We start from the raw sequence: 57,159 nt of genomic DNA on the forward strand, positions 1-57,159 counted from the left end.
AGCGTGGTGAAGCCCAGATCGAGCGGGCTCATCAGGTGCGGGTACGGGCTCATCCGGGGGCCTCCTCGCGCAGCGGTCGTCAGGCATGGTTCTAGACCACCCGGAGCAGTTATGCAACAAGTTGCAAAAGATCGCCGTTCCGTCGCGACGAAGCTCACATCGCCCGGTCGCGGACGCGCCCGGGATTCGCGATTGTCGAGTGCCTGTGCGGAAATACTCCGCTTCAGGAGTTGACCAGTCACAGAAGGTAAGGGGGCGGTTGCGGGGTGCAAGCGGAACGGCCACGACGACAACGACATGAGCGGGGTCCTGCACGCTCCCGGCGTGGAGGCCGGGACCGTCCACGGAGAGATCCGCATCCGCACCGAACCGCCTGCCCCGCGCCGGGTGCTCTGGCGGCTTCCGCCGCCCGTCCCGCTCACCGGCCGCGCGGCGGAACCGACCCGCCTGAGCGCCCTCGCGTCCGTGTCGTCCGGGAGGGCCACGGCCCGCCGGCCGCGGTGAGCGGACTCGGCGGGGCCGGCGAGGCCGCCCCGGCTTCCCCGAACCGGTGACCGGTGGCCGCACCGTCCGGCGCTTGACCCGTCCGTAGCGCGATTATGCAGCGCAGCGGGGGTGTTGATGGGTGTGACGTATCACAGACAACTACGGCAGCGCTATGGGAGCTTCAACTGCAGTCCTTGTCATGCGAGTTACCGCCGGTCAGCCCTGTATGCGAACCGGTACGTGGAGAGGATCGAATGAGCACTCTGGAAGCCCTGACGCTTGATCACGTGGTGGACACGGACCGGTATCCGCTGTCGGAGCCCGACAGCGCCGAGGGACAGGCCGTGGTCTCCCGCGTCCGGCGCGAACTGTCGACGCTCGGCTGCACCGTCCTCCCGGACTTCATCCGCCCGTCACTCCGCGATGTCCTGCGGCAGGAGTGCTCGGCGATCGCCCCCCGCGCGCACTTCGACGTGGAGACCGTCAACGTCTACAACATCGCGGTGGACTCGGCCCTGCCCCAGGACCACCCCGGCCGGCTGGCCTTCGAGCGGGGCAACGCGTTCGTCGCGAGGGACCGTATCCCCACGAACTCCCTCATCAGCCAGCTCTATTCGTCCGAGGCGTTCCAACGCTTCATCGCGAGCTGCTTCCAGCTGCCGCAGCTGTACGAACTGGCGGACCCGCTCTCCGGGCTGGTCCTCAACGTCGTCGAGCCGGGCAAGGAGCACCCCTGGCACTTCGACACCAACGAGTTCACCGTGAGCATGCTGACCCAGGAGCCGCGGGGCGGCGGCGACTTCGAGTACTGCCCCAACATCCGGTCGGCCCACAACGAGAACTTCGCCGACGTACGGGACGTCCTCGACGGCCGAGGCGGCCACCTGGTGCGACGTCTCCCGCTCCGCCCCGGTGACCTGCAGCTCTTCAAAGGCCGTTACTCGCTGCACCGGGTGAGCCCCGTACAGGGCGAAGCCGCACGCCACTCCGCGATATTCGCCTACAGCGAGCGTCCGGGCGTCATCGGCAGCGTGGCCCGGACCCGGCAGCTGTTCGGCCGCGTCCGCCCCGAACACCTGGCGGCCGAGGGCCGGTCCGTACGAGGCGATCAACTACTGGACTGACCACCACCCTGGCAAGACGCCCCCAAGCCCCACCACGCCGCCCCGCCCCATCCCGCACCTTCACCCACCCCCATCCCCATCCCCATCCCCATCCCCATCCCCATCCCACCCACCCGAATCGAGCCACAACTTGAACGCGCATCCGCACCCGCACCCGCACGTGCACACCAACCAGGCAAAAGCCCCCACTCTCACTCCCAACACACCCCCCACTCTCCCCACCCCATCCACCTTCGCGAACGAGAACACCCTCCCGCGCGTGCCACTGCCCACCCTGGAGGCGAGCTGTGAGCGGTTCCTCGCCTGGTGCGCACCGCTGCTGACCGCCGACGAGCGGGCGGCCACGGAGGCGGAAGTGGCCGCCTTCCTGCGGCCCGACGGCCCCGGCCGGGTGCTCCAGGCGGCGCTGGAGGAGTACAACGCCACCGAGGGCGTGCACAGCTGGCTCGACACCTTCTGGCCGTACCGCTACCTGGGCCGCCGGGACCGGATCGCACTCAACGCCAATTTCTTCTTCCTCTTCCAGGACTCCAGCCGGCCCCAGGTGGAACGGGCGGCGGGGCTCATCGCCGGCGCGCTCAACTACAAGCGCCTGCTCGACCAGGAGCTGATCCCGCCCGTGGTGCAGCGCGGCCGGCCGCACACCATGGAGCAGAACAAGTACCTCTTCTCCACCACCCGAATTCCCGGGCCGGAACAGGACACCGTCCGCGCCCCGTACTCCACCGAGCACCCCGGACCGTCCGACGCCCGCCACATCGTCGTCTTCTTCCGCGGCGGCATGCACAAGCTGGACGTACTGAGCACGGACGGTGTGCCGCACAGCCTGGACGACCTGGCAGCGGGCCTGCGCGCCGTCATCAGATCCGGCACCGAGCAGGGCGACACCGACGCCGCCACAGACACCGACGCCGACTCCGCCCCCTCGGTAAGCCACCTCACCACCATGGCCCGCGCGGAGTGGGCAGCCGCCCGCCAGTCCCTCCTCGCCGCCCACCCCCGCAACCGCACCACGCTCGACGACATCGAAACCGCCCTGTTCTGTGTCTGCCTGGAGGACTTCGCTCCCGCGGACACCCAGGAGGCATGCGACGAACTCCTCTACGGCGACCGCGGCAACCGCTGGTTCGACAAGGCCGTGTCCCTGATCGTCTTCGCCGACGGCCGCGCGGGCATCAACGTCGAGCACTGCGAACTGGACGGCACCACCATCCTCAGCTTCGTCGACACCCTGCTCGGCACCGAACCGGAGGAGCACTCCCGCCAGTCCGGCGCCCGCTCCCTGGGCCTGCCCGCCCTGGCGCCCCTCACCTTCACCCTGGACGACGCCCTGCGGTCCCAAGCGCGCTCCGCCGCCCACTCGTTCGAGGAGTACGGGGCGCACACGGCCACCCGCACCGTCGCCTTCGACGACTTCGGCGCCAACACCGCCAAGGCACTCGGCGTCTCCCCGGACGCGTTCGTCCAGCTCGCCTACCAGCTCGCCCACCAGCGCGCCAAGGGCCACCTGGGCGCCACCTACGAATCCATCGCCACCCGCCAGTGGCGCCGCGGCCGTACCGAGGCCATGCGCGTCGTCACCCCGGAAATCCAGGCATTCGTGGCGGCCATGCAGGACCCGGCCACCGACCCGGACGCCCGCCGCGCCGCCTTCCGCACCGCCGCCGAAGCACATGTCACCCGCGCCAAGGAATGCCAGGCCGGCGACGCCCCCGAACAACACCTCTGGGAACTGGAACTCATCCAGCGCCGCCGCGGAACCGAACTCGGCGTCACCGAACAGCCGGCCCTCTACCGCACGCCGGGCTGGCTCACCATGCGTGACGACTACCTGAGCACCAGCTCCGCCCCGTCCGCCAACATCCAGTACTTCGGCTTCGGCTCCACCAGCAGCCGCTGCATCGGCGTCGCCTACGTCCTCCTCCCGGAATGCTTCAACATCTACCTGAGCACCCCCCTCCCGGTAGCGGCCCCAATGCACACCTTCGCCGACCACCTCCGCAGGTCGGTACACGAACTACGCGTCCTCCTGGCCTCGGACCGCACCCCGGCCTGACCACACGGACCGGGCCCGCCACCACACGGGCCCGGTCCGCCGCCGCGGCGGCCCGATCGACGTCGGACGATTGCCCGACTACCGCCACCCACCAACCAACTACCGACCGATTACCCACCGATTACCGACCGGCTCCCAGCCGACTACCGACCGGCTCCTGGGCTGACTTGACTCCCGGCGCCGACTACTTCAACAACCTGGACATCCGCCGGTCCGCGAGAACCCGGCCACCGGTCTGGCAGGTGGGGCAGTACTGCAACGCCGAATCGCTGAAGGACACTTCACGGATCGTGTCCCCACAGACCGGACAGGGCTCCCCTGTCCTCCCGTGCACCCGCATCCCGCCCTTCTTCCCGGCCTTGATCTCCCCCAGATCCAGCCCGCGCAACGAGGCCACCGCCTCATGCAGCGTCGTACCGATCGCCTCATGGAGCCGCGCCACCTCGTCCTCGGACATCCCGGCCGCCGGCTTGAACGGTGACATACGGGCCGCGTGCAGGATCTCGTCCGAGTACGCGTTCCCGATCCCCGCCAGCACACTCTGGTCCCGCAGCACGCCCTTGATCTGCCGGCGCTGCCCCCGCAACATCCCGGCCAAGTCCGCCTGCGTAAAGGAGCCGGACAGCGGATCGACCCCGAGCCGAGCCACCCCGGGAACCTCCTGCGGATCCCTGACGACGTACAACGCGAGGTGCTTCCGGCTGCCCGCCTCGGTGACATCGAACCCCGCGCCATCGGGCGCCAGCCGCACCCGGAGCGCCAACGGCCCCTTCCCCGGCCGCGGCGGCACGTCCGGCAGCCGGTCGCTCCAGCGCACCCAGCCCGCCCTGGCCAGGTGCATCATCAGATGCAGGTCCCCGGCCCACAGATCGAGGAACTTCCCGCGCCGCGCCACCCCGCCGAACACCCGGCCCTCGAACGCGGTAACCGGCGGCTCATACGTCTTCAACGCCGCCACGGAAACCACGCACATCCCCGCAACGGTCCGGCCCACCAGCCGCTCCCGGAGAAACCGACCGACCGCCTCCACCTCCGGCATTTCAGGCATACCCCCAGTCTGCCCCACCACCATTGCCCCGCCCCCGGGACCTCACCAGGACCTCACCGGGTTCTCACCGGCCCCCGACACCCGGCCGGGAAACGACTGAGGCCGTCTCCCGCAGTGGGGGAGACGGCCTCAGGACGGCCGTCGAGCGTGCTCCTAGGTGTCGAAGTAGAGCTGTGGAAGACCCATGACCAGCACGAATGCGCCTTGCTGAAGTTGACCGGTGCACAACGGGTGCACGTCCGGCCAATGGCAACGACGCCCGTGCCGAGGGCGTCACCACGCCGGTCTCCCCGGTCGAACAGGCCCACCGGCCGGACTCACGGGTGGGGTATCGGCCTGCGGGCTCAGTCGAGCAGCTCGGTGGCCCGGCTCTCGGCCGCTGCGATCACCACTCCGGCCGCGATAGCCGCCGCGGCGCACCGCGTACGACCGTTCCTCGCCAGTACGCTGCCGAGGGCGCCGAGGGCGGCGGCGCCGAGGTAGATGGCCATCCAGGCACCGAGCCCGGCGCCGCTCAAGAGCCGCAGCCCGGTGATCACCAGACAGGCCGCGGCGACGACCAGGGCGATCCGTGCGTGGCCCCGCCGCGCCGACTCCGGCGACGTACGGCCGCCACTCGCGACCGCCGCGTCACTGCGCTCCTGGAACCTGGCCCGCAGCTCGGCCGCCGGCACAGGGGCGTTGCCCGGCTCGCGATGCGGCTCACGGTTCGGGTCACGATCCGGGGCGGCACCCGGCTCCTGGGATCCCATGCTGTTCCTGCCCCCACTCGTCGGCCGTGCGGCCGGTGTCAGTCTGCGCGGCCCACAGGTGCTCGGCCGAGCCTAGCCAACCGGGCACACGGCTCTGCCGGAGGGCGGTTGACGACCTTCGCGCCCTGATCGACCGCGTACTTGACGGTTGAGGTCCCGGGTCGGGCCCCGGGCCACCGAGGCGCCCCGGCCGCGGGCGGCCGATACAGCGGTCACTACGATGTCGCCCATGACTGCCAGCACGCCCACCCCGTCGCCCGCACCGGACGCCGCAGTCATCCGCATGGGGCGTCGCCTGCAGCGCAACGCGGCCGCTGTCGCGGGCGTGATCGGCCTCCTCGTCCTCAACGGGGTGGTCGGCATCATGGCCGGCAGAGAGCCTGTGCTCGTGCGCGCGATTCAGGCGGGTCTCCTCGTTCTGCTCTTCGTGGGCATCGGCATCTTCGCGTTCGTCCGGGTCCGGAAGCGGCGCGACCAGAGACTGAGCCTCGACCGGACCGGCGTCTGGTACCACGACGGGACTGCCGAGCAGGTCATCCCCTGGGACGCGCTCGCCGGGGCCGGGCTCTACTCCAGCTCTCTGGGGCGTGCCGGGCGGGTGTACTCCCTGGAGCTGTGCCCGAACCGGCCGATCGACCGCGATGATCCGGTTCTGTGGCCCTTCGTACGCGACGAGGAGCCGCTGGACCCGTCGCTGCCGCGGTTGCGCTACCGCATCCGGCTCATGCGCGGTACCCATCCCCAGGTCGCGGAGGCATTCCAGCGCTGCGTCCCGCAGCTGTGGCTCGGTGAGGCCGAGGTCGGGTTCGGCCACATCGGCCGGCCCGACGTCGAGGGCCACCGGGCACGCACCGGCGGTCATGGGAACTGATGTGTCCGGTCAGGTCCCCAACTCCCCACACGTCTGTGACGGTTCCGTGACAGCAGCGCGTCGAAGGGGGCTGCAGGAACCGGGATAGGATCCGGGCGGTCCGTATGCCCATGGATACGTCTGATACGACCACTGCGCGTGGTGGCGACCGGAGCGACGCCGGATGCTCACCGGACACAGACGCAACCGCACCGCCACGAAGAACACGAAGAAAAGGTAGTCACGTGTCAGATGAGCGCGAGCCCTCGCGACAGGTCGACGACTCCGAGTTCATGGAGATCGCCAAGGATCCGGCTCAGGCCCGCGTGCTCCGGAAGGCTCTTGAACAGCTTGCGGGTGGGGGTGCCGGGGAGGCCCTGCAGGAGATGGCGAAGGAAGTCCTCTCCGGCCGTATCGGCCTCCGCGACGCCGTGAACGTCTCCGCCTACAGCGAGGCGATCACGGAGAATTCCCAGCACTTCATGCGGGAGTGGGAGCAGCTGCCCGAGAAGGAGCGCCACAACCTCGCCACTGAGGGTGAGCGCTATATGCAGGAGCAGCAGCGAGAGATCGACGACGAGCGCCGCGAGGCGCAGCAGCGCAACAACCCCGGAGCGGGGCACAAGGCAGCACGGCACAACGGCAGCGGCTGGTCTGCCTACTAGTAAAAAATCGGGGGAAAGTTATGAGTTTCCGTGTACAGCCCGGCGACATCTCCGCCTACGGCGGCATGATCGGTCGTGCGGAAGAGAACATGGCGGCAGCCCAGAAGTTCCTGAGGGACAACTCTGAGCTGGGCGTCGGCAGCGGCGATGTCCCCGGCGAGCTGTGGCAGCTCGTGGTCGGTAACCATGAGCCGACTGTGGACAAGGCGCAGCGGGCCCTGAAGGCATTCGAGAACGCCCTGAGGGCGTCCGCCGCCGAGCTGAAACGATCCGCCAAGTACTACGAGCAGACCGACCAGGAGCAGGCGGAAAAGGTCGACGGCATCTACAAGGGCGGCAGGGGACCCACCAAGGGCGCAGCCTCCGACGTGGGCGACGGCACCTTCAAGGACCAGAGCGACGCCGCGGCAGCACTGGACACCAGCGAGAGCTTCTCGGAGTACCTGGGCCGCCAGATCCAGGAGCGCAAGGACGGACTCATCGGCGACCGTGCCAAGGCCATCGGGGAGGGCAACGCCCTCACCATACTGGGCACCGCCCTCGATCTGGTCAGCCCCACCACGTTGGTCAACGAGGCCGTGAAGTTCTTCCTGAACATCGACGTCTTCGGCGAAGTCGCGAAGAAGTTCGCCGGCGACTGGGGGGCCTATGAGACCGCCGCCGACACCTGGGGACGCCTCGGCCAGTTCTTCACCGCGGTCGGGGACAACGTCTCGTCCGGGAACAACCTCCTCAGCAGGACCTGGGAGGGCAATGCCGCCGAAACTGCCTGGGAGTACTTCAACACCCTGGCCCAGAAGCTGAGCGATGCGACCTCCAGCTACGAGACGCTCCAGGAATCGTACAAGGAAGTCGCCACCCACATCGCCGAGCTGGCGGAAGGCGTCAAGGCCGCCATGATCATGATCTTCGACCTGGCCATCATGGCGCAGATCGAGATGTCGGCCGCCGTGGCTGCGGCGTCCACCGGTGTCGGCCTCATCCTGTCGGGTGTGGGGGCGGCCGCGGTGGCGGCGAAGGTGGTCATCATGCTCGACAAGTGGGCCGACATCATCAACATGTTCACCGTCGGGTACGCCGTGATCAACGCCGCCTTCGGCGTCGCGGGCAACGCCGTCGACGGGCAGCTCGACTCCGTGAAGTCCTTCCCCCTGCCGGGCGGTGCGTACGACCACCAGGCGGTCTAGGTGTTCCGTCCACGGAGGTTGGTGACGGATTCCACGGTTGGGTGAACTTGAACGAGTGAGGGCCTTCCGGGTTCGGTGCGGATTGCGACGTCCACACACGAACGATCAGATGGCCCTCATGCCCCACCGTAATGCACCCTTGACCGAGACCGGCCGTCTGCGTCTGGCCCGCTGCGTCGTCGAGGACGGCTGGCCGCTGCGGCGGGCCGCCGAACGCTTCCAGGTCTCACCGACTACCGCGAAGCGGTGGGCGGACCGCTGTCGCCAGTGCGGCGAGGCCGGGATGTGTGACCGCTCTTCGCGTCCGCATCACAGTCCGCGTCGGACCCCGACCCGCACCGAGCGGCGGATTGTCAGGGTCCGTCTCCTGCGCCGCTGGGGACCGGCCCGCATCGCCTGCCTGCTGCGGTTGAACCCCGCGACCGTGCACCGCGTCCTCGCCCGTTTCCAGCTCGCCCGCCTGGCCCACCTGGACCGAACCACCGGCCGCGTGATCCGCCGCTACGAACACGCCGCCCCGGCGACCTGGTCCACGTCGACATCAAAAAGCTCGGGAACATCCCCGACGGCGGCGGCCACAAGGTCCTCGGCAGGGCCGCCGGCCGCAAGAACCGCGCCAAGGCCGGTATGAGCTTCCTGCACACGCCGTCGACGATCACTCCCGCCTCGCCTGCAGCGAGATCCTCACCGACGAGAAGAAGGAAACCGCCGTCAGATTCCGGCAGCGGGCCCACGCCTACTTCACCACCGCCGGAATCACCGTCCAGCGCGTCCTGACCGACAACGGCTCCTGCTGCAAGTCGCACCTCTGGCGCAACACCCTTATAAAACAAGGCATTTCACAGAAGCGCACCCGGTCCTACCGGCCCCAGACCAACGGGAAGGTGGAGCGGTTCAAGTGCGCCACGAGGCGCTCTGTCGTATCCCCGGCATAGCCGGGAGGAATTCGAGAGGAGGTTCCTGGGCCTAATGGCTTACCTGGATCCGAAAGGTGAAGGGGACCAGAGCATGCCAGGAAACCAGCAGCCGGGTCCAGGTGCCAGGGACGGCGTGCTGGGAAGGCCCGCGTGATACGGCGAAGGCTTGACTGCCTGAATCCCAATCTCCAGGAGATGGAAGTTCACATCCACCGGAAAGACACCCGAAACCGGTGCCAGCCCTGCGGAGACCGGGTTGAACGGACTCCGCAACGCTCGGGCCAGGAGCGATGCCCAGTGAGGGCATTCAAGGAGATGAATGGGGCGCCTAAGTCACGCTATGACGTGCGACAGAGACGAACGTGGGATCGCCTGACGGGCGCGAACCCCCATGGCGACGGAGGCCCGTAGCAGTCGCCGGAGTCACGACCGGCCAAGGAGGACGGGAAAGCCGACCGCATCGGGCGAAGGGGGCCAGGTGATCGGACACCCGAAGTCGGGAGGTATGCGAAATGCAGAGCGCCGAAACGGTGCTGGGTGTCCTGCGTGAGCGCGGCAGACGCGGTCTGCCGTGTGAGGAACTGTATCGACAGATGTTCAACCCGCAGTTATATCTGCTGGCCTACGGCCGCACCTACTCCAACAAGGGGGCGATGACGCCGGGGGCCACGGGGGAGACCGTGGATGGCATGTCGATAGGGCGGATCGACCGCATCATTGATGCGATGCGCCACGAGCGCTATCGGTTTCATCCCGTGAGACGGGTCCATATCCCGAAGAAACAAAAGGGGAAGACTCGGCCTCTCGGCCTGCCTACTTGGTCGGATAAGTTGGTCGGTGAAGTGGTGCGGCTCTTACTGGAGGCGTATGACGAACCGGTCTTCTCCGGCAGATCCCACGGATTCCGTCCCCGAAAAGGCTGCCACACCGCGCTGCGCGACGTGGCCCACACCTGGACAGGGGCGACCTGGTTCATCGAGGGCGACATCGCCGACTGCTTCGGGAGCCTCGACCACGAGGTCATGCTCCGGATCCTCGGCGAGAAGGTCCACGACAGCCGGTTCCTGCGGCGTCACCTACCGGCCCGACCAACTCGGCGGCCTGCCCCTCGACCGCTTCCACGCGGCCCTCGTCGCGGAGGGCGCGACCGAGTTCGACCGGCCCGGCTCCACCCGCCCCCTGAACCAGCTCCCGCTCTACCAGCAGCCTTCCCATCTCCTGCCCGGCTACCCGAACACCCGCAGCCGATACAGGGAGAGTGACTTCGCCGTCGCTGAGAAGGCGCACACGCACACGATCAAGCTGCCCGTCTGGCACCGAGAACAGGATCTGAAACTGGCAGAGCAGTACGTCAGCGCGGCCAGGAAGGCCAGCGAACACCACAAGGAGCTCCTGTGACCATGACCTCCGACCTCGCCCGAACCTTGGCAGAGGAGGCCGAGGCCGAAGGCATCACCACTTTCGTGGCCGCGGCCGTCGTCACCGACACCGACCTCATCCTCCTGGTCCGCCGCAAGCCGGACGACTTCATGGGCGGCCTGTGGGAGATCCCCTCCGGTCATGTGGACGCCGGAGAGAGCATCCTGGACACGGCCCGCCGCGAGACGCTGGAGGAGACCGGTCTGACCGTCGCCTCCGTGGACCGCTACCTCGGGCACTTCGACTACGAGAACAGCCGCGGCACCACCACCCGTCAGTTCAACTTCGGCGTCACCGTCTCCGAGACCGGGTCGGTCATCTTGACCGAACACGACCTGCACCAGTGGGCCGCCCTCGTCGGCGACCTGCCGGGCGTCACCGACGGCGTACAGGAGGTTCTGGCCTGCGTGTAGGACCAACGATGGGTGTCGCCCGAACCAGGCCAGGCGGTGGGTGTCGCCACAGGAGGTCGGTGAAGCCACGAGGGCCGCTCCCCCCGGATATGGGGTAGCGGCCCTCGTGTCGTTTCTGACGTCAAGTCAGGAAAGGGGGCAGGCGGTGCACAAGGGGGCGGAAAACAGCTGTGACCTATGAGAACTCGCGAGAAGAGTTTCCGCAGGTCACAGCTGATTTTCCAGACTTACGCCCAGGTCGCCGGGCGGCGGCTCTTAGATGTCGTAGTACAGGTGAGAAACGTCCCTGACCTGCACCCTTCCTAGGATCGAGCGATTGCCGGTGCACAACGGGTGCACACAATGGACGTCACCGCAGCCCGGAGGCCGGAATCCTCACCGAGCCGCTGGCTTACTGGGCGACAGCTCGTCCCGCGGAGTCACCAGGAAGCGGTGGTCACCCTCGCCTCGTTCCTGCTCTGGGCAAGAGATCACGTTGAACACGGACCCTGGCTGCCTGAGTTCTCCGTCGTCCGAGATGCTGCTTCTTGGGGCCGTGGCTCGTCGAGGTACTGGTCAGCCCAGGCGCTGATGATGTGAGCGGCCCGCTGCGCCTGCCCTCGCGCGGTCAACAGATGGTCCGCGCCTTCGAGTGAGATGAAGCTTCGCGGGTGCCGTGCCTCCTGGAAGATCTCCCCGGCATTGGAGATGTCGACGGTGGAGTCGGTGGGCGAATGCGCCACGAGGAGTGGAAGGTCCACCTCGCCGATCCGGTCGCGCAGGTGAGCCCGGCGGACGTCCTCGACGAAGGCGCGCTTGAGAACCAGGGTCCTCCCGCCGACGAACCACTCGTGCGCCCCGTCACTGAGGACGCTATCCAGGACCGAGTCGTACTGCCGCTCGACGTGACTGGGATCGACGGGCGCCGCAATCGTGGCCAGCGCGCGGAGGCCGACTATCTCGCGCGCAGCTGCGATCGCGGCGGCGCCTCCCCACGAGTGCCCCACCAGCAAATCCACCGGAGTCCCTCGCTCCGCCATGAAAGCAGCGGCACGGACAGTGTCCTGCACCTTGACGGTGAAGGAACCGTCCCCCCAGTCGCCCTCGGAGTCTCCGATCCCGAGATTGTCGAAGCGCAGCATGCCGATCCCCTCGCGTGCCAGCTGCTTGCTGACGCGTGAGGCGGCCGGTGAGTCCTTGCCCAGGGTGAATCCGTGTACGAAGAGCCCCCAGCCACGGATCTCGCCCTCCGGCAGGTCGATCACTCCGGCCAGTTCGGGGCCGACGACGCTCGGGAATCTCACTTTTTCGTTCATGTGTGGCGCTCACCTAGGCAGGGACTGATCGTGGGACAGGGAGACGAGAGCGACACTAGCCGGTGTCGCCGCGAGACGAGGAGCGGCGGAGCGGTGCCACGCACTGCTCGTCGCTCTCGACGAGTGTCAGCCGCACTCCGGGTACCGTGCCCCACCCGACCCCGCTCTTTAGAGGTCGAAGTAGCCATGGGAAGCGGCTCTGACCGGTGACGACGTGTGCCCTGCGAGTAGGTCGGTGCACTTCGCGGGGGAGGGGTGGCGGGGCGGTGTTTCGATCGCTCCCTGGTGGCGCATCTAGTCCCTCATGACCGACACACCACAGGAACAGCTCGACGGTTTCGTGCAGGCCATCAACGATCTTCACTTAGCCACCGTGCGTGACGAGGACGCTCGCAGGGCATCCGATGCCGCGGCCAATCTCCACTCGGGCAGTGGCTACCTCTACGCACCGACGGAGGTTCTTGAGGCGTTCTCGCGGGCCATCGAGATCGGCTAGGCGGCGGCCTTGCAGGACGTGCGCCAAGGCAAACTAGACATGGACATCCAAGGGTGGCGGCCTGAGCTGTTCGAAGACGATTGACCCGCGCAATCCGTCGTCAGGCGGCTGACCGGTAGCGCCGGCCGATCGCCTTGCGGGCCTTCTCAACCGCGCCCGTCACACGGTGGACGTAGCGGCGAAGGGTGAACGCTGGATCCTCGTGTCCGAGGAGGTCGGCGAGCGTGTAGACGTCCACGCCCTCGTTGATCGCCTCGGAGGCGAAGAGGTGCCGCAGGGCGTGCATCATCTTGTCGCGGCAGGCTTCCCACTTACGCCCCTTGCCAACTGGCTTGTCGTTGATGGCCTTTATCGCGCCGATCGCCTCCAGGGCACCCTTCCAGAGGTAGTTGAAGTAGTTCTTGTTCGGCGGCTTGCGCTCCCGCGTGGTGAAGACCAGGCGCACGGTCACCGGATCACCGCCTTTGGTGATCCACGGCAGGGTCACTTCGACCGGCGGGTGCTTGCGCATGTGCTCAGTGAGAAGCATCGCCAACTCGCCATCGACCGGCACGAAGCGGTCCTTGGGATCGTCATTCGTGCCGCCCTTCGGCGGGGCGAAGACCAGCGTGCCGCGGTCGTGGGTGATCTGGCGTCGTATGTGAACGACCTTGTCCTTCTGCAGCCAGTTGACGTCCTCGGGGCTGAAGCCAAAGATTTCGCCCTGCCGCATGCCCAGACCTCGGCCGCAGTCGACTGTGGCCTGGTAGCACTCGGGCAGGTGCGGCCGTAGGGCATCCGTCTGTTCCCACGACAGCGGTACATCCTTCGCCGCCTTCTTCGACCGCCTGGGCTTCACGCGCTTGACCGACCCGGTCTCGCACGGGTTCTTCGGGATGAGGTCGTCGTCCACCGCCATGGCGAGGATCGACGACAGGTGGGTGAAGATCAGGCCGACGGTCGTCTCGTCGAGCACCTGAAGCCGGCGCTTGATCCAGGTCTGGATGGTGGAGGGCTTGATCTGCCGCAGTTTGAGGTCTCCCAGCGGCTCGATGATGTGGTTGCGGACACGGGACTCGTACTGGTGGTACGTGCGCGGGTTGTCGAACGTTTGGTTCTCCAGCCACTGCTTGGCCACCGCCTTGAGCAGCGTGTCGCCCTTCTTAGGCGCTATGTACGTACCGTCGTCGACGGTCCCCAGCATCCGCGTCAGGTGCTGCCGGGCATCCTCATACCGCTCGAAGCTCTCGCTCTGTTGCTGCCCGTTGGGATCCCGCCAGCGCGCCAACCAGCGCTTTCCGCGCCCGTGCTCGCGGGATGGCACCTTGCCGTGGGCCCTGCACTTCTCCTCGCCTGGCCCCGGCCGCTTTTTGTGCCAGCGGTCGTAGGGCTCAGCCACGGTGACCCGCTTCCTGCGCGGCACCTGATGGCTGCAAGAGGGCCATGGGAGAGATACCGACGGCCGCAGCGATGGTGGCGAGGTCGTCGACGTCGCAGCGTCGGCGGATGCGCTCGATGCGAGAGATCGCGGTATGGGACAGGGGGCGGCCTAGCTCGGCGACGAGGGCGGCGAGCTGGCGTTGGCTGACGCCGCAAGCGAGGCGGAGGCTTTCGATGTTGTGGGCGGTTTGGATTCCGGTGTAGCCGATTTCGACGGGGCGCTTTGACATGGCGATGTTGTAGCTCGAGTTCCCGGGTTTGGGGAAACCGTAATTCCGCTGTATAAGGAGGCGCCCTGCGCGACGCGTGGTGCTGTCGCTGTGCGTCTGGATGGTTACAGAATTGGCGGCCGGGTTTTGTGATATGTTCCCGCGCCTTGCACCCGCATGGGGCTTCCGATGACTTGTCACACCTCCATGGCCTGGCACTTCAGGAAGGATCCGGCGATAAGTGGAGCGCACCAGCAGGGCGTCGCGAAGCTGACATGAGCAAGTGGTCTGTTGCCCTCGGCTGTGTGGAATGTGGCCCACCCTCACTGATCGGTGGTTCGACTCACCGGTTTTCAATGTCGTGTGTGGATGCCGTTTGGTGCGGCCGCGAATTATCTGCAAGATGGCGCTGGATGTTGCGGAAGATGCGTGGCTATGTTGTCCACGCCGCCCGCCCAATTCAGCGAAGGGGAAGCGAATGAAGCACACTGAGTCCCGCCAGGATGCCGGCAAGCACCGTCGCGCGCTGGCGAGTCCGCAGGAGATTTCCGACTACCTCGGCATCCCGGTGCGGACGCTGTACCAGTGGAAATACCGGGGCACCGGCCCGAAGGTCCACAAGGTTGGCAAGCATCTGCGTTACCGGTGGACGGAGGTCGACGCATGGCTCCAGACCCAGTCCCTGGATCTGGTCGCCTGAGCCTCCGGACGACGAAGCGGCCCTCGGCGCGTCAACGCCGAGGGCCGAAGAGTCCCAACCGACCGCCCATACCTGAACGATGACGACGGTGGCGCGGAGCCTGCACGCTTCGTACCACCGGGTGAGGAACGTCCTTGAACCACCCTATGACGGAGCAGCCCGCCGCCGCATCCCACCAACCCACCTGGCCACCGGTCGCCATCCCCGGTCAGGTCGGTGCCCACCGCGCGGCAGTGCCCACCGGTGACCGAGAACCGTCGACCCCACCGGCCAGTGCGACGGGCGCCTCGGACACTGGCGGCTCCCCGACCGAGAACCGGGCAACGGAGAGCGCCGACCGTCCAGTCCCCCCGTTCGTTGGCCCGCTGACCGAGGGCGCTCACCTGCTGGGTGAACTGCGGTCAGCGATCGAGACGTTCGTGGTCCTGCCCCACCGGCAGGCTCTGGACGCGGTCACATTGTGGGTGGCCGCCACGCACCTGCAGCCCGCCTGGCAGCACGCCCCGCGCCTGGCGGTGGTGGGCCCGGCGAAGCGGTGTGGCAAGTCGAGGCTGCTGGACGTGTTGCACGAGACCGTCCACGACCCGTTCATCACGGTCAACTCGACCCCGCCGGCCATCTTCCGCTCCATCACCGCCAACCCGCCCACCCTCCTGGTGGACGAGGCGGACACCATCTTCGGCAGCCTCAAGGTGGCAGAAAAGAACGAGGAGATGCGAGGTCTGCTCAACTCCGGCCACCACCGCAACCGGCCGACCACCCGGGTTGCGGGAAATGACCACCAGCCCACCAAATTCCGCACCTTCGCGATGGCCGCCCTGGCCGGCATCGGCGACCTGCCCGACACGATCATGGACCGGTCGGTGGTCATCCGCATGCGCCGCCGCGCACCGGGGGAGAGCGTGCGGCCCTACCGCTCACGCCGCGACACCCCTGCTCTCAACACCCTGCGGAAGCGGCTGGCGGCTTGGCTCGGCCCACACCTGGAGGAGGCTGCCGACTCCGAGCCGGTCATGCCGGTCGAGGACCGCGCGGCTGATACCTGGGAGCCGCTGATCGTCGTCGCCGATCTGGCGGGAGGCCCCTGGCCCGCCTGGGCCCGTACCGCCTGCCAGATGATGACCGCATATGAGCAGGGCCAGGAAGAGGACCACGGCGGGCTGAAGATCCGCATCCTGGCGGACATCCGCCAGGTCTTCACCTCATACGGCAACCCCGACGCGCTGCCCACCGAGAGCCTGCTCGCCGCCCTGCGAGCCGATGCGGAAGGGCCTTGGGCCGAGTACGGCAACGGCGGGCTGAGCGCACGTGGCCTGCAACTCCTGCTGGCCGACTACCAGATCAGGTCCGCCAACCACCGCTTCGGAGATATTGGCCAGCGCAAGGGCTTCTCACGCAGCCAGTTCACCGACGCCTGGATGCGCTACTGCCCTCCACCCGCGCGCACTGCCCCGTAACCCGGTCTCACTCGTCCCACCCGTCCCCGCGCAGGTCAGCGCGGGGACGACTCTCTGCGCGGGACGAGTCCACCCGTCCCGCGTGACCGATCGATCGTGCGCCGATACGAGTTGACCCGTACCACCGGATGCGACCCTCCACGCCCTGACCAGGCATGCAACGGGTGGGACGGGTGCAAGGCCGCCCGGCACAGAGACCGACGCGGCCGCCACGCCGAAACCCGCACAGCAAGCTGTAGCTTCCGAAACTCCTCCGCAGCCCGTGGCCGCGGAGGAGTTTCGGAAGCGCATGCCCCGCCCGGGACGGGCGGGGAAGCCCGGCACCAGGGGGCGCCGGACGTGGATGCGGCGACCGGGGGGCGGATCGCAGCGAGGAGGCCACTGCTCAGCTTTTCGCCGTTGCTGCAGTCGCTGCATCGCGGAACGGCTTCCCCGTCGCCCACTTCCGCACCGTGGCCAAGTGCTCTGGCAGCAGCCCGATGTACGGATCCGGCTGGACGAGCAAGGTAGGGATGCCGCCGGCATCGCGCTCCGCTGCCCATTCCTGGTCGAGGTCGGTGAAGTCGTCGTCGATCCAGGCGACCGGCGCGTCCGCGAGCCAGGTGTCGATGTGGTCGCGTTTCCACAGGTAGCCGTTGGGATGGCTGGTGGTGATCTGCGGATGCGGGAGGTCGACGTACGGGATGGGCGGGAGCCCGAGGAGCGGTCCGATCAGGGTGGTGGCGTCCTGGCGCCAGCTGGTGCACCAGACCGGTGCGACCACGCTGCCATGGGCTACGTCCATGACCATGGGGCCGTGGGCCGGGTTGAGCCAGATAGCGACCGGATCGTCAGCACTGCGGCCTGTGGGGATGACATCGTGGCGGGTGTGGGTGGCGGGGGTGGTCCCGTCGGCGCTGGGGAAGGGTATGAGGACTCCGTCGATGTCGAGGAGCAGGTAGGGCAGGTGCATCGGTTCCTCCGTGGGAGCGGCGGGACGGTTCAGTTCCTGCGGGCGGTGATCAGCAGGGCGGTCGGCCAGTGGCCGAGGCGGACGTCGCGCAGTTCCTGGCTGGAGGTGATTTCCAAGCCTGCATGGGCCAGGTGAAGCCCCCAGCGGTCGGCATCGAACTCCCAGCGGGCGATGGGGAGTCGGGTGAGGTCGGGAAGGGTGACGAAGTCTTGGTGGGGGCGGTCGTCCGTCGAGGGCCGACGGCCGGCGCGGCGCGGGTGGGGGACGGAGAACGCCAGAGTGCCGCCGGGGGCCAGATGATCGGCGATGGCGGGTAGCAGGAGCTCGGGGGCGACGAGGCCAATGGCGCCGAAGACCGAGTAGATCGCGTCGTACCGATCGTCAGTGGCCTGGAGGTAATGGAGGGCGTGACCGGCGACGAACCTGGCGCCGGATAGCCGCCCGTAGTGAGACCGGGCGCGGCGGATCTGCAGCCCGACCAGGTCGATGCCGGTGACCGTCGCCCCGCGGTGGATTGCGACATGGGCAACGTTGTGACCAGGGCCGCAGCCGAGTTCCAGCACGTTCCTGCCGCGCAGGTCGGGTCCGAGTACGTCAGAGTCGGGGCCTTGGCCAGGGCGCGTGCCCCATTCCATGCGGGTAGGCACGGCCAGCGCTTCGGCTGGTTCGGCCGCGGTGCGCTGGAGGGCGTGGAGGTGCCAGGGGGAGGCTTGGGCGAGCATCAGACGTCCAGGAGTTGGAGGACGTCGGCGAGGTGGCGGCGCACGACCTTGATGTAGCCGGGGTCGGTGGCCGGGTCGTTGATCCAGCGGATCGCCTGCTCCATGAACCACTCGACGGCCCACATGCGGTGCCAGCCCAAGGCCCATGCTTCAGCGGTAAGACCACCTCGCGAGGCAAGTGCGTCCGGGGCGCCGCCCTCGACGACGTACTGCTCCAGGAAGACGCGCAGGCGCACCGGATCGGGCGCGTCCAGCGTGCCGTGCCAGCTGGCGAGGTCGAGCAGGCCGGGTCCGGTGAAGGCGCGGGCGAAGTCGAGCAGCCACCAGCCGTTGCGGCCGATGTGGAGGCTGGTGGGGTGGAACTCGGAGTGCACCCAGCCAAACGGCTCCAGCATCGCCCCCTGAACGCGAGCGGCGGCGGCTCGGGCGAGCCGGTCGAGGGCCTGCTCGACGTCGTCGGTGTCCTGCCAGCGATCGGCCTTGCGGAGCTGACCAAGGTGGTCCATCGCACGGCTCGGCAGGGCTTGCAGCGCCTGTTCGTCGAGCAGGGGAAAGGCAGATGTCGTGGGCGCATCGTGCAGGACGACCGCGGCAGCAGCAGCATCGAGGTCGTCCGCCTCGCGCATGGGAGTGCCGAGGTCTTCCATCAGCATGCCGAGCTGGCCTTCATGCACGGCGGAGGCGAGCACTCTCGGCACCGGGATGCCGTGGGCATGGGCAAGCCGCAGGGCCTGGTCCTCACGGTCGAACGGCCTTTTGGCGTACTTGAAGATGGCCGTGGTGCCGTCGGGGAACGTCACCCGCTCGACGCCGGACATCGACCACACCCGCACTTCCTCCCGGACGGGAGGCTGCTGGCCGGCGACCAGGAGCAGGTCAGTGAGGAGTGCGGCGGTAGGGGTCTCTTCCATGGGGTTCTCCAGTGGGGGTGGCGGCGTCCGGGGCGGGCGAGTTGAGCTGGCCCGCCCCGAAACCGTGCAGGCTGATGCAGATAGTGCGGCTACGCGGCGTCGGTCACCCGGTGCGCGTAGACCTCGTCGATCCAACCGGCCTTGAACTGGGCCAGATCATCACGGAAGGCGGCCATCGACGCACCGTAGGGCGCGACCACGCCGCCGGACTGGTCCGGCACGGACTGGCAGCCATGGACAAGTCGTCCGCCGAGAGCGGCGTGGGCCTTGATGGCCTCGATGCGGCGGTGCTCGTTGAACCAGCCGCCGTGGTAGATCTCGTCGAGCATCCCGCCGGTTTCGTCGTCCAGGTCGAAGACGACGGAGGTGGCGGCGGGGAAGAACCAGCAGGGGCCGACGTTGGAGATGTGCCCGTCCAGCTCCACCTTGTTCAACGCCATCAGCGTCGCCGCCTCCCGCAGCATCCGCAGGTGATCGGCGGTGATATGCGGCAGGCCGAGACCGGCCAGGTGTTCGTTGCGGAACAGGTACGCGTACACCTGGTACGCGGTGGCCAGGACGCGGGTCGCATCCGAGGTGGACTCGGCGTGTGCCTTGATGAAGTCGAGCGCGAGCTGCTCAACCGTGCTCTCGGTGGTTTCTTCCGCCTGCAGGAGCTGGGAGCGGACCAGCTCCCAGTCGGCGATGAGCCAGGTGTGGGACTCGAAGCGGAAAAAGTACTCGGCCGGGTCGATGCTGATGCGTCGCCCGTCGACCTGGATGCCGGGCAGGCGGCTCCAGCGCGGGTCGAACGCCTCGGGCAGCTCGACCATGATGGTCGTGGTATCGATCGTGGTCACCGGTATCTCCGTCTCTCATCGGCCGGGCCAGGGCGTAGGAATGCCCGAGCCCGGTGCGGACGTACGGATCTGGGACCGCCCGAGCCAAGGAGGAGCCTGGCTCACGGTGGGATGCCGTCCCGGGCGGTTGCTGATAAGTGAACCGCTCGCTACGCACAGTGGGTACGGTGAAGAGCACGCCGAGCGGTATACGCGGTTTACAGCTCCTGATCGGGGAGGTCGTGACAGCGCCCAGAGGAACCAACTCCCGGCTGCGCGAGACGATCGCCGCTGCGGGCTGCACCTACGAGGCACTTGCGAAGGAGGTACGCCGTGTTGCGGCGGAGAACGGCGACCTTCTGCAGACCAACAAGTCCGCCATCTCTCACTGGGTGAACGGCACCCGCCAGCCAATGGGCCAGAGCCCGGCCTATCTCGCCGAGGCCCTGTCCCGCCGCCTCGGGCGCACGATCACTTTGGCCGACATCGGAATGCAGGGTCCCGAAGACCTTGTGCCAACGAGCGCCGATCCCGTGGTCGCAGCAACTGACTTGGGCCGAGCAGACGTTGAACGCCGCCGCTTCCTGGCCGTCGCAGCCTTCAGCGCCGCAGGCGTCGCCATGCCGCTCGGCTACGACCACGAAGCCACCGCTCGCCTGCTCCGAATACGTGCTGGCCGAACCACTATCGGTGCCGAGGACGTTGACGTAGTACGCCAGATCACCGCCTCGTTCACCGCGGCCGACGAACGCCTCGGCGGCGGCCACGGCCTGACCACTGTCACCGCCTACCTCGCGGACACCGCCGCCCCTATGCTGCGGGCCCGCTTTCCGTCTGAGGCCCTACGGCGGGCCGCCTTCGGTGCGGTCGCGGAACTCGCCTACCTCGCTGGCTGGAAACACCACGACCTCGGCCACGAAGGCGCTGCCCAGCGCTACTATCAGGTCGGTTACCAACTGGCCTGTGAATCGGACCCTCACGGCCACGCAGCCTGGATGATGCGGGCCCTTGCCCACCAAGCCCTCAGCCTCAGACAGCCCCACCACTGCGTCGACCTCGTCGAGAACGCCTTGTCACGAGGGCTCGGCTATGTCGAAGGCCAGACTGAAGCCCTACTCCACATCACCCACGCCCGTGCGTACGCCGCCACGGGCGAGAACGGGCCAGCCGCCCGTGCCCTCCTTGCAGCCGAGGACGCCCTGATCCGGGACGACGACCCGCAGCCCAACTTCTCCCTCGTCAGCGGACCCGCCGCCGGTACCGTGGCCAGCCACACCGCCCGAACGCTGACCGACCTCGCTGACCACGTCGGCACCGAGCAGCAGCACCGTGACGCCCTCACCCGCTGGGACCCCGTGAAATACAAGCGCGTCCATGCCCTCACCCACGCCGACCTCGGCGACAGCCTTGCCGCTCAGGCCCGCGCCGACGAAGCCATCGCCGCCTGGACACAGGCGGTCGACCTCATGGCGGGCATGGCCTCGGACCGCACCCGCAAGGCGATCTCCTCCATCAGGCCCACGCTCGCGGTCTACCAGCGGCGCAAAGTTCCCGGCGCTGCCGAACTCGCGCGCCGCGTGCGCGAGGCACTGATCTAGCATGCCCACCAACCCGGCCGACGAAGGGACCATCGTGGCTCAGCCGAAGACCGACCACCCCCGCTCCCAAGCCCTCAAGCCCGCACTCGAATCCATGACCCTTCTGGTCGCGGCCGTCATCGTCCACGATGAGGAGACCGATCGGGTCGTCCTCCTGCAGCGCAGCGAGCAGGCCAAGTTCGCCCAGGGGATGTGGGACCTCCCCGTCGGCAAGAGTGAGCCCGGCGAGCCGATCACCGATACGGCCGTCCGCGAGCTGCACGAAGAGACTGGCCTCATCGTGAAGCCCGAGGCTCTTCGCATCGGTCACGTCATCCACGGAGCCTGGGGCGTTGAGGCCCCCAACGGCTTCCTCACCATCGTCTTTGTCGCCAACGAATGGAGCGGCGAACCCGAAAACCGCGAGCCCAAGAAGCACGCTCAGGTGCGGTGGGTCAAGACAGACGCCATCCCCGAAGAATTCGTCGACACCACTGCCAGCGCGCTTCATCGCTACCTGAACGGCGGGCCGGAGGTCTCTTTGGACGGCTGGGCGTAGCGTTCCAACGGTGGCGGGTGACGTCTCCTAGCGTCATCACAGGTGTCGCGCCACTGAGTTGCTTCCTTACGCTGGAACAGGTCGCCCAGCACGCCGCGCAGGGCACTGGCGGTTGTCGGTATTGCCTCAGTGACGTGCAAGAGGTTTGTTGCTTCGAACGTATTGATAGTTCTGTGGCGTTTGGACACTGACAACACACAAGGCGTCGAGCGGGGCTTCGCAGCGGGGGAACCTCAACAGGTATTCGGTAACGATCTGCGTTGGTACGTAGTCGATCTGCTCGTACATCACGCGGGCCGGTTCGCTGAGCTGGTCGGCGAACTTGTGGAGGAACAGCAGCGGCTGATGGCGATGGGCGCGTTCGCGGCCCAACATGGACGGCACGGGCGGGAGACGAGTGAAGTCGACAACCTTGCAACTCCCGCGAGATCTCGACGGCGGCGAAAGTGACCCACTCATCAAAGGTGCGAACGGTGGTCTCCAAAATCCGCGGTTTCGGGATCTTGAGCACCGTAGAACATGGGGATTCCCGCAGGGCTCATCCGATTCGCCTGTGCGGCAAACTCTCGCGGTGCAGTGTCGAGTCTTGAAGCGGCCCCCGAGACCGTCGGCTCCTTGTGGGATTGGGCCCGACAAATGCGGTACCCGGCCAGCAAGGGCGTGATGAGACCCGGCTCGTGGACCAGCTCGCCGACTCTGTCGAGGATGCGACCGGCTGGCACTTCCTCTCACTGCTCCGGCTCTTTCCCGCAGAGGAAGCTTGAGGGCGAGGTCCTCCGCGATACAGCTGCACCACGTCATGCTGGGTGAGATGGATATCAGGGGCACTGTCGTGACCGCGTCGCGCAAGAGAGGACGTCGTACTCGAGGGAGAACTGCTGAGGCAGCCTACTCTGGGCCGACCCTTGTATGGCGCATAGAGCGGGGCTACGCGGCTCCGCTGGCCCGCCACTCAGGGGCGTCAGTCTCTTCGTGAAACTCCAGCAGGTGTGCACCGGCAAACCGTTCCATGGCCGTGCGGACCTCGGCGGGGGTAACGTAGAAGAACTCCCGGCGCAGGTTGATCCGGTTCACCCGGCGGTCTTCGAACTCCTGGTGCAGGCGGCGCTCCAGCCCGACGGCATCCTCACTGAAGATCAGCGCGTGCACATCGAAGCGGAATGGCACCGATGCATCGCCCAACTCTCTGATTCGGTCCATAGGTTCTAGTCGCCGGGTCATTCCAATCTTAACCATATGCTCGCCAAAGGAACCGATGTTTGAGATCACGTACACGTAGCCGGCCCGAATGTTCGCCTCGCGGTAGTCGACAGCCTCGATTGCCACGTCGACCTCCGCAAGCTTCGTTTCCAGGTGGGACACCGACGCCGGATCCGCCGCACCTGTTGAGGCCCGCAGCCGCTGGAGCGCGCTGAGGTAGTGATCGCGCTCCTTCTCCAAACGCGCGCGCTCACGTTCGATCTCGCGTTGAAGCGTCTCCTCCTCGCGCTGCTGTGCTCGCATTTCCCGTCTGTACTCCTTCTCTTCCTCCTGTTTAGCAAGGTAGTCGGCGGTCAGTTCCAGCTCCCGAACCCGCAGTCGGTGGTATGCCTCAGAGATCTGGATCCGCATGGTGCCCCCGAGCCGGGCGATGGTCTCCCGGGACTTCTCCAACCGGTCGACCTGGGAGTGCAACCTGTAAGGACGCATATTGCGCACCGCATAGTCCGCCTCGGCGTTGTACGCCCGAAGCAGCAGCTTGGAGAAATCGCGGACCAGCTTCCGTCCCTTCGCAGCGGAACCATCTACCTGCCAGTCTGTGGCCGATAGCACCGCTTGCCCGTGCCTCACCATCGTCTTAAGGCGGTCTTTGAGCTCCTGGAGCTCGGCCTTGTATGCGATCGCGTCGTCCAGCTGGTGCCGGTACTCATAGATCCCGACCTCCTGCAGCATCGCTGTCTCATCGGTCAGGACAATGCCCTGTTGCGCCTGCAGAAGTCGCTGCTCGGCTAGCTCCGCCTCGTGCAGCACGGCGTCCCGTTGCCGCCGCGCCTCGTCCAGCTGAGTGCTGAGTTGCTCCGACGCTCGCTCCGCCTTCTCCACGAGCAGTTCCTCATGACGAGCGGCGCCGGCTGTCCGTGCGGCCTCTTCTTGGGCCATCCGCTCCCGCAGTCGCTCGTGATCAGACCTCAACCTCCGGGTCTCGGCGACCAACTGAGCTGCATCGAGGCCTTGGATGCGGGCCACCTGCTCCTCAGCAGCGGCTTTCTCGGCAGAGCAGCGATCGCATTCAGCCTGCAGGCTCTCCACCTCTGCCGCTAGCCGGGCATTCTCTGTGCGAACCTGCTGTGCCTCGGCTTCAGCCTGTCTGCGGCGCCGCCTGAACAAGCCGGTCGCAAGACCACCGCTGGCACCCGTCGCCTCGCTACGTCTGCTTCCGAGAGCGGCCTCTGTCGACTGCGGCGAGCCTGGCATAGCCGACAGAGCATCCTCGCGGGCATCGGGAGCGATGACATCTGCCTCCGGGACGTGCCCCGGCCGCCCCCAACCAGGTGCCGAGGACTGTGGAGCCCAACGTCGCCCTCGGCCCGGCTCCGATGCGGTATCCAGTTCGTCGGGGACCTCGATCCACAGTTGCCAGCCCGGGGGTGGTGGCGGCCACGCCGGGTCCGGCCGCCACCCTTCGGGAGGGACCCATCCCGGAGGGGGCTGCGGCCACGATGGCGGCGGATTGAAGCGGTGGGCCATGACAGGCGCCCTTCCGCGAGAAGGTAGGGGACATTCCCTGACATCCATCATGCCTCACGCGCCGCCCTTCCCGCCCAGGCCAGTGTCTGGGAGCGAATTCGATGACGACGACGCTGTAGATCTGCAGCAGCGACTCTGAAGCCACGACTGCCACTCGGCTCACTTCCTCATCACCACGCACGGTCAGAGTGAAAGCCATAGGGACCATTGGCGCGCCCCTTCGCCTCGTGCAGACGGTGGACGACTACCTCACTACCTGGCTGGCAATGAGGGTCCTCGTCGCTAAGCCGACCACACTGGCCCGCTACCGCGACTACGTCATCAATGATCTCGTCTCTGATTTGCGGCGCGACGAGTGAGGGCGACTGCGACGGCGACCCCCGCATCGCCCTGCACGACCGGACCACGCGTCGAAGCGTTCTCCGGAGTCGAAGAGAGCCTCTTCTGCTACCTCACAAAAGGACACCTGGAGAAGTACCGAGGCGACGTGTACGACCGACGGCTAACTTGGCCGACTGAGTCCTGGGACGCCGAGTGGGGAGGCGCGGTCTCCGTACAGTCGGACGGCTCGGTACTGGCCATGCGTCTGCTATCCGCCGAGCAGCCCTAGCCTGACCCCTCAAGAGAACGTTTAGGGCCGCCCCCATACACGGGGGCGGCCCTAAACACTGTGATTGACGCTACGTCAGAGATTCGGCCGACCGGTGCACACTCGGTGCACGAGAGGGTGGAAAACAAGCGGGAACAGCGAGAACTACCGAGAGGTGTTTCCGCAGGTCACAGCCTGCTTCCAGGGCTTCAGCCCAGGTCGCCGGGCGCTGCCTCTTAGATGTCGTAGTACAGCTCGAACTCGTGCGGGTGCGGCCGCAGCTGGATCGGCGCGATCTCGTTGGTGCGCTTGTAGTCGATCCAGGTCTCGATCAGGTCGGAGGTGAAGACGCCGCCCTGCTGGAGGTACTCGTTGTCGGCCTCCAGGGCGTCGAGGACAGCCGGGAGGGAGGTGGGGACCTGGGCGACGCCCGCGTGCTCCTCGGGGGCGAGCTCGTAGAGGTCCTTGTCGATCGGCTCGGCCGGCTCGATCTTGTTCTTGACGCCGTCCAGGCCCGCGAGGAGGAGGGCCGAGAAGGCGAGGTAGGGGTTGGAGGACGGGTCCGGGGCGCGGAACTCGACGCGCTTGGCCTTCGGGTTGGAGCCCGTGATCGGGATCCGCATGGCCGCGGAGCGGTTGCGCTGCGAGTAGACCAGGTTGACCGGGGCCTCGAAGCCGGGGACCAGGCGGTGGTAGGAGTTCACCGTCGGGTTGGTGAAGGCGAGGAGGGAGGGGGCGTGCTTGAGGATGCCGCCGATGTAGTAGCGGGCGGTGTCCGAGAGGCCCGCGTAGCCCTGCTCGTCGTAGAAGAGGGGCGCGCCGGCCTGCCACAGGGACTGGTGGACGTGCATGCCGGAGCCGTTGTCGCCGAAGATCGGCTTGGGCATGAAGGTCGCGGTCTTGCCGTTGCGCCAGGCGACGTTCTTCACGATGTACTTGAAGAGCATCAGGTCGTCGGCGGCGGCCAGCAGCGTGTTGAACTTGTAGTTGATCTCGGCCTGGCCGGCGGTGCCGACCTCGTGGTGCTGGCGCTCGACCTTCAGGCCGGCCTTGTCCAGCTCCAGGGAGATCTCGGCGCGCAGGTCGGCGAAGTGGTCGACCGGCGGGGCCGGGAAGTAGCCGCCCTTGTAGCGGACCTTGTAGCCGCGGTTGTTCTCCTCCGACCCGGTGTTCCAGGCGCCGGCCTCGGAGTCGATGTGGTAGAAGGACTCGTTCGACTTCGTCTCGAAGCGCACGTTGTCGAAGACGTAGAACTCGGCCTCGGGACCGAAGAACGCGGTGTCCGCGATGCCGGTGGAGGCGAGGTACGCCTCGGCCTTCTTGGCGATGTTGCGCGGGTCGCGGCTGTACTGCTCGCCCGTGATCGGGTCGTGGATGAAGAAGTTGATGTTGACGGTCCTGTCACGGCGGAACGGGTCCACGCGGGCCGTGGAGAGGTCCGCGCGCAGGGCCATGTCGGACTCGTGGATGGCCTGGAAACCGCGGATCGAGGAGCCGTCGAAGGCCAGCTCGCCCGCCGGGTCGAAGGCCGCTGCCGGGATCGTGAAGTGCTGCATCACACCGGGCAGGTCGCAGAACCTGACGTCGACGAACTTGACGTCCTCGTCCGCGATGAACTTCTTGGCCTCGTCGGCGTTCTGGAACATCCAACTCCTCCTAGCCCGGTCACCGGTCGGCGGACGCGGGATTGCTACTCGGAACGCGACCATGTGCGGTGGCGCGCTCGCCCGACCATAGGCAGGCGGGATTTCCCAAGCATGACCCATTTGTTTCGCGGAGGTTAACCGGCACGCGGTCGTCCTCACCCTCCAGTGTGCGCCTCCAAAGGCGCTCCACGTCCGTCCGGAGGCGCTCCCGGTCCGTCTCCGCGGCCCCTGGGAAATCGAGCGTATGCGGTCGCAGTACCGTGGACGGGTGGACAACAGGCAAGCAATCGGATCGTGGATCTCCGGGCCCCGTGCGGCAGCCGAGGACATGGGCGTCGAGTTCGGGTATCGAGGGGAGCGGCTCGGGCTGCCCGAGGAGGGGCCGGGCTCGATCGCGCGTCCGGGGCGCCGCCTGGCTGCGCTCTTCATCGACTGGGCGCTGTGCATGATCGTCGCGTACGGACTGCTCAGCGGCGGTCGGCCGCAGGCGGCGAGCAACTGGGCGCTGGTCGTCTTCGCCGTGCTGAGCATGCTGACGGTCGGCACGGTCGGCTTCACGCCCGGCAAGCGGCTGCTGGGCCTGCGGGTGATCGCGGAGGACGGCGGCCGGCTCTCGCTGCCCCGGGTGATGCTGCGCACGATCCTGCTTGTTGTGATCATTCCGGCTGTGATCTGGGACCGTGATGGCCGGGGTCTGCATGACCGTCTTGCTCGGGCTGTGCAGGTCCGGATCTGATCCGTGGGGGGTGTCTGGAGTTGACGCCCGGACAAGCGCGGATCTCCGGGGCGGCCTCGTACGGGGGATCGGCCTGGTACGGGCCTGCGCGTCTGATCCGGTGCGGCCCTGGATCTGCTCCCCTCTGCACCTCGGGATCTCTCCCTCCCGACTACGGCCCCGGATCGTAGACGATCGCTTTTTTGGTCTCCCGGTCCGCGCTCCATATGGCCCTGGACAGTGCCCACACGGCCGCCAATTCCGCCCCCGCGGCACGTCGGCAACCCCACACACCGCAGCCCCACACATCACACTCCCCCACACCCCTCACCGAACAGAACGCCCCGGAGCTCTCCGCTCCGGGGCGTTCTGTTCGGGCGTTCTGGGCGGTCGTTCAGCGCATCTTGCCGCCGCCCTTGGGCATCCGCATGCCCTTCGGCATCGGCCCCTTCGGGACCGGCATGTTGCTCATCAGGTCGCCCAGCGCGCGCAGCCGGTCGTTGACCGCCGTCACTTGGGCGCCGGGCAGGACGCGCGGCAGCTTCAGCAGGGTCGTGCGGAGCTTCTTCAGCGGCACCTGGTCCTCGCCGTCGCCCACGACGATGTCGTGCACCGGGGCATCGGCGACGGTGCGCGCCATCCGCTTCTTCTCGGCGGCCAGCAGACCGCGGAGACGGTTCGGGTTGCCCTCGCCGACCAGCACGATGCCGGCCTTGCCGACGGCGCGGTGCACCACGTCCTGGCTGCGGTTCATCGCCACGGCCGGGGTGACCGTCCAGCCGCGGCCGACGTTCTCCAGGACGGCGGCCGCCGCGCCGGGCTGGCCCGCCATCTGCCCGAAGGCGGCCCGCTCGGCGCGCCGTCCGAAGATGATCGCCATCGCGAGGAAGGCCAGCACGAAGCCCAGGATGCCCGCGTAGACGGGGTGGTCGATCCAGAAGCCGATGGCCAGGAGAACGCCGAATACGACGATGCCTACGCCAGCGACGACAAGACCGACCTTGGAGTCGACCCGACGGGTCATCTTGTAGGTCAGGGCGATCTGCTTCAGTCGCCCGGGGTTCTCAGCGCCGGCGGCGCCGACAGCGCCCTCAGCTTTTACCTTCCTCGCCATACAGCGCAGTCTACGTGGCCTGTGGACGCCCGGTCGCCGCGGCCTCCAGTACGTGCTGTGCCTCGTACCGGTCCTTGGCCCGGCGGCGGTCCTCCAGGACCGATGTCCAGGCGTTGCGGCGGGCGGTGCGCTGTCCGCCGCGCATCAGTAGGGCCTCGACGGCACGCAGGGCACCGGTGACGGAGGGAATGGGGCGGGCGGGGGCGCGGAGCGGCGCTGCCTGCATGGGGCGGTCTCCCTAAGAGTGGTCGGCGGGGCGGGAGGGGGGAGTGGGAGCAGTGCGTACAGTCATCGTCACGGAATGGTGTTACCAACGGATGACCTGCTGGTCAAACCCCTATGAAACGTTGACGCGACCCCACGCCCCCCGGCGTGGGGGAGTGCGGGCCGCGTCTCTCAGCATGTGCCACGATTCACAAGACGGCGCGCCGAGCCGGCTCAAACCGCCTGACTGGCCGCCTCGCCCTCGCGCCGCTCGATGGCCTGCTGGTAAAGGCGGCCGGCGCGGTAGGAGGAGCGGACCAGCGGCCCGGACATGACGCCGGCGTAGCCGATCTCCTCGGCCTCCTCCTTGAGCTCCACGAACTCGGCGGGCTTGACCCAGCGCTCGATGGGGTGGTGGCGGACCGACGGGCGCAGGTACTGGGTGATCGTGATCAGCTCGCAGCCCGCGTCGTAGAGGTCCTGCAGCGCCTGGCTGATCTCCGCGCGCTCCTCGCCCATGCCCAGGATGAGGTTGGACTTGGTGACCAGACCGGCCTCGCGGGCCTTGGTGATGACCTCCAGCGACCGCTCGTAGCGGAAGCCGGGGCGGATGCGCTTGAAGATGCGGGGGACGGTCTCGACGTTGTGGGCCAGGACCTCCGGGCGGGCGGAGAAGACCTCGGCGAGCTGCTCGGGGACCGCGTTGAAGTCCGGGATCAGCAGCTCGACGCCGGTGTCCGGCATCGCGGCGTGGATCTGCCGGACGGTCTCCGCGTAGAGCCAGGCGCCGCCGTCCTCCAGGTCGTCGCGTGCGACGCCGGTGATGGTGGCGTACTTCAGGTCCATGGTCTGGACGGACTCCGCCACCCGGCGGGGCTCGTCGCGGTCCAGCTCCTGGGGCTTGCCGGTGTCGATCTGGCAGAAGTCGCAGCGCCGGGTGCACTGGTCGCCGCCGATGAGGAAGGTCGCCTCGCGGTCCTCCCAGCATTCGTAGATGTTGGGACAGCCCGCCTCCTGGCAGACGGTGTGCAGACCCTCGTTCTTGACCAGGCCCTGGAGGTGGTTGTACTCGGGGCCCATTTTCGCCCGGGTCTTGATCCACTCGGGCTTGCGCTCGATGGGGGTCTGGCTGTTCCGGACCTCCAGGCGCAACATCTTGCGGCCGTCGGGTGCGACTGCGGACACGTCCGGCTCCCTACCACTTCGTTTCTTCGGCGTACCCCAGGGTACGCCCGTTGATTCGCACGTCTTTACGCGCACGGCAACCCCGTATGAAGGGGCCGTATTCCTGGCCGCCCCGGGCCGTCCGTCAGACCGCGCGGGGGAGCAGCTCGGCGCCCTCCAGGACGTCCCGCAGATGCCTCTCGACGACGGGCAGCACCTCGGTGAGGGTGACCTCACGGCCCAGCTCGCCGGCGAGCGACGCCACACCGGCGTCCCGGATGCCGCACGGCACGATCTTGTCGAACGAGGTGTTGTCCGGGTTCACGTTCAGCGCGAAGCCGTGCATCGTGACGCCCTTGGCGACGCGGATGCCGATCGCGGCGAGCTTGCGGTCCTCGCGGCGCTGGCCGGCGTTGGACGGGGCGTACTCCGGGCCGTTCAGCCGCGGGTCGAACAGCTCGTCCGCCGCCCGCGGGTCGAAGTCCAGCTGCAGCCCGCCCAGGGCCGCCCGCTCCTCCAACGGGTCGCCCAGCACCCACACACCGCTGCGGCCCTCGATCCGGGTGGCCTCGACGCCGAATTCGGCGCACACCCGGATCAGCGCCTCTTCGAGACGGCGCACATGGGCGACGACGTCCACGGGGCGCGGCAGCTTCTGGATGGGATAGCCCACCAGCTGGCCGGGGCCGTGCCAGGTGATCTTGCCGCCGCGGTCCACGTCGACGACGGGGGTGCCGTCCAGCGGGCGCTCGTCCTCGGTCGTGCGCCGCCCGGCCGTGTAGACGGGCAGATGCTCCAGCAACAGGCAGGTGTCCGGGATCTCGTCGGCGAACCGGGCGGCGTGCACCCGGCGCTGCTCCTGCCACGCCGTCTCGTATTCCACGGCGTCCGCTCCGAAGCCCAGATGCACAAAGCGCAGCCCCTCGGGTGCGGGGGTCTCCCCCCGAGAGATCGCAGTCACGGCAGCTCCTCTTCGAACCTCTGTTGCTTGTCGCTGCGACGTCTGATGCCACGGACCGGCCCAAGCGCCCCTGCCACTGTACGGGCGCCGGTCGCGGACCCGGCGGGCGGCCGTTGCCGAGTGTGCCGGCGGAGCGCCGTCCCTGCTCACACGATCGGATGAACGCGAGGCACAGGCGGACAGAAAGGCCCCAAACGCCGTTACATTCACGCCGTCCCACAAGGGCGAGGAGCGTGCCGGAAGAGGGTGAGCCGAGCCCGGCAGCCAGGCCCGGAAGGCAGGAGACCGGTAGAGCCGATGACCGAACGACCCCCGCAACACACGCCGAACCGCCAACTCGCCGCGCTGATCGCCGAGGCGGGATTCTCCAATGCCGGGCTGGCCAGACGGGTCGATCAGCTCGGTATCGAGCACGGCCTCGACCTGCGCTACGACAAGACCTCGGTGACCCGCTGGCTGCGCGGCCAGCAGCCCAGAGGCACCACCCCGGCCCTGATCGCCGAGGTGTTCACCCGCCGGCTGGGGCGTCGGCTGTCCGCCCAGGACCTCGGCCTGGACGCCTGTGCGCCGGTGTACGCCGGGCTGGAGTTCGCCGCGACCCCCACCGAGGCCGTGGACATCGTCAGCGGCCTGTGGCGCAAGGACTCCGGCAGCCATGCCGAGCTCCGGAAGATCGCCTTCACCCCGGCCGGGCTGGTGGTGCCGAGCCGCGACTGGCTGATCGGCCGCGCCGACGACCGGGTCGCCCGCGGCGACCCCGGCGCCGACGGCTCCGGCCGGGTACCCGCCCAGGGCCGTATCTCGGTGCCGCGGCAGCGCCAGACCGACCGCGTCGACCGCGTCCAGGGCGGCCGGGTCACCTCCGGCGACATCGCGGCGCTGCGCTCGGTCGGGGAGCTGTTCCGGGCGCTGGACCACGCCTACGGCGGTGGCCACGCCCGGCAGGCCCTGGTGCGCTATCTGGAGCACGAGTGCGAGCCGATGCTGCGCGGCAGCTACGGCGAGGCGACCGGCCGCCGGCTGTTCGCGGCCGCCGCCGATCTGACCCGGCTGGCCGGCTGGACCTCGTACGACATCGCCGCGCACGGCCTGGCGCAGCGGTACTTCGTGCAGGCGCTGCGGCTGGCCCAGGCGGCCGGCGACCGGCCGTACGGCGCCTACGTCCTGGTGACGATGAGCCGGCAGGCCGTCTATCTGGGGCACGGCAGGGAGGCGGTCCAGCTGGCGCGGGTCGCGCAGCAGGGCATCGGCGGCAGCGCGCCGCCCGTGGTCCAGGCGCTGCTGCACTGCGCGGAGGCGCGCGGGCATGGCCTGCTCGGCGAGGTCCGGGCGTGCACGGCCGCCCTGGCGCGCGCCGAGCGGGCACTGGAGACCGCCCGGCCCGGTGACGAAACCCCTTACTGGGCGCGGTTCTTCGACGAGGCGCAGCTCGCCGACGAGCTGGCGCACTGCCATCGCGACCTCCAGCAGTACCGTGCGGCCTCCCAGCACGCGGAACGCTCGCTGCAGCTGCGGGCCGCCGGCTTCGCCCGCAGCCGGCTGTTCTGCCGGGTGGTGCTGGCCACCGCCCGGCTGGGCCTGGGCGAGCTGGAGCAAGCCTGCACGCTGGGCGCCGAGGCGGCGCTCCAGGCGTCCGAGATGCGATCCGCACGGGCCCACGAATACGTCCGGGACTTTGAACGCCGTCTGGAGCCTTACCGGGACGCGGCGGCCGTGCGGGGCTACCGGGACCGGGTGGCCGCGCTGGGGTAGGCGTGTCCGCTCCGTTGCGGGCGCACCTCGGCGTGTACCGCACCAGACACCGCGAGCCCGCTCTCCGGGCGACGACGGGACGTCGCGGGCACGTCCTGCGGGCCCGTCAGGCCGCCGTGCGCAGGGTGTTCGGCTCGGCGCGGTCCGGCAGGCCGAAGTCCTGGAGCAGGGCGCGGGCGGCCCGGCGGCCCGAGTGCAGCGCGCCCTGGAGCGTGCTGAGGTCACGGTGATCGCCGCACACATAGAGCCCCGCCAGCACCCGCACCGGGCGCTCCGGGTCGTGCGGCGCCGGCATCGCGGGCACCGAGTACGGGTCGTGATGGGAGGTCAGCAGCCGCCAGTCCTCGGTCGCTGCGCCGTAGATCCGCTCCAGCTGGGGCCGGACCGTCTTGTCGAGGACGGACACCGGCAGCGCCGCCGCCGCGCCGAGCACGGTCGTGGTGATCAGCGACTGGCCCGGCGGCGTACGGGACGGGTCGATCGCGCCCGCCACGTACGTATAGGCGACCGGGCCGTCCGCCGGCAGGATCAGCGCCGTGTGGCGGGACGGCGCGCTCCGGCCGCGGCCCGAGCCCGCGGTGTGGTGCAGCACGGTCACCGGATGGAAGGCGGGCACCCGCAGTCCCGGGAGCAGCTCGGCGGCGTCCCGGGCGCCGGTCGCCACCAGCACCGCGCGGCACGGGATACGGCCGTGTTCGACGGTGCAAACGCCCGTGGTGGACACGGAGGTGGCGTGCACGGACGTACGGACCGTGCCGGGCGGCAGCTCGGCGGCGAGCAGCTCGGGGACGGCCGAGGCGCCGCCGGCCGGCAGACACAGCCGCCCGTCCGCGAAGGCACGCAGGGCCTGTGCGGCGCCCCGGCTGGAGCCGCGCAGCCGCGGATCGCACAGCAGCGCGCCGAGCAGCGGCCGCAGAAACGCGTCGTGGGCGCGCGGCGGGAAGGCGGGGCGGTGCGCCAGGGCGTCGCCCACCGGGCGGTCGGCGGGAGTCGACGGGGCGGCACGGTCGCCGTTGCGGTCGGTACGACGGTCGCCGCGCCCCTCCGGACGCCGGTCCGTCCACCGGTCGGAACGGCGTTCGGCGCGTACAAGGGCGCGCGCCGCGGAGAGTGCGCCCCTTGTGCTCCGGGCCCCGCTGATGCGCTGCGCCCGTTGGCCGTTGTGGAGCATCAGACCCGGCGCGAACGGGCGCAGGGCCAGCCCGCCGAGGCCGGGAGTGCGGCGGAGTTCGGCGGGGGAGAGGACCAGCGGCCGGCCGCCGCGGTCCAGCCGGAAGCCGTCGATCTCGTCGGTGGCGGCCCGGCCCCCGATATGCGGCGCGGCCTCCAGGACGGTGACCGACACTCCCGCGCCGGTCAGATGGCGGGCGGCGGCGAGGCCGGCCACGCCGGCCCCGACAATGACGACGTCCACGGTCGATGCGGTGCGCAGCACAAGCCCCTCCCGAGGTCTGTCCCAGCGGCGGCGCACCGGTCTGCTGCCCGTGCGGTACCGAGGGATGCGGAGATGTGTGTGCGAGGACGTTAGGGAGACGGGTGGCGCGACGGACAGGGGCGCCCGGGGGCGCGTCGGAGCGCCACGGTTTATGGTGCCCGGTGTCCGGCCGTACCTCACCGGTTGTTTCACGCCGCGATTGCGGGCGCCGTCGCCGGGGGGCGCCGTGTGGTGGCCATGTGGTGGCGGTTACGCCCCCGGCTGCGCGGCCCTGCCGCCGTCCTACGGAGCGGTCCGCAACGCCGCCCGTACGGCGTCGGTGATACGGGGGTGGGCGAACACGAAGCCCGAGTCCAGCAGCCGCTGCGGAATGACCCGCTGGCTGCCCACGACGTCGTCGGCGAACTCGCCGAGGGCCAGGCGCAGCACCGGTTCGGGCACCGGGAAGAGCGTGGGGCGGTGCAGGAGGCGGCCCATCACCGCCGTCACCTCGCGGTTGGTGACCGGTTCCGGGGCGGTGAGGTTGACCGGGCCGGTCAGGGTGTCGGTGGCGATCAGATGGCGGAGCGCCGCGACCTCGTCGTGGAGGGAGATGAAGCTCCAGTACTGGCGGCCGTTGCCGAGACGGCCGCCGAGGCCCAGGCGGAAGACCGGGAAGAGCCGGCCCCAGGCGCCGCCCGAGCGGGCCACGACCAGCCCGGTGCGGGCGAACACGGTACGGATGCCCGCCTCCTGGGCCGGCCGCGCGGCGTTCTCCCAGTCGACGCAGACCTTCGCCAGAAACCCCGTACCGGCCGGTCCGCTCTCGTCCGTCAGCCGGTCGCCCGTGTCGCCGTAGTAGCCGATCGCGCTGCCGCAGACGAAGACCCGCGGCGGGGCGTCCATCGAGGCGAGCGCGGTGGCGATGGCCTCGGTGCCGCGCACCCGGCTGTCGCGGATCTCGCGCTTGTAGGCCGCGGTCCAGCGGCGGTCGCCGACTCCGGCGGCGGCGAGATGGACGAGCGCGTCGCAGCCGGCCAGACCGGCCGTGTCGACCTCCTGGCTCCGGGGATCCCAGCGCACTTCGTCCGCGGCCCCGGGCGGGCGCCGGACGAGCCGGACGACGTCCTCGCCGTCCGCCCGCAACGACCGTACGAGCTCCGTGCCGATGAGACCGGTCGAGCCGGTGATCGCAATCCGCATGGGGACATACTGCCCGCTGAGCGGGAGTGCGGGCGGTATCCGGGGGTGCGGGTGTGGGTGCGGCGTGCGGGGCAGTCCCCCGTGGTCCCACACTTATGGCCGGAAACGGTCCCACAGTCGGGGAAACCGTTCCGCCAGAGCGCCCTCGTCCTCGAAGTCGATGACGGTGCCGAGGGGTTCGCTGGGCTGTGGCGGCAGGCCGAGGTCCGGCATCACGGACCCGGTCAGCTGCTCGTACGCCTCGTCGGCGGCATAGCCCAGGTCTTCCGCGTCGCCGTCCGTCTCCTCGTCGAAGTCGTCCAGGAGGCCGGCCAGGTCGTCCGCGTCGTGCAGCGCGCCCTCGAAGAGCTCCCGGCCCTGGCCGATCAGCCAGCAGCGGAAGTAGTCGAACGCGTCGTCGCTCGCGCCGTCGAGCAGGATGGCGGCCGCGGCCCACAGGTCCCAGGTGTAGGCGCGGTTGTAGCGCGATTCGAAGTGCCGGGCGAAGTCCACGACGGAGTCCGGGTCCAGCCGCAGCAGCCGCTCCACCAGCACATCGGCCTGCTCCTCGGCGTCGCCGTCGGCGGTCTCGCGGGAGCCGTCGATCAGCGCCCAGAACTCCGTCTCGTCCATCACCGCTCCAGAATCGGCCCTGCCGCCGCGTCCCGCACGCGGAGTACCCCAGATGCGACGCGGTCGTCGTCCCGACCGCCGGTCCGTGGGGCGGGCGCCCCGTGTTCCGGCCGGGTGACCGCCCCCGGAATCATTCGTTGGAAGGCGTGCAAACACGGCAGAACCCCCACTTTGTGAAGGGCTGTTTCAGGCCATGTCCATGGACGAACGCACCCGCGCCGATGTCGAACGGGCAGAGGCAGCCCTCGTCGAGCACTATCCACGGCTGGTCCGCCTCGCCTATCTCGTCCTGCCCCCCTCGATGGGCCGGCACCGCCGGGTCCTCCTCGCGCACGGCCTGGTCCAGCGGGCGCTGCCGCGGGCCCGGCCGCGCCGACGCATCCGCAGGCTGCCGGCCCAACGCGGCCCGATGGGCGAGCGCGGCTACGGCCTCGTACGGCTGCGCACCCTGCGGTCGGCACTCGCGTACGAGGGACGGCCGCAGGGGCCCGCCGTACTGTGGCCCGCCGTGCCAGTCGTCTGGGGGCTGCGGCTCTTCCCCCGGGCCGGCGGCGCCGATGAACTCGCCCTGGACCAGGCGCTGTCCGCCGTCCCGGCCGCGGTGCGGGCCGCCGTCGGGCTGTGGCACCTGGAGGGGCTGGACCGGGACGCGGCCCGCGGTGTGCTGGCGGCGGCCGGTGTCGCTGACCCGGACGCGGCGCAGCGGACGGCCGGGCAGCTGGACCGGGTGGCCACGGCGGGCGCCGCGGCGCTGCTGAACTCGGGGGAGTTCGACCCGTGCACGGTGCAGATCCGGCCGACGGACCTGCTGCGCCGACGGCACCGGGTGCGGGCGGCGGTCGCGGTGACCGCCGTACTGACGGCCGGTGCGCTGCTGGCCGGAGTGGCGGGCGGCGCCCCGGACCCGTCGGCCGGCGAGTCGCGGCTGGCCACCGCCGCGCAACAGGCCCTGGACCCGGCCCGGCTGCTGCGCACCCCCAACGAGGGGTGGGCCGGCACCGCACGCGTCGACTTCACCGCCTGGCCCGCCCGCGGCCGGGAGACCGGGGACCAGAAGCTGCTGGCGCGGGCGCTGCGGGTCTGGGCGGCGCCGCCCGAGGACGCGCGGATCGTCACATCCGCCGGAACGTCCACCCGGCCGCCGGACCGCCCGCCCCGGCTGCTGTACGCGGGCCTGATCGACAACGTCATGGTGGTGGTCTTCCACGACGGCGGCGGTGGGCGGCTGGTGCGCTACGCGGAGCCCGCGGAGGCCACGCCGACGCTGCACTTCGCGCGGGTCGACCACGCGGATATGACGACCGGCGGCGCGCTGGTGATCGGGCGCGGCGCCGGCTGGATGCGCTACCTGGTCGCGCCATGGGTCGCCGACGCCGCGACCCGGGATCTGCTCGCGCCCGACACCCCGGCGCGCCCGCTGCGGCTCGCTCCGGACGGGGTCACCAACCGGGTGCCGACCCCGCCCGAGGCGGGCGCCGCCTGCGGGAGCTGGCCGGTGGTCCAGTTCCAGGCCTCGGAGCGGATCACAGCGGGCGAAACCTTCCTGGTGACCGACCTCGGCGATCTCGCGCCGGTCCGGCTCACCTCGTCGGGCGGTGTGGCCGGTGCCCCGGCGCTGCGGAGTTGGGCCCGTACGGCCTGCTCGTTGCGCGCGCTACGCGGGGCGGGCGTACGGTCCGTCAACAACTGGGGGTTCGCGCGGCAGAGCCTGCCGGAGGACGGCGGCAGCGCGGACTGGGTCTGTACCCGCGCCGACACCTGGAGAGGCCCCGGCCATGTCACGGTGCGGCTCCAGGCGCCCGCCGCCGGACCGGCCGCCCCTGGCCTCGTCGCCGGACGTGCCACGGACACCGCGGCCTGCAGCCGCTTCGGCCGTCCGGTCGTCGGCGACGTCCACTGGCAGGCGAAGTCCGGGAAGTGGTACCTGCTCGCGGCGGGCAGCCCGGAGGTCGCCGGCATCGACGCCACCGGCGGGGTGCGGGCCACCACCGACGGGGGCACGCTGGCCGTGCCCGCGGCGCAGCACGCCCAGGCCGAGGTCACGGGGCGGCTGCGGACGGGGACGAGGGTGCGGGCTGTGGGGTCTTGAGGGGTGGAGTTGGGGGTGGGTGTGGTTTACGGGGCTTCGCCTCCGAAAACAGTGGTGTGCAAGGTGACTTGAGGCGTTTTGGAGCGGATGTCACACCGCCCGGTTAGGGTCGTGTTCATGCAGCTCGGGTATCAGTTCAGGCTGTACCCGAGCGCCCCGCAGAAGCAGCGGCTTGCCAGGGAGTTCGGGTGCGGTGCTCTGGCCGGGCCGGAAGACGCCGCTTGACAACGGCGGCCAGGCGGGAATCTCCACCCTCCGGGGTTGGAGAGCGGCAATTCGAGGATGTGGTCTTCGGAGGGCGGGAAGCGAGCGCGGCGGACTACCGGTACCCGGCTCCCGTCAGGGCGCGTCGTCGTCATCGGCGTAGAGCGCAGCCGTGCGGCGGGCGGCGGCCGCGAACCGCTCGCGCAGCTCGGCGGGCGCCAGCACCTCGCCCTCCGGGCCGAGCGCCAGCAGCTGTGCGTACGCGACCTCGGCTGACTCCACGGCCAGGGTGACGGTTATTCGGCCGTGGTCATCGGGCGGGCCCGCCTTCGCCACTGCCTCCTGGGCGGCCGCGCGGTCCGTCACGTACGGCAGCTGCCGTACGCCGCGCGCGGACAGCCGGACCACGATCTCATCGCGCAGGATCGAGCGCGTGAACTCCTGGGCCCGCTCGGCCCAGAACGCGGGCAGATCGAAGGAGGCGTCGCGGCTGAAGCGGTCCTGGGCCGGCTCTACGGCGACGAACCGGTCGACCCGGTACACGCGGCAGCCGGCCCGCCGACCGGCCACCGCTCCGTCTGCGGCCGTATCTGCCGTGTCCGTCGCGTCGGTCGCGCGCGCCGCCAGATACCAGACCCCCGCCTTCAGCACGAGGCCGTACGGCTCCAACTCCCGCTCCACCTCGGTGTCCTTGCGGCGGTAGCGGGCGGTCAGGCGGCGGTCGTCCCAGACCGCGTCGGCGACGGCGGGCAGCAGGGCGGGGGTCTCGGGCTCCTGATACCAGCCGGGCGCGTCGAGATGGAAGCGCTGGGCGGCGCCCGCCGCGGCGTCCCGAAGCTCGGGCAGCAGCGCTGCGGACACCTTGAGCCGGGCGGCGGACGCGGCGTCCGCGAGGCCCATCTCGCGCAGGGCGGCGGGCACTCCGGACAGGAAGAGCGCCTCCGCCTCGCTGCGGCCGAGGCCGGTGAGCCGGGTGCGGTAGCCCCCGATGAGGCGGTAGCCGCCGGCCCGGCCGCGGTCGGCGTAGACGGGGACGCCGGCCTCTGACAGGGAGAGAACGTCCCGGGCGACCGTGCGCTCCGAGACCTCCAGATCGCGCGCCAGCTCGGCGGCCGTCATCGACGGTCGCGACTGGAGCAGCAACACCATCTTGATCAGCCGGGCAGCACGCATGAACACATCATGCCGGACCCTATGGACAACGCCCGGAAAACCTCTCCCGCCCAAGCACTCCGCCCACCCCCGAAGGGGGGTGGGCGGAGGGGAAAACAAGCCCCCTTACAGCCCGTACCGCTCCCGAGCCTCCTTCACCGTCTCCGGCTTGACCTCGCCCCGTCGGGCGAGCGCAGCCAGGGACTGGACGACCACCGACTGCGCGTCGACGCCGAAGTGGCGGCGGGCCGCCTCGCGGGTGTCGGAGAGGCCGAAACCGTCTGTCCCGATGGAGACCCAGTCCTGCTCGACCCACGGGGCGATCTGGTCCGGGACCGCCCGCATCCAGTCGCTGACCGCGACGACCGGGCCGGGCGCCCCGGCCAGCGCGCGGGTGACGTACGGGATCCGGTCCTCGCCTTCGAGGCGGGCGGCGTCGCATTCCAGGGCGTCGCGGCGCAGCTCCGTCCAGGACGGTGCCGACCAGACGTCCGCCGCCACGCCCCAGTCGGCGGCCAGCAGCCGCTGCGCCTCCAGGGCCCAGTGGATGGCCGTACCGGAGGCCAGCAGCTGCATGCGCGGAGCGTCCGCCGTCCCGTCGAGCGCGGCCTCCTCGGTGGCCTCCTTGAAGCGGTACAGACCGCGCAGGATGCCCTCCTCGACGCCCTCCGGCATGGCCGGCTGGACCTTGGTCTCGTTGTAGACCGTGAGGTAGTAGAAGACGTCCTCGCCGGCGGGGTGCTCGGGCGTCGCGCCGTACATGCGGCGCAGGCCCTCCTTGACGATCACCGCCACCTCGTAGGCGAAGGCCGGGTCGTACGAGAGTGCCGCGGGGTTGGTCGACGCGATCAGGTGCGAGTGGCCGTCGGCGTGCTGCAGGCCCTCACCGGTCATCGTCGTCCGGCCGGCCGTCGCGCCGATGACGAAGCCGCGGCCCAACTGGTCGGCCAGGGCCCAGAACTGGTCGGCGGTGCGCTGCCAGCCGAACATCGAGTAGAAGATGTAGAACGGGATCATCGGCTCGCCGTGCGTCGCGTACGACGTCGCCGCGGCGGTGAAGTCGGCGAGCGAACCGGCCTCGGTGATGCCCTCGTTGAGGATCTGGCCGTCCTTGGCTTCCTTGTACCAGAGGAGCTGGTCGCGGTCGACGGGGTCGTACGTCGCGCCCTTGGGGGAGTACAGGCCGGCCGTCGGGAAGAGCGACTCCATGCCGAAGGTACGGGCCTCGTCGGGCACGATCGGGACCCAGCGCCTGCCGGTCTCCTTGTCCCGCATCAGGTCCTTGACGAGGCGGACGAACGCCATCGTCGTGGCGATCTCCTGGCTGCCGGAGCCCTTCTTGAGGGCGTCGAACGCCTTGTCGGCGGGCAGCGGGAGCGGCTTGGGGACGACCTTGCGGGCCGGGGCCGGGCCGTCGAGGGCGGCGCGCCGACGGCGCAGGTACACCATCTCGGGGGAGTCCTCGGCCGGGCGCCAGTACGGCACCTGGTCGCCCTCCAGCGCGCTGTCCGGGATGGGAAGTTCGAGTGCGTCACGCATGGTGCGGAACTCCGCCATGGTGAGCTTCTTCATCTGGTGGTTGGCGTTACGGGACTCGAAGCCCGCGCCCAGGGTGTAGCCCTTGACGGTCTGCGCCAGGATGACGGTCGGCGCGCCCTTGTGCTCGACGGCCGCCTGGTACGCGGCGTACACCTTGCGCGGCTCATGCCCGGCGCGGGAGGTCTGGAACAGCTCCAGCAGCTCGGCGTCGGAGAGCCGGTCGGCGATGGCCTGCAGCGACGCGTTCGCGCCGAAGAAGTGGTCGCGGAGGTAGGCGGCGTCGCGGGTGGCGTACGTCTGGAACTGCGCGTCGGGGGTCTCGCGGAGGCGGCGCAGCAGGGCGCCGTCCGCGTCGAGCGCGAAGACCTCGTCCCAGGCCCGGCCCCAGAGGGCCTTGACGACGTGCCAGCCGGCGGCGCGGAACTGGGTCTCCAGCTCCTGCACGATCTTGAAGTTGGGGCGGACCGGACCGTCGAGGCGCTGCAGGTTGCAGTTGATCACGAAGGTGAGGTTGTCCAGCCCTTCGCGGCCCGCGAGCGCGAGGGCGGCGGTGGACTCGGGCTCGTCCATCTCGCCGTCGCCCAGGAACGCCCATACGTGGGAGTTCGCGGTGTCCTTGATGCCGCGGTGCTCCAGGTAGCGGTTGAAGCGCGCCTGGTAGATCGCGGAGAGCGGGCCCAGGCCCATGGAGACGGTGGGGAACTCCCACAGCCAGGGGAGGCGGCGCGGGTGCGGGTAGGACGGCAGGCCCTCGCCGTCGGCCTCCCGGCGGAAGCGGTCGAGGTGCTCCTCGGTGAGGCGGCCTTCGAGGAAGGCGCGGGCGTAGATGCCGGGGGAGGCGTGACCCTGGATGTAGAGCTGGTCGCCGCTGCCCCCACCTTCCTTGCCGCGGAAGAAGTGCTGGAAGCCGGTCTCGTAGAGCCAGGCCGCGGAGGCGAAGGTGGCGATGTGCCCGCCGAGGCCGAGCTGGGAGCCGCGGGTGACCATCGCGGCGGCGTTCCAGCGGTTCCAGGCGGTGATCCGGGCCTCCATCGCCTCGTCGCCCGGGAAGTCGGGCTCGGCGGAGGTCGGGATGGTGTTGACGTAGTCCGTCTCCAGCGGCGCGAGCCCGGGGGCGTCGGTGTGCTCCAGGGCGCGGCGTATCAGATACGCGGCACGGTGCGGGCCGGCGGCCTGGGTGACGGCGTCGAGCGATGCGCGCCACTCGGCGGTCTCCTCGGGGTCCCGGTCCGGGAGCTGGTCGAGCTGGCTGTATGTGCGGCGCACGGGATCGGGCATGGGTGGCCCCTTTCCGGACGGTTGGTCGGGGAGTGCGAGTGGGTGCTTGGCAGGCAGGGGTGTCGCGCCCCGACGTACGACGATACGCCTCTGATCGATGATCGATCAACGCTCGGTGGGCGAATCACCGCAGGTCGGCACGGGGTGCCGGATTTTTGGGCACCCCGTGCCAGTGCCGGTGCCGCCCTCAGACCCGCGGCGCGCAGCTCAGCACATGCGCCTTCAGCAGGCTCCCGATCCTCGGGTCGCGCCGCCGGAACGCGTCCACGATCTCCTGGTGATCCTGCGCGTGCGAGCGCTGCTCCGGGCTGAACCAGCGGATCGAGAGCGTCGTCCAGACCTCGATGCCCAGCGACTCCCAGGTGTGCAGCAGCACCGAGTTCCCGGCCGCCCGTACGATCTCCCGGTGGAAGGCCACCGTGTGCCGCACCTGCGCCTCCCCGTCGCCCGCCCGGTCGGCCTCCCGCAGGGACGCCACCTCGCGCTCCAGGGCCGCGGTGTCCTCCGCCAGTCGGCCGGCGGCCAGCTCCGCGGCCACCTGCTCCAGCCCGGCCCGCACCGGGTAACTCTCCTTGAGATCGTCCGCGGTCAGGTTCCGTACCCGTACGCCCTTGTTCGGTGCCGACTCGATCAGCTGCAGCGACTCCAGCTCCCGCAGCGCCTCGCGTACCGGCGTCTGGCTGACCTCCAGCTCCACCGCGATCCGCCGCTCCACGATCCGCTCGCCCGGCTGCCAGCGGCCGCTGACGATCCCCTCAAGGATGTGCTCGCGGATCTGCTCGCGCAGCGAATGGACGACGGGCGGGGTCATGGGGTTGCTCCTTCAGAGCGGTGGTGACGAAAGCGGCAAGGAGTGAGACGGGGAGGAGCGGCGGGAGGAGTACGGGTGGTGGGGTGCCATTATCCGGGATGTCTGAAGGGCCCCGCCCGGTACCGGGATGCGCGAAAGGGCCGGCCCCGGTGCGTACGGGATGCGTACGTACCGGGGCCGGCCCCTTTCACACCTACTGCTGGGTGCCTACGGGACCCAGCGGCCAATCTGGATCTCGTTGCGATCCTCGGTCACTCGGAGGGAGCGGCCGTCAGAGGCCGATCTCGGTCTCGAACTCCGCGGCCTCCAGGATCTGCTTGACCGTGGTCAGGTAGCGGGCGGCGTCGGCGCCGTCCACGAGACGGTGGTCGTAGGAGAGTGCGAGGTAGGTCATGTCGCGCACCGCGATGGTCTCGCCGAGGTCCGGGTGGTCGATGACCACCGGGCGCTTGACGGTGGCCCCGATGCCCAGGATGCCGACCTGGTTCGGGGGCACGATGACGGTGTCGAACAGGGCGCCGCGCGAGCCGGTGTTGCTGATGGTGAAGGTCGCACCGGACAGCTCGTCCGGCGTGATCTTGTTGGCCCGGACCTTGCCCGCCAGGTCCGCCGTCTTGCGGGCGATACCGGCGATGTTCAGGTCGCCGGCGTCCTTGATGACCGGGGTCATCAGGCCCTTCTCCGCGTCCACCGCGATACCGACGTTCTCGGTGTCGAAGTAGGTGATGGTGCCCTCGTCCTCGTTGATCCGGGCGTTGACGACCGGGTGGGCCTTCAGCGCCTGGACAGCGGCCTTGACGAAGAACGGCATCGGGGAGAGCTTGACGCCCTCGCGGGCCGCGAACGCCTCCTTGGCCTTGTTGCGCATCTTCATGATCTTGGTGATGTCCACCTCGACCACGGAGGTCAGCTGCGCCTGGCTGTGCAGGGCCTTCATCATGTTGTCGCCGATGGCCTTGCGGATGCGCGGCATCTTGACGGTCTGACCGCGCAGCGGGGAGACCTCCAGCGCCGGAGCCTTGGCGGCGGCCGGGGCGGCAGCGGCCGGTGCGGCGGCCCTGGCGGCCTCGGCGGCGGCGATGACGTCCTGCTTGCGGATCCGGCCACCGACGCCGGTGCCCTTGACCGTGGCGAGGTCGACGCCGCTTTCCGCGGCGAGCTTGCGCACCAGCGGGGTGACGTACGCGCCCTCACCCGCGGCCGGAGCCGGGGTGACGGGGGCCGGAGCGGCCGGCGCCGGTGCGGGCGGGGCCGCGGGGGCCGGGGCGGCGGGCGCGGGGGCCGGTGCCGGGGCGGGCGCCGGTGCCTGTGCCGGCGCGGGTGCCGGGGCGGCAGCCGGGGCCGGGGCGGCCGGAGCCTTGGCGGCGGCCGGGGCGGCACCGGCGGCACCGATGACGGCGAGCTTCGCGCCGACCTCGGCGGTCTCGTCCTCGCCGACGACGATCTCCAGCAGGGTGCCGGACTCCGGTGCCGGGATCTCGGTGTCGACCTTGTCGGTGGAGACCTCCAGCAGCGGCTCGTCGGCCTGGACCTCCTCGCCGACCTCCTTCAGCCAGCGGGTGACGGTGCCCTCGGTGACGCTCTCGCCGAGCGCGGGGAGGACGACGTCCGTGCCCTCGGCGCCGCCCGCGGGGGCGGCGGCCGGGGCCGGAGCCTCGGGAGCCGGGGCCGGCTCGGGCTGCGGCTGCGCGGCCGGGGCGGGCGTCTCGGCGGCGGCCGGGGCAGGGGCCTCGGCCGCCGCACCGGTGCCGTCGTCGATGATGGCCAGCTCGGCGCCGACCTCCACCGTCTCGTCCTCGGCCACCTTGATGTTGGACAGGACGCCGGCGGCAGGGGCCGGGATCTCGGTGTCGACCTTGTCGGTCGACACTTCGAGCAGCGGCTCGTCGGCCTCTACGCGCTCACCCTCGGCCTTGAGCCAGCGGGTGACGGTGCCCTCGGTGACGCTCTCGCCGAGCGCCGGAAGGGTTACGGAAACCGCCATGGTTTCGGTTGCTCCTTACGAATTGCGGAAAGTGGTCGCGCCCGGACTCGGGTCAGTCGTGGGAGTGGAGGGGCTTGCCGGCCAGGGCCAGGTGGGCCTCGCCGAGAGCCTCGTTCTGCGTCGGGTGCGCGTGCACCAGCTGCGCAACCTCGGCCGGCAGAGCCTCCCAGTTGTAGACCAGCTGGGCCTCGCCGACCTGCTCGCCCATACGGTCACCGACCATGTGGACGCCGACCACCGCACCGTCCTTGACCTGGACGAGCTTGATCTCGCCCGCGGTCTTGAGGATCCTGCTCTTGCCGTTGCCCGCGAGGTTGTACTTGAGAGCGACGACCTTGTCGGTGCCGTACAGCTCCTTCGCCTTCGCCTCGGTGATGCCCACCGAAGCGACCTCGGGGTGGCAGTACGTCACGCGCGGCACGCCGTCGTAGTCGATCGGCACGGTCTTCAGACCGGCCAGCCGCTCCGCCACCAGCATGCCCTCGGCGAAGCCGACATGCGCGAGCTGGAGGGTCGGGACGAGGTCACCGACGGCCGAGATGGTCGGCACGTTGGTCTGCATGTACTCGTCGACCAGGACGTAGCCGCGGTCCATCGCGACGCCCTGCTCCTCGTAGCCCAGGCCCGCCGAGACCGGCCCGCGGCCGATCGCGACCAGCAGCACCTCGGCCTCGAAGGTCTTGCCGTCGGCGAGGGTGACCTTCACTCCGTCGGCGGTGTACTCGGCCTTGTCGAAGAAGGTGCCGAGGTTGAACTTGATGCCGCGCTTGCGGAACGCGCGCTCCAGCAGCTTGGAGCTGTTCTCGTCCTCGACCGGGACGAGGTGCTTGAGACCCTCGACGATGGTGACGTCGGTGCCGAAGGACTTCCACGCGGAGGCGAACTCGACGCCGATGACGCCGCCGCCCAGCACGATCGCGGACTTCGGCACCCGGTCGAGCTTGAGCGCGTGGTCCGACGAGATGATGCGGTCGCCGTCGATCTCCAGGCCCGGCAGCGACTTCGGCACGGAGCCGGTCGCCAGCAGGATGTGGCGGCCCTGGACCTGCTGCCCGTTGACCGCGACGGACGTCGGGGAGGACAGCCGGCCCTCGCCCTCGATGTACGTCACCTTGCGGGAGGCGATCAGCCCCTGCAGACCCTTGTAGAGGCCCGAGACGACGTCGTCCTTGTACTTGTGGACACCCGCGATGTCGATGCCCTCGAAGCTGGTCTTGACACCGAACTGGTCGGCCTCGCGGGCCTGGTCGGCGATCTCACCGGCGTGCAGCAGGGCCTTCGTCGGGATGCAGCCGTTGTGCAGGCAGGTGCCGCCGAGCTTGTTCTTCTCGATCAGGGCGACGTCCAGGCCCAGCTGCGCCCCGCGCAGGGCCGCGGCGTAACCACCGCTACCGCCGCCAAGGATCACTAGGTCGAAAACGGTGCTGGCGTCGTTCGCCACGTCACGTCCTCCATGCATGGGTACGCCGGAGCCGGTCTCCGATGACCGGGCGGCGGCTGTTGTTCGGCCGCTTTACTTCGGCCCTGGTAAAGGGGGGCCCTGTCCTGCCGAGAACCCATCTTTGCACTTGTTGCCGGGAGACGAGACGGCGGGCCGGGCTGCGGGGCGGCTGATCAAGCGCCCCAGGGCGGTTACCGGTGCGAACGCGCGTGCGAAAGGTACCGGCGGCGCGAAGCGCCACCTGCGAAGGGTGGTGGTGGGAGACGGGTGGCGGATTTCGTTGAGGGCGAACGTACCGGGAACGCACACGTACGGCCCCTCGCCGTGAGCTCGGGGCCGTACGGACAAAACAGACGAGACGGGAAAGGCCTCAGCCGAGGTCGCCCGCGGCGGTGCGCTCGGCGAGCCGCACCAGGGTGCGTACGGCGGAGCCGGTGCCGCCCTGGGGGGTGTAGCCCCAGGGTGAGCCCTCGTGGAAGGACGGGCCCGCGATGTCCAGGTGCGCCCAGGGGACGTCCTCGCCGACGAACTCCTTCAGGAAGAGTCCGGCGACCAGGCCGCCGCCCATCCGCTCGCCCATGTTGGCGAGGTCGGCGACCGGCGAGTCCATGCCCTTGCGCAGATGCTCGGGCAGCGGCATCGGCCAGGACTGCTCGCCGGCCTCCTCCGCGATCTCGTGGACCGAGGCGCGGAACGCGTCGTCGTTGGCCATGATCCCGAAGTGGCGGTGGCCCAGCGCCAGCACCATCGCGCCGGTCAGCGTCGCCACGTCCACGATCGCGTCCGGCTTCTCCTCCAACGCGCGGGTCAGCGCGTCGGCCAGCACCAGCCGGCCCTCGGCGTCGGTGTTGAGCACCTCGACCGTCTTGCCGCTGTACATCGTCAGCACATCACCGGGACGGGTGGCGCTGCCCGACGGCATGTTCTCGGCGAGCGCCAGCCAGCCCGTGACGTTCACCTCAAGGCCGAGCCGGGCGGCGGCCACGACCGCGGCGAACACCGCGGCCGCGCCGCTCATGTCGCACTTCATGGTCTCGTTGTGGCCGGCCGGCTTGAGCGAGATACCACCCGAGTCGTAGGTGATGCCCTTGCCGACCAGCGCCAGGGTCTTCTTCGCCTTGCTGTGCGTGTACGCGATCCGCACCAGCCGGGGCGGCGCCTCCGATCCCTGGCCCACGCCGAGCAGGCCGCCGTAGCCGCCCTTCTTGAGCGCCTTCTCGTCCAGCACCTCGACCTTGAGCCCGAACTCCTTGGCGGCGGCCTGCGCCTGCGCCGCGAAGGACTTCGGGTCGAGGTCGTTGGAGGGCGTATTGATCAGGTCGCGGGCGCGGTTGACCTCCGCGGCCAGCGTCTGCGCACGCTCGGCGGCGGCCTTGAACTCCTTGTCGCGCGGCTTGCCGCCGAGGATCGCGACCTCCGCCAGCGGCGCCTTGGTGTCGTTGCCCTTCTTCGCACCCTTGGCGGGCTTCGCGCCGTTGCCGTTGCTGCGGTACGCGGTGAAGGCGTACGCGCCGAGCAGCGCGCCCTCCGAGATCGCGGCGGCCGCCTCGGCGTCCTCGACGGGGAGCGCGAAGCCGGCCTTCTTCGAGCCGTTCAGCGCGCGGGCCGCGCTGCCCGCCGCGCGCCGCAGCGCCTCGTTGTCGTAGGCGTCGCCCTTGGCCGGGGCATCGCCGAGGCCGACCGCCAGTACGACCGGAGCCTTCAGGCTGTCGGCGGCGGGCAGCTTGGTCACCTCGCCCTCGGCACCGTTCGCGCCGAGGGTCTCCAGCACGGCGGCGAGCTTGCCGCCGAAGGCCTTGTCCACGGCCTCCGCACCGGGGGCCACGACGACGCCCTTGGCGCCCTTGGCCACGCCGACGACGACGGCGTCCGCACGCAGCGTTGCGGCGGAGGAAGTGCTGAGGGTCAGTGCAGTCACGGTGATAAAGGTCCTGTTCCGTCGGGGAATCCGTATTGCGCCTTGAGCGCTGCTGCGGCCGAGCCTACGCTCGGCGGCGCCGCGAGGCCCTGTCAGATACCGTCCGACTCGCCCCGCGTGGCCTGCGGATGGCTCGTTTCCCCTGGTGAAGGGCGCTCAATCGGCCAGCGTGCCGGGGGTGTTGGGGAGGACGACGGGAGTCCGACGACCCTGGGTTCTTCGGTTCAGCCGAGCGCGAGCACGATCAGCGCGGTGAGCCCGGCGCTCTCCGCGAGCGCGCCGAACACATCACCGGTCACCCCGCCGAACCGCCGCCGGCAGTGCCGCAGCACCAGTTCGGCGAGCCCGAGGCCGGCCGTCACCGCCAGGGCGGTGTGCAGCGCGCCGTACGGGCCCCGCAGCGCGCCCGCGGCGGCACACAGGGCGGTCACCAGCGCTGCGCAGAGCAGCGCGGCGCGCGCCGGAACGGTGCCCGCGACCGCCGCGCCCAGCCCCTCCGGCCGGGCGGCCGGCACCCCCGCACGCGAGGCGAGGGTCAGCGCGCAGCGCGCCACGACCGCCGCGACGGCGGCCGCCAGAGCGCCGCGCGCCCAGCCGTCCGCGTACAGCTCGTACAGCGCGGCCACCTGGGCCAGCAGGGTGAACAGCAGCGTGATGACCCCGAACGGGCCGATATCGGACTGCTTCATGATGCGCAGCGCGTCCTCGGCGGGCTTGCCGCTGCCCAGGCCGTCGGCGGTGTCGGCGAGCCCGTCCAGATGCAGCCCGCGGGTGAGCGCGGCGGGCACCGCGGCGCTGCCGACCGCGGCGAGCAGCGGGCCGCCGCCGAGCAGCAGCAGCGCCCCGCCGAGCGCCGCCGCGCACAGCCCGACGACCAGCCCGGCCAGCGGCGCGCAGAGCATCCCGCCGCGCGCGGTCGCCCGGTCCCAGCGGCCGACGCGTACGGGGAGCACGGTCAGTGTCCCGAAGGCGAACCGCAGGGCGTCGCCGGGGGCCGCCGGCAGGGACGTGTCGGGGGTGTCGGTCACCGCGGCAGGCTAACCCGGCTCGTACGGCGTTCCATTGCCGGCCCCGATCGTCTCGCGCCGCAGCAGCTCCCACGCCGCGCACAGCACCAGCACCACCAGCACCGCCGCGACATGCTCCTTGCCCGCCAGGTTGTTCTTGATGAACACGACCTCGAAGACCATCGCGGCCACCACCAGCGCACAGGTCAGCCAGGCGCGATAACGCCAGCAGACGAAGACCGCGAGGCCCACCACGGCCGCCGACGGACCGGTGTCGATGACATACGCGTCGGACCCGGGAAGTCCGATGGGGCTTTCCGGACCGATCCAGATGCCGATCCGGGCATATATCGTCCCGGCGAGTGTGGCGGCATAGGCGACCAGCATCATCAGCCGCCAGCCGATACAGATCTCGGCGATTCCGAATACCACGAGTATCTGCGCCAGCGCACCCCAGACCGGCAGATCCAGCGCGGGCACGAAAATCGACAGCGGAGTGCGCAGCAGGGCCAGCCAGATGTGCTCGTCGGCCTGCACGGATCCGATGTTCTGGACCGGTTGATAGCCCCAGGGCTGATTCTGTACGAGCTGGAAAATCAGGGTCAGACATACCGCGGTGAGCGTCACCGGAACGGCCCGCAATTTCTTCGCGGCGAGCGTGGACCACACCGTTCCCAGGAGCGGTCCCCACTCGGCACGCGCGGCGCGACGCAGCACGGATACCCCCCGCCGCTCCGCCCGTGCCTCAGTCATCTCACGTTCTCCAAATGCTTGCGGTGCAGCCATTTCGGCAGACCGGGTGCTTCGAGGAATCCCTCGGCGCGAGCGGCGGCTATACCGATGCGCAGCAAATCGGTGCTCTTTTCGAAGAGCATGTACCGGGGTTCCCAGATGGGGTGGTATTTCGCATTGGCGCGATAGAGCGATTCGATCTGCCACCACCGGGAGAAGAAGCTGAGCAGCGAGCGCCACAGGCGCAGCACCGGACCCGCGCCGAGTCGCGATCCACGTTCGAAGACGGAGCGGAACATCGCGAAGTTCAGTGAGATCTGAGTGATCTCCACCTCTTTCGCGCGCTGGATCATCTCCAGGACCACGAACTCCATAAGGCCGTTGTCGGAATCCCGGTCGCGCCGCATCAGATCCAGTGAGAGCCCCTTGGCGCCCCAGGGGACGAAGCTGAGCAGGGCGCGCAGCTCGCCGTTTCCGTCGGTGCATTCGAGCATCACACAGCGCCCGTCCCCGGGGTCGCCGAGCCGGCCGAGCGCCATGGAGAAGCCGCGCTCGGTCTCCCCGTCGCGCCAGTCGTCGGCCAGCCGCAGCAGCCGGTCCATCTCCGCCGCCGGTATGTCCTCATGGCGCCGGATACGGACGCTGTAGCCGGCCCGCTGGACCCGGTTGTACGCCTGCCGGACGGTGCGCATCGCACGGCCGCTCAGCGTGAACTGCTCGGTCTCCACGATCGCTTCGTCGCCGAGCTCCAGCGCGTCCAGCCCGTGCCGGGCGTAGATCGTGCCGCCTTCCTCGCCGGCGCCCATCACGGCCGGTGCCCAGCCGTGCGCGCGGGCCTCGGCCAGCCACCGGTCGATCGCGCCGGGCCACGCCTCGGGATCGCCCAGCGGGTCGCCGGAGGCCAGCGACACCCCGCCGACGACGCGGTAGGTGACCGCCGCCTTGCCGCTGGGGGAGAACAGCACGCTCTTGTCGCGGCGCAGCGCGAAATAGCCCAGCGAATCCCGGTCGCCGTGCCGCGCCAGGAGGGCCCGCAGCCGCTCCTCGTCGTCCTCGGTGAGCAGGTCGGTGCTGCGTACGGACCGGAACGCCGCCCACAGCACGGCCATCAGCAGTGCCGCACTCAGCACGTTGATGACGACATCGACCCAGTTCGGGGTGTCGATCCCGGGGAACGCGCGGTCGTCGGCGGCGAGCGACACCAGCCGCATCACGCCGTACCGCCAGCGCTGCAGGAACGTCGCCGACCCGGCGGACGCGTCCTGGGCGGTGTTGGTGACGTCCACCAGCAGCGCCGCCAGCAGCGAGGCGGCCAGCAGCCCGCCGGCGGCGGTGACCGCGGCCAGCTTCGGGTTGGCGCGGTCGCCCTTCGCGTAGAACTCCCGGCGGCCGACGACCAGCGCCCCGAAGAACAGCAGCGTCAGCGCCAGCGACACCCAGTTCTGCGTATGCCCCCGGAACTCCGGCGCGGTCGCCAGCGCGACCCCGAACAGCAGCAGAAGCAGCCCGGACAGCACCAGGTTCAGGATCCACGCCGCGCGCTTGCGCCGCCGCAGCGTCACCGACAGGAACAGCGAGAAGGCGCCGGACGCGAAGCCCGCGGTGAGCAGATACGGGGTGAAGAACTCCTCGACGTTGTGCCGGCGGATGTCGTTGCCGAACGACACCCACACCGCGCTCAGGAGATTCACGAAGGTGACGATGCGCAGATACCAGACACCGAACGCGGCGCCGCGCTGTGACCAGGGGCCGCGGGGGCGGTCTTCATCCGGACTCAAGCGACTTCTCCCATTAAGCGTGATCTTATGGGGCGTCGCGGACGGTCCGGATGCGGCCGCCGGCCGCGGCCGGCGCCGCTCAGTCGCGTACGGGCAGTTCCGCCGCCAGGGCCGCGGCCGCCTGCACCATCGGCAGTGCCAGCAGCGCCCCTGTCCCCTCACCAGCAGTGACGCCGTGATCGAGGAGAGGGTTGAGTGCGATCCGGTCCAGGGCCTTCGCCTGTGCCGGCTCCCCGCTCGCCTGCCCGGCCAGCCACCAGTCCGGCGCCCGGAACGCCACCCGCTGCGCCACCAGCGCACAGGCCGCCGAGACCACCCCGTCCAGGATCACCGGCGTCTGCCGTACCGCGCTCTGCAGCAGGAAACCGGTCATCGCCGTGAGATCCGCGCCGCCGGTCGTGGCCAGCAGCTCCAGCTGGTCGCCGAGCACCGGCCGGGCCCGCCGCAGCGCGTCCCGGATCGCCCCGCACTTGCGCATCCACGCCAGATCGTCGATCCGCGCCCCGCCCCGGCCGGTGACCACCGAGGCGTCCGTCCCGCACAGCGCGGCGATCAGCGTGCTCGCCGCCGTCGTGCCGCCGACGCTCAGATCGCCCAGCACCACCAGATCCGTGCCGGCGTCCGCCTCCTCGTCCGCGAGGGCCATACCGGCCCGGAACGCCGCCTCCGCCTCCTCGGCGGTCAGCGCGTCCTCGACATCGATCCGCCCCGAACCGCGCCGCACCCGGTACCGGGTGACCTCCTCGGGCAGCTCCGCCGGATCGCAGTCCACCGCCATGTCCACGACCCGCGGCCGCGCCCCGGCGCCCCGCGCCAGCACCGCGGCCGGGCTCACCCCGTCCAGCACGGCCCGCACCAGGTCCTTGGTGCCGCCGGCCGGACGGGCCGAGACACCCAGCTCCGCCACCCCGTGATCACCGGCGAACAGCAGCAGCCGGGGCCGCTCGACCGGCCGCACGGGCACCCGCTGCTGCGCGGCGGCCAGCCAGGCGCCCAGCTCGTCGAGCCGGCCGAACGCACCAGGCGGCACGGCCAGCCGTGCCCGCCACTCCTCGGCGTCACGGCGCACACCGCCATCGGGGCGCTCGATCAGGTGGGCGAAGTCATCGAGGTTCAGGACGCTCATTGGGCGCAGGTTACCGTCAACGCGGCGCTGACCACGCGTCATGGTGCCGGCGGCCCCCCACCGGGGGCCGTGGGGCCGGTCCGGTGGGGCAGGGCCGGGCCCGCGACCCTGTCCCACCGGACCGGCCCTACCGCGCCGTGAACCGCACCTCGCACACCAGCGGCGGCCACCCGCGCAGCACCGGAAGACGGCCCAACGGGGCTCCCCGCAATGGGAGTTCACGCACCGCGGCGATGCCCGGATGGGTGCTCGCCAGCCGCGGCAGATCGGCCCGGTCCAGCCCCCAGCGCACCGGAGCGGGCCACCGGCCACCGGCCAGCACGGCCCCGCGCCCGGCCAGGACGGCCGCCCGCCGCGACACCGCGTCGAAGACCAGCGCACCGCCGGGGAACCGCTCCGCACAGGCCCCCAGCAGTGCTCGCACCGCGAGCGGCGGCAGCCGCGTCAGCACCCCCTGCGCCGTGACGATCACCCCGCGCCGCGGCTCCCCTACCGCGTCCAGCCAGCCATGATCGGTCACGGCACGGGCGACCGTACGCCGCCGCGCCCCGTCCGGCAGCAGCATCCGCCGCACCGCGGCGGTCTCCGCCGGCTGTACCGACAGCCAGGTCAGCCGCCCGTTGTCCAGCCGCCAGAAACCGGTACCGAGCCCCTCGCCCAGCGCGACCACCGTCGCCTCCGGATGCCGCGCCAGATAGGCGCGGACGGCGGCGTCGAAACGGTGGCGCTGCGCTTGGCTAGGGCCGACGTTTCGGCTTTCCCGCCGTGGGGCCCGCGCCTGCGGCGGGCCTGCGCCCCACGTTGTCGGCTTTCCCGCCGTGAGGGTCTGTCGCCGTTGCTCCCCCACTGCCTGAACGGCGTGGGAGGTACCCCCACGCGGCGGGCGTTGTTGTCCGGGTGCGGTGACCGGCCTCCGGACTCCGTCCTGCGACCTTCCCCCATAGCCCGAACGGCATGGGAGGCAGCCCCGTCCTCCCGGCGGTGGGTGGAAGGGACCGGTGGGGGCGGGCGCTTCGTGTTCGGATTCCGTCACGTCTCAAGAGCACCCGCCGCCGCGTCGGCGGGCAAGCGGACACGGGGCCCGTCGGGCCGCCGTCATCCACGCAGCGCAGCGAGCCACGCGGAGCCGTCGGTGGCGCGGTGCGGCCGGCGGCACGCACAGTAAGGGGGCCGGCAGCGCCGTCAGCCGCGCAGCGCGAGCGCCTGGCCCGCGACGACCAGCACCACCTGCTCGCACTCGGCGCCGAACGCCGCGTTCAGCCGCCCCAGTTCGTCACGGAACCGGCGCCCCGCCGCGGTCGCCGGAACGACCCCCGACCCCACCTCGTTGCTGACCGCCACCACCTGCCGGTGCGTCGCCCGGACCGCCGCCACCAGCGCGTCGGTCCGCTCCCGCAGCGCCCGCCGGCCGCCCGCCTCCCAGGTCTCGTCGTCCCATGCCCCGACCTCGTCCATGGCGTGCGTCAGCCACAGCGCCAGACAGTCGATCAGCAGCGGTGCCGCATCGGCGGGCCGCCCGGTGCCCGGATCGGCGCGCGGCCCGGCCGCTGTCATGCCCGGCCTGGCGGCCTCCAGCAGGGGCACCAGATCGCAGGTCTCGGCGGTACGCCAGCCGCCGGGCCGCCGCTCGCGGTGCAGCGCCACCCGCTCCGCCCACTCCGCGTCGCCCTCCCGGGTACCGCTGGTGGCCACGTACAGCACGTCCGGGAAGCTCGCCAGCCGCCGCTCCGCCTCCGCCGACTTCCCGCTGCGCGCCCCGCCCAGGACGAGCGTGCGGCGCGGCACCTCGGGCGGCGCGGAGGGCGCGGGATACTCGCCGACCACCACCGTGCCGCCGTCCGGCACCGTACGCGCGCCCGCCGCCGCCAGCCTGCGGTGCAGCTCGGGCCCCGGCGGCACGGTGTGGTCGATGTGCACGGCGACCACATCCGTCGCCGCGTCCACCGCCCCGCTCGCCCGCAGCCGGGCCAGCGCGTCCGGCCGCCCCAGGACGTCCAGCAGCACCAGGTCGTACGGGCCGCCGCCGCCCATCCCCTCGTACCCGCCGCCGTTCCCGTCGCCGAGCCCGGCCGGGGCCGCGCCGGGCGGCAGATACAGCAGCCGCTGTCCGTCCACACCGCCGACCTCGTAGCCGGTACCGGGGATGTCCACGGCGATCGCCCGCACCCGGTGCCCGCCGAGCAGCGCCAGCTCCCGGCCGTCCGCGACCCGGCCCGGCGTCGGCAGCCCGGCCGGCACCTCCATGGCCGGTCCGTCGTGCGGATGGGAGAGCAGCACCTGCCGCACGCCCGCCAGCGACTGGCCGGCCCGGGCGGCCGCGAAGGCGGGCCCCGGCGTGAGGTCGATGAGCAGCGCGCCGTCGATCAGCACCGCGGTCGCCGCCCGCGCCTCCCCGCCGACGGCGGTGGCGCAGGCGGCACATGGGCAGCCGGGGCGCGGCAGCCCCTGCGGGGCTCCGGTGCCGAGGAGAGTCAGTTCCACCCGCCGATTTTCTCCCGTCCGGGGCCGATCAGCGCGCGGGGGGATGGCCCGACACGGCCGTTAGATGCGACGGGCCGATCTAAGCTGCTGATCAGCACGGAAAGCACAGCACCGCGGGCAGGGGGCGTACCGCAGTTCGGCGCCTCACCACGGCCCGTGGTGGCACACAGACGTACTCGGTGGGATTCCAGGAGGCGGACATGGCGTGGACGTGGCGGTTCGAGAAGGCGGACGGTACGGAGGCGGTGCCCGCCGTGGAACCGGAGGAGTTCACCACGCAGGGGGACGCGGAGTCCTGGATCGGTGAGAACTGGAAAGAGCTGCTCGAAGGCGGCGTCGACCAGGTCACGCTCTTCGAGGACGGCACGGAGGTCTACCCGATGAGCCTGCACGCGGCGAACCCGGAGACGGACGCGGGCTGAGCGCCGGCGGGGGCGGGGCCGAGCGCCCCTCGGAGCCTCAGCCCCGCACCCCGCACAGATGCAGCAGCGCCGCCACCCCGCGATACGGATCCGTCCGCCCCGCCCGCTCCTCGGCGGCCAGCAGCCGCGTCAGCTCCTCGTCGGACTCCGGCGCGTCCGCGTCGCCGGCGAGATCGGTGAAGACCCGCACGCCGTACCAGGTGTGCAGCGGTGCGCCGATCCCGGCCAGTGTGGCGGTCAGCGCGTCCAGCCGGTCGGCCCGTACCCGCAGCCCGAGGCGGTTGGTGTACTCCGGTTCCTGCCGGACGGTGTTCCTGAGACCACCGAGCCTGCGGAGCCAGGCTGCGGCCCCGCCTTGGAAGCCGGACCCGGACGGAGTCCGGCTCAGGGCCGCTCCCCGCGCTTGACCTGCGGCTTCGGCAGCCGCAGCCGGCGCATCTGGAGCGTGCGCATGACCGCGTACGCCTTGACGCCCTTGGTGTTCTCGTCGGGGAAGCGCTCCCGCACCTGCTTGCCCAGGCGGGTCCAGATGACGATCGAGTCGAGCACGATCGCCACGATGATCACGAGCCACATCAGCAGCGCGATGGTCTGGATCTGCGGCACCCGGACCATGGTGAGCACCAGGATCAGCACGGCCATCGGCAGGAAGAACTCCGCCACGCTCCAGCGCGAGTCGACGAAGTCCCGCGCGAACCGGCGCACCGGACCCTTGTCGCGCACCGGCAGATAACGCTCATCGCCGCTGGCCAGGGCCTCCCGCTGGCGGGCCATATCGGCGCGGCGGGCCTCCCGGGCCGCCTTCGTCGCGTCCTTGCGGTTGGTCGGCGTACTCGCTCGGGACCGGCGCTGCGACTGGGCTTCGCTGCGCTTGGGCGTCGGGCGGCCCTTGGGGGCCTGCGGGTCGCGGGGCTGCTGGGGCTGGTCCGCGGTCGCCTTGGCGGGCGCGGCCTGCTCATCCTTAGAACGGCTTCGGAACACAACCCCCAATGTACGTGGTCGCCCGGTGTGGGCCGGAGTCCGACGGGGAACGATCCGGCAACGGCGGCGGCGTACGGGCCCGC

At 70.2% G+C, this 57,159-nt stretch carries 52 protein-coding genes and 2 pseudogenes (1 of these 54 only partly in view); 20 read left to right on the forward strand and 34 right to left on the reverse strand.

Annotation, left to right across the window (positions count from 1 at the left end; genetic code table 11):
- A protein-coding gene (locus K9S39_RS31820; protein WP_248866782.1) for an NADPH-dependent 2,4-dienoyl-CoA reductase crosses the window boundary here: on the reverse strand, positions 1-53 show its start. It extends 1,963 nt beyond the left edge of the window; the window shows 53 of its 2,016 coding nt (coding positions 1-53); the start codon lies at positions 51-53; its stop codon lies off the left edge, out of view.
- Between the two features lie 244 nt (positions 54-297).
- Here K9S39_RS31820 and K9S39_RS31825 point away from each other — a divergent pair, with 244 nt between their 5' ends.
- From K9S39_RS31825 to K9S39_RS31835, 3 genes are all read left to right on the forward strand, one after another.
- A complete protein-coding gene (locus K9S39_RS31825; RefSeq protein ID WP_248866783.1) occupies positions 298-504 on the forward strand; it encodes a hypothetical protein in 207 nt (68 codons plus the stop codon).
- A gap of 236 nt (positions 505-740) precedes the next feature.
- Positions 741-1,610 carry a HalD/BesD family halogenase gene (locus K9S39_RS31830; RefSeq protein ID WP_248866784.1) on the forward strand — a complete coding sequence of 290 codons (870 nt, stop codon included), beginning with the start codon at positions 741-743 and terminating at the stop codon, positions 1,608-1,610.
- A gap of 259 nt (positions 1,611-1,869) precedes the next feature.
- A complete protein-coding gene (locus K9S39_RS31835) occupies positions 1,870-3,666 on the forward strand; it encodes a choline/carnitine O-acyltransferase (RefSeq protein WP_248866785.1) in 1,797 nt (598 codons plus the stop codon).
- A 184-nt stretch (positions 3,667-3,850) separates the two neighbouring features.
- Here the strand turns inward: K9S39_RS31835 and K9S39_RS31840 are convergent, their stop codons facing one another.
- Complete coding sequence (locus tag K9S39_RS31840; RefSeq protein ID WP_248866786.1) at positions 3,851-4,714, reverse strand: Fpg/Nei family DNA glycosylase; 864 nt, start codon at positions 4,712-4,714, stop codon at positions 3,851-3,853.
- A 344-nt stretch (positions 4,715-5,058) separates the two neighbouring features.
- Positions 5,059-5,466 carry a hypothetical protein gene (locus K9S39_RS31845; RefSeq protein ID WP_248866787.1) on the reverse strand — a complete coding sequence of 136 codons (408 nt, stop codon included), beginning with the start codon at positions 5,464-5,466 and terminating at the stop codon, positions 5,059-5,061.
- Positions 5,467-5,695: 229 nt separating this feature from the next.
- Between K9S39_RS31845 and K9S39_RS31850 the strand changes: the two genes are divergently transcribed.
- The 6 genes and pseudogenes from K9S39_RS31850 to K9S39_RS31875 all read left to right on the forward strand — a co-directional run bounded on the left by K9S39_RS31850 (position 5,696) and on the right by K9S39_RS31875 (position 10,917).
- Positions 5,696-6,337 carry a hypothetical protein gene (locus K9S39_RS31850; protein WP_248866788.1) on the forward strand — a complete coding sequence of 214 codons (642 nt, stop codon included), beginning with the start codon at positions 5,696-5,698 and terminating at the stop codon, positions 6,335-6,337.
- 224 nt (positions 6,338-6,561) lie between these two features.
- Positions 6,562-6,981: a hypothetical protein gene (locus K9S39_RS31855; protein ID WP_248866789.1), complete on the forward strand. Its 420-nt coding sequence runs from the start codon at positions 6,562-6,564 to the stop codon at positions 6,979-6,981.
- A 20-nt stretch (positions 6,982-7,001) separates the two neighbouring features.
- On the forward strand, positions 7,002-8,168 hold the full coding sequence (locus K9S39_RS31860) for a WXG100-like domain-containing protein (protein WP_248866790.1): 1,167 nt from the start codon (positions 7,002-7,004) through the stop codon (positions 8,166-8,168).
- Between the two features lie 118 nt (positions 8,169-8,286).
- A pseudogene (locus K9S39_RS31865) lies at positions 8,287-9,064 on the forward strand (IS481 family transposase); the annotation flags it as partial.
- 533 nt (positions 9,065-9,597) lie between these two features.
- A pseudogene (locus tag K9S39_RS42520) lies at positions 9,598-10,155 on the forward strand (reverse transcriptase domain-containing protein); the annotation flags it as partial.
- A gap of 330 nt (positions 10,156-10,485) precedes the next feature.
- A complete protein-coding gene (locus K9S39_RS31875; RefSeq protein ID WP_248869049.1) occupies positions 10,486-10,917 on the forward strand; it encodes an NUDIX hydrolase in 432 nt (143 codons plus the stop codon).
- A gap of 470 nt (positions 10,918-11,387) precedes the next feature.
- Here K9S39_RS31875 and K9S39_RS31880 read toward each other — a convergent pair whose 3' ends face one another.
- The gene (locus K9S39_RS31880) at positions 11,388-12,200 is read right to left on the reverse strand and encodes an alpha/beta hydrolase family protein (protein WP_248866791.1); all 813 of its coding nucleotides are present in this window, start codon (positions 12,198-12,200) and stop codon (positions 11,388-11,390) included.
- Positions 12,201-12,516: 316 nt separating this feature from the next.
- On the opposite strand from K9S39_RS31880, the gene K9S39_RS31885 reads away from it, so the two are divergent.
- Positions 12,517-12,708, forward strand: coding sequence for a hypothetical protein (locus K9S39_RS31885; protein WP_248866792.1), 192 nt, complete (start codon positions 12,517-12,519; stop codon positions 12,706-12,708).
- A gap of 100 nt (positions 12,709-12,808) precedes the next feature.
- On the opposite strand, the gene K9S39_RS31890 is transcribed toward K9S39_RS31885, so the two are convergent.
- The gene (locus K9S39_RS31890) at positions 12,809-14,086 is read right to left on the reverse strand and encodes a tyrosine-type recombinase/integrase (RefSeq protein WP_248866793.1); all 1,278 of its coding nucleotides are present in this window, start codon (positions 14,084-14,086) and stop codon (positions 12,809-12,811) included.
- Positions 14,079-14,357, reverse strand: a complete 279-nt coding sequence (locus K9S39_RS31895) for a helix-turn-helix domain-containing protein (protein WP_248866794.1) — start codon at positions 14,355-14,357, stop codon at positions 14,079-14,081. Before K9S39_RS31895 ends, K9S39_RS31890 begins: the two co-directional genes overlap by 8 nt.
- Before the next feature lie 457 nt (positions 14,358-14,814).
- Between K9S39_RS31895 and K9S39_RS31900 the strand changes: the two genes are divergently transcribed.
- Positions 14,815-15,036, forward strand: coding sequence for a helix-turn-helix transcriptional regulator (locus K9S39_RS31900; protein WP_248866795.1), 222 nt, complete (start codon positions 14,815-14,817; stop codon positions 15,034-15,036).
- Positions 15,037-15,182: 146 nt separating this feature from the next.
- Entirely contained in the window at positions 15,183-16,493 is a 1,311-nt protein-coding gene (locus K9S39_RS31905) for a DUF3631 domain-containing protein (protein WP_248869050.1), read from the forward strand.
- Between the two features lie 385 nt (positions 16,494-16,878).
- Here K9S39_RS31905 and K9S39_RS31910 read toward each other — a convergent pair whose 3' ends face one another.
- From K9S39_RS31910 to K9S39_RS31925, 4 genes are all read right to left on the reverse strand, one after another.
- Positions 16,879-17,445, reverse strand: a complete 567-nt coding sequence (locus tag K9S39_RS31910) for an HAD domain-containing protein (protein WP_248866796.1) — start codon at positions 17,443-17,445, stop codon at positions 16,879-16,881.
- 29 nt (positions 17,446-17,474) lie between these two features.
- A complete protein-coding gene (locus tag K9S39_RS31915; protein ID WP_248866797.1) occupies positions 17,475-18,167 on the reverse strand; it encodes a class I SAM-dependent methyltransferase in 693 nt (230 codons plus the stop codon).
- Complete coding sequence (locus tag K9S39_RS31920; protein ID WP_248866798.1) at positions 18,167-19,078, reverse strand: BUD32 family EKC/KEOPS complex subunit; 912 nt, start codon at positions 19,076-19,078, stop codon at positions 18,167-18,169. Before K9S39_RS31920 ends, K9S39_RS31915 begins: the two co-directional genes overlap by 1 nt.
- An 89-nt stretch (positions 19,079-19,167) precedes the next feature.
- Positions 19,168-19,917 (reverse strand): hypothetical protein, encoded by a 750-nt coding sequence (locus K9S39_RS31925; protein ID WP_248866799.1) that lies wholly within the window; start codon positions 19,915-19,917, stop codon positions 19,168-19,170.
- 221 nt (positions 19,918-20,138) lie between these two features.
- Here K9S39_RS31925 and K9S39_RS31930 point away from each other — a divergent pair, with 221 nt between their 5' ends.
- Together K9S39_RS31930 and K9S39_RS31935 are read left to right on the forward strand one after the other, a co-directional pair.
- Entirely contained in the window at positions 20,139-21,494 is a 1,356-nt protein-coding gene (locus K9S39_RS31930) for a tetratricopeptide repeat protein (protein WP_248869051.1), read from the forward strand.
- Between the two features lies 1 nt (position 21,495).
- Positions 21,496-22,032: an NUDIX domain-containing protein gene (locus K9S39_RS31935; protein ID WP_248866800.1), complete on the forward strand. Its 537-nt coding sequence runs from the start codon at positions 21,496-21,498 to the stop codon at positions 22,030-22,032.
- A 126-nt stretch (positions 22,033-22,158) separates the two neighbouring features.
- Here K9S39_RS31935 and K9S39_RS31940 read toward each other — a convergent pair whose 3' ends face one another.
- Positions 22,159-22,416 (reverse strand): hypothetical protein, encoded by a 258-nt coding sequence (locus K9S39_RS31940; protein WP_248866801.1) that lies wholly within the window; start codon positions 22,414-22,416, stop codon positions 22,159-22,161.
- 543 nt (positions 22,417-22,959) lie between these two features.
- Positions 22,960-24,321: a DUF4041 domain-containing protein gene (locus K9S39_RS31945; protein ID WP_248866802.1), complete on the reverse strand. Its 1,362-nt coding sequence runs from the start codon at positions 24,319-24,321 to the stop codon at positions 22,960-22,962.
- 674 nt (positions 24,322-24,995) lie between these two features.
- On the opposite strand from K9S39_RS31945, the gene K9S39_RS42195 reads away from it, so the two are divergent.
- Positions 24,996-25,118, forward strand: a complete 123-nt coding sequence (locus tag K9S39_RS42195; RefSeq protein WP_283113137.1) for a hypothetical protein — start codon at positions 24,996-24,998, stop codon at positions 25,116-25,118.
- A 466-nt stretch (positions 25,119-25,584) separates the two neighbouring features.
- Here the strand turns inward: K9S39_RS42195 and glnA are convergent, their stop codons facing one another.
- Positions 25,585-26,994, reverse strand: coding sequence for a type I glutamate--ammonia ligase (glnA, locus tag K9S39_RS31950; RefSeq protein WP_248866803.1), 1,410 nt, complete (start codon positions 26,992-26,994; stop codon positions 25,585-25,587).
- A gap of 268 nt (positions 26,995-27,262) precedes the next feature.
- On the opposite strand from glnA, the gene K9S39_RS31955 reads away from it, so the two are divergent.
- The gene (locus K9S39_RS31955) at positions 27,263-27,730 is read left to right on the forward strand and encodes an RDD family protein (protein ID WP_248866804.1); all 468 of its coding nucleotides are present in this window, start codon (positions 27,263-27,265) and stop codon (positions 27,728-27,730) included.
- Positions 27,731-28,103: 373 nt separating this feature from the next.
- Here K9S39_RS31955 and K9S39_RS31960 read toward each other — a convergent pair whose 3' ends face one another.
- The 4 genes from K9S39_RS31960 to lipB form a co-directional block, all read right to left on the reverse strand.
- Positions 28,104-28,823, reverse strand: a complete 720-nt coding sequence (locus K9S39_RS31960; RefSeq protein ID WP_248866805.1) for a DUF4191 domain-containing protein — start codon at positions 28,821-28,823, stop codon at positions 28,104-28,106.
- A 10-nt stretch (positions 28,824-28,833) separates the two neighbouring features.
- Positions 28,834-29,049, reverse strand: coding sequence for an SCO2195 family GlnR-regulated protein (locus tag K9S39_RS31965; RefSeq protein WP_248866806.1), 216 nt, complete (start codon positions 29,047-29,049; stop codon positions 28,834-28,836).
- 212 nt (positions 29,050-29,261) lie between these two features.
- Positions 29,262-30,212, reverse strand: coding sequence for a lipoyl synthase (gene lipA, locus K9S39_RS31970; protein ID WP_248866807.1), 951 nt, complete (start codon positions 30,210-30,212; stop codon positions 29,262-29,264).
- Positions 30,213-30,336: 124 nt separating this feature from the next.
- Complete coding sequence (lipB, locus tag K9S39_RS31975) at positions 30,337-31,152, reverse strand: lipoyl(octanoyl) transferase LipB (RefSeq protein ID WP_248866808.1); 816 nt, start codon at positions 31,150-31,152, stop codon at positions 30,337-30,339.
- A gap of 297 nt (positions 31,153-31,449) precedes the next feature.
- Between lipB and K9S39_RS31980 the strand changes: the two genes are divergently transcribed.
- A complete protein-coding gene (locus K9S39_RS31980) occupies positions 31,450-32,904 on the forward strand; it encodes a regulator (protein ID WP_248866809.1) in 1,455 nt (484 codons plus the stop codon).
- A 106-nt stretch (positions 32,905-33,010) separates the two neighbouring features.
- On the opposite strand, the gene K9S39_RS31985 is transcribed toward K9S39_RS31980, so the two are convergent.
- The 3 genes from K9S39_RS31985 to K9S39_RS31995 all read right to left on the reverse strand — a co-directional run bounded on the left by K9S39_RS31985 (position 33,011) and on the right by K9S39_RS31995 (position 36,133).
- Positions 33,011-34,339 (reverse strand): NAD(P)/FAD-dependent oxidoreductase, encoded by a 1,329-nt coding sequence (locus K9S39_RS31985; protein WP_248866810.1) that lies wholly within the window; start codon positions 34,337-34,339, stop codon positions 33,011-33,013.
- Positions 34,340-34,621: 282 nt separating this feature from the next.
- Complete coding sequence (locus K9S39_RS31990; RefSeq protein ID WP_248866811.1) at positions 34,622-35,521, reverse strand: TIGR01777 family oxidoreductase; 900 nt, start codon at positions 35,519-35,521, stop codon at positions 34,622-34,624.
- A 93-nt stretch (positions 35,522-35,614) separates the two neighbouring features.
- Positions 35,615-36,133, reverse strand: coding sequence for a DUF4240 domain-containing protein (locus K9S39_RS31995; protein ID WP_248866812.1), 519 nt, complete (start codon positions 36,131-36,133; stop codon positions 35,615-35,617).
- Between the two features lie 199 nt (positions 36,134-36,332).
- Between K9S39_RS31995 and K9S39_RS32000 the strand changes: the two genes are divergently transcribed.
- Both K9S39_RS32000 and K9S39_RS43135 read left to right on the forward strand, forming a co-directional pair.
- A complete protein-coding gene (locus tag K9S39_RS32000; protein WP_248866813.1) occupies positions 36,333-38,222 on the forward strand; it encodes a hypothetical protein in 1,890 nt (629 codons plus the stop codon).
- 117 nt (positions 38,223-38,339) lie between these two features.
- Positions 38,340-38,447, forward strand: coding sequence for a helix-turn-helix domain-containing protein (locus tag K9S39_RS43135; protein ID WP_406708046.1), 108 nt, complete (start codon positions 38,340-38,342; stop codon positions 38,445-38,447).
- 114 nt (positions 38,448-38,561) lie between these two features.
- On the opposite strand, the gene K9S39_RS32005 is transcribed toward K9S39_RS43135, so the two are convergent.
- The 12 genes from K9S39_RS32005 to K9S39_RS32060 all read right to left on the reverse strand — a co-directional run bounded on the left by K9S39_RS32005 (position 38,562) and on the right by K9S39_RS32060 (position 55,673).
- Entirely contained in the window at positions 38,562-39,599 is a 1,038-nt protein-coding gene (locus K9S39_RS32005; RefSeq protein ID WP_248866814.1) for a helix-turn-helix transcriptional regulator, read from the reverse strand.
- Between the two features lie 105 nt (positions 39,600-39,704).
- Positions 39,705-42,395: a pyruvate dehydrogenase (acetyl-transferring), homodimeric type gene (aceE, locus tag K9S39_RS32010; RefSeq protein WP_248866815.1), complete on the reverse strand. Its 2,691-nt coding sequence runs from the start codon at positions 42,393-42,395 to the stop codon at positions 39,705-39,707.
- A gap of 187 nt (positions 42,396-42,582) precedes the next feature.
- On the reverse strand, positions 42,583-43,206 hold the full coding sequence (locus K9S39_RS32015) for a GntR family transcriptional regulator (RefSeq protein ID WP_248866816.1): 624 nt from the start codon (positions 43,204-43,206) through the stop codon (positions 42,583-42,585).
- A 271-nt stretch (positions 43,207-43,477) separates the two neighbouring features.
- Positions 43,478-45,190 carry a 2-oxoglutarate dehydrogenase, E2 component, dihydrolipoamide succinyltransferase gene (sucB, locus tag K9S39_RS32020; RefSeq protein WP_248866817.1) on the reverse strand — a complete coding sequence of 571 codons (1,713 nt, stop codon included), beginning with the start codon at positions 45,188-45,190 and terminating at the stop codon, positions 43,478-43,480.
- Between the two features lie 52 nt (positions 45,191-45,242).
- Positions 45,243-46,631 carry a dihydrolipoyl dehydrogenase gene (gene lpdA / locus K9S39_RS32025; protein ID WP_248866818.1) on the reverse strand — a complete coding sequence of 463 codons (1,389 nt, stop codon included), beginning with the start codon at positions 46,629-46,631 and terminating at the stop codon, positions 45,243-45,245.
- A 370-nt stretch (positions 46,632-47,001) separates the two neighbouring features.
- Complete coding sequence (locus K9S39_RS32030) at positions 47,002-48,549, reverse strand: leucyl aminopeptidase (protein ID WP_248866819.1); 1,548 nt, start codon at positions 48,547-48,549, stop codon at positions 47,002-47,004.
- Between the two features lie 224 nt (positions 48,550-48,773).
- Positions 48,774-49,577, reverse strand: a complete 804-nt coding sequence (locus tag K9S39_RS32035) for an adenosylcobinamide-GDP ribazoletransferase (protein ID WP_248866820.1) — start codon at positions 49,575-49,577, stop codon at positions 48,774-48,776.
- 9 nt (positions 49,578-49,586) lie between these two features.
- Positions 49,587-50,309, reverse strand: a complete 723-nt coding sequence (locus K9S39_RS32040) for a hypothetical protein (RefSeq protein WP_248866821.1) — start codon at positions 50,307-50,309, stop codon at positions 49,587-49,589.
- Positions 50,306-52,066 (reverse strand): phosphatidylglycerol lysyltransferase domain-containing protein, encoded by a 1,761-nt coding sequence (locus tag K9S39_RS32045; RefSeq protein WP_248866822.1) that lies wholly within the window; start codon positions 52,064-52,066, stop codon positions 50,306-50,308. Before K9S39_RS32045 ends, K9S39_RS32040 begins: the two co-directional genes overlap by 4 nt.
- A gap of 79 nt (positions 52,067-52,145) precedes the next feature.
- Entirely contained in the window at positions 52,146-53,192 is a 1,047-nt protein-coding gene (gene cobT, locus K9S39_RS32050) for a nicotinate-nucleotide--dimethylbenzimidazole phosphoribosyltransferase (protein ID WP_248866823.1), read from the reverse strand.
- 127 nt (positions 53,193-53,319) lie between these two features.
- A complete protein-coding gene (locus K9S39_RS32055) occupies positions 53,320-53,862 on the reverse strand; it encodes a class I SAM-dependent methyltransferase (protein ID WP_248866824.1) in 543 nt (180 codons plus the stop codon).
- A 512-nt stretch (positions 53,863-54,374) separates the two neighbouring features.
- Entirely contained in the window at positions 54,375-55,673 is a 1,299-nt protein-coding gene (locus K9S39_RS32060; protein WP_248866825.1) for a bifunctional adenosylcobinamide kinase/adenosylcobinamide-phosphate guanylyltransferase, read from the reverse strand.
- Between the two features lie 200 nt (positions 55,674-55,873).
- Here K9S39_RS32060 and K9S39_RS32065 point away from each other — a divergent pair, with 200 nt between their 5' ends.
- The gene (locus tag K9S39_RS32065) at positions 55,874-56,095 is read left to right on the forward strand and encodes a hypothetical protein (RefSeq protein WP_248866826.1); all 222 of its coding nucleotides are present in this window, start codon (positions 55,874-55,876) and stop codon (positions 56,093-56,095) included.
- 37 nt (positions 56,096-56,132) lie between these two features.
- Here the strand turns inward: K9S39_RS32065 and K9S39_RS43140 are convergent, their stop codons facing one another.
- Complete coding sequence (locus K9S39_RS43140; protein WP_406708047.1) at positions 56,133-56,285, reverse strand: hypothetical protein; 153 nt, start codon at positions 56,283-56,285, stop codon at positions 56,133-56,135.
- A 194-nt stretch (positions 56,286-56,479) separates the two neighbouring features.
- The gene (locus K9S39_RS32075) at positions 56,480-57,076 is read right to left on the reverse strand and encodes a DUF3043 domain-containing protein (RefSeq protein ID WP_248866827.1); all 597 of its coding nucleotides are present in this window, start codon (positions 57,074-57,076) and stop codon (positions 56,480-56,482) included.
- Between the last annotated feature and the right edge of the window lie 83 nt (positions 57,077-57,159).

The organism is Streptomyces halobius, assembly GCF_023277745.1.
Lineage (GTDB): Bacteria > Actinomycetota > Actinomycetes > Streptomycetales > Streptomycetaceae > Streptomyces > Streptomyces halobius.

Excerpts from the sequence above, each read along its gene's own strand:
- K9S39_RS31825 (WP_248866783.1), top strand. The coding sequence starts at position 298 with ATGAGCGGGGTCCTGCACGCTCCCGGCGTGGAGGCCGGGACCGTCCAC.
- K9S39_RS31830 (WP_248866784.1), top strand. The coding sequence starts at position 741 with ATGAGCACTCTGGAAGCCCTGACGCTTGATCACGTGGTGGACACGGAC.
- K9S39_RS31840 (WP_248866786.1), bottom strand. The coding sequence starts at position 4,714 with ATGCCTGAAATGCCGGAGGTGGAGGCGGTCGGTCGGTTTCTCCGGGAG.
- K9S39_RS31845 (WP_248866787.1), bottom strand. The coding sequence starts at position 5,466 with ATGGGATCCCAGGAGCCGGGTGCCGCCCCGGATCGTGACCCGAACCGT.
- K9S39_RS31850 (WP_248866788.1), top strand. The coding sequence starts at position 5,696 with ATGACTGCCAGCACGCCCACCCCGTCGCCCGCACCGGACGCCGCAGTC.
- K9S39_RS31860 (WP_248866790.1), top strand. The coding sequence starts at position 7,002 with ATGAGTTTCCGTGTACAGCCCGGCGACATCTCCGCCTACGGCGGCATG.
- K9S39_RS31875 (WP_248869049.1), top strand. The coding sequence starts at position 10,486 with ATGACCTCCGACCTCGCCCGAACCTTGGCAGAGGAGGCCGAGGCCGAA.
- K9S39_RS31885 (WP_248866792.1), top strand. The coding sequence starts at position 12,517 with ATGACCGACACACCACAGGAACAGCTCGACGGTTTCGTGCAGGCCATC.
- K9S39_RS31895 (WP_248866794.1), bottom strand. The coding sequence starts at position 14,357 with ATGTCAAAGCGCCCCGTCGAAATCGGCTACACCGGAATCCAAACCGCC.
- K9S39_RS31900 (WP_248866795.1), top strand. The coding sequence starts at position 14,815 with ATGAAGCACACTGAGTCCCGCCAGGATGCCGGCAAGCACCGTCGCGCG.
- K9S39_RS31905 (WP_248869050.1), top strand. The coding sequence starts at position 15,183 with ATGACGGAGCAGCCCGCCGCCGCATCCCACCAACCCACCTGGCCACCG.
- K9S39_RS31910 (WP_248866796.1), bottom strand. The coding sequence starts at position 17,445 with ATGCACCTGCCCTACCTGCTCCTCGACATCGACGGAGTCCTCATACCC.
- K9S39_RS31915 (WP_248866797.1), bottom strand. The coding sequence starts at position 18,167 with ATGCTCGCCCAAGCCTCCCCCTGGCACCTCCACGCCCTCCAGCGCACC.
- K9S39_RS31920 (WP_248866798.1), bottom strand. The coding sequence starts at position 19,078 with ATGGAAGAGACCCCTACCGCCGCACTCCTCACTGACCTGCTCCTGGTC.
- K9S39_RS31935 (WP_248866800.1), top strand. The coding sequence starts at position 21,496 with ATGCCCACCAACCCGGCCGACGAAGGGACCATCGTGGCTCAGCCGAAG.
- glnA (WP_248866803.1), bottom strand. The coding sequence starts at position 26,994 with ATGTTCCAGAACGCCGACGAGGCCAAGAAGTTCATCGCGGACGAGGAC.
- K9S39_RS31960 (WP_248866805.1), bottom strand. The coding sequence starts at position 28,823 with ATGGCGAGGAAGGTAAAAGCTGAGGGCGCTGTCGGCGCCGCCGGCGCT.
- K9S39_RS31965 (WP_248866806.1), bottom strand. The coding sequence starts at position 29,049 with ATGCAGGCAGCGCCGCTCCGCGCCCCCGCCCGCCCCATTCCCTCCGTC.
- K9S39_RS31980 (WP_248866809.1), top strand. The coding sequence starts at position 31,450 with ATGACCGAACGACCCCCGCAACACACGCCGAACCGCCAACTCGCCGCG.
- K9S39_RS31990 (WP_248866811.1), bottom strand. The coding sequence starts at position 35,521 with ATGCGGATTGCGATCACCGGCTCGACCGGTCTCATCGGCACGGAGCTC.
- K9S39_RS31995 (WP_248866812.1), bottom strand. The coding sequence starts at position 36,133 with ATGGACGAGACGGAGTTCTGGGCGCTGATCGACGGCTCCCGCGAGACC.
- K9S39_RS32000 (WP_248866813.1), top strand. The coding sequence starts at position 36,333 with ATGGACGAACGCACCCGCGCCGATGTCGAACGGGCAGAGGCAGCCCTC.
- K9S39_RS43135 (WP_406708046.1), top strand. The coding sequence starts at position 38,340 with ATGCAGCTCGGGTATCAGTTCAGGCTGTACCCGAGCGCCCCGCAGAAG.
- K9S39_RS32005 (WP_248866814.1), bottom strand. The coding sequence starts at position 39,599 with ATGCGTGCTGCCCGGCTGATCAAGATGGTGTTGCTGCTCCAGTCGCGA.
- aceE (WP_248866815.1), bottom strand. The coding sequence starts at position 42,395 with ATGCCCGATCCCGTGCGCCGCACATACAGCCAGCTCGACCAGCTCCCG.
- K9S39_RS32015 (WP_248866816.1), bottom strand. The coding sequence starts at position 43,206 with ATGACCCCGCCCGTCGTCCATTCGCTGCGCGAGCAGATCCGCGAGCAC.
- sucB (WP_248866817.1), bottom strand. The coding sequence starts at position 45,190 with ATGGCGGTTTCCGTAACCCTTCCGGCGCTCGGCGAGAGCGTCACCGAG.
- K9S39_RS32040 (WP_248866821.1), bottom strand. The coding sequence starts at position 50,309 with ATGACTGAGGCACGGGCGGAGCGGCGGGGGGTATCCGTGCTGCGTCGC.
- cobT (WP_248866823.1), bottom strand. The coding sequence starts at position 53,192 with ATGAGCGTCCTGAACCTCGATGACTTCGCCCACCTGATCGAGCGCCCC.
- K9S39_RS32065 (WP_248866826.1), top strand. The coding sequence starts at position 55,874 with ATGGCGTGGACGTGGCGGTTCGAGAAGGCGGACGGTACGGAGGCGGTG.